The organism is Kitasatospora sp. NPDC059795 (assembly GCF_042732175.1).
GTDB lineage: Bacteria > Actinomycetota > Actinomycetes > Streptomycetales > Streptomycetaceae > Kitasatospora.
In genome coordinates, this window is record NZ_JBHWID010000015.1 from 166,363 (window position 1) to 221,755 (window position 55,393).

Consider the following 55,393-nt stretch of genomic DNA (forward strand, 5'->3'; position numbering starts at 1 on the left):
GCCACCCGCTGGTGGCCCTCCGGCGACAGGTGCAGCCGGTCGTCCGACCAGGCGCGCCGGTCGTGCACCGCGCGCAGCGACCACAGGTCCGCGACGGCGAGCCCGTTGCGGTCGGCGATCGCCCACAGGTGCGAGTTGTAGGTCGCGACCTTGCCGCGCAGGTGGCGCAGCACCGGCACGTTGCGGGTGTCGAAGCCGGTGCAGATCAGCACCTGGCCGGCGTGCTCGCGCAGCTCCAGGACGGCCGCCTCGAAGTGCTCGGCGATCAGGTCCGGGTCGCTGCCCGGTCGCAGGATGTCGTTGCCGCCGGCGCACAACGTGACCAGTTCGGGTTGGAGTTGGCGGACCTTCGGGACCTGCTCGGTGACGATCTGGTCCAGCAGGCGGCCGCGCACGGCCAGGTTGGCGTACCGGAAGTCGGACCCGGGCCGGCGCTCGGCCAGTATCCCGGCGAGCCGGTCGGCCCACCCGGCGAACTGTCCGTCCGGGCCGGGGTCGTTCAGGCCCTCGGTGAAACTGTCACCGAGTGCGGCGTACGAAGTGAGGTCGGGGGTCTCCTGGTAGTCGGCCATGGAGGAGATAGTTCACCTTGTGAAGTGACCTACGCCACCGTAGGTGCCCCCAAGCGCCCCGTGATCTCCGCCACGGGCCCGTGCCGGGCTACCCTTCATGGGTTGCCGGACAGGTCGCGAACGGCAGACCGGCAGGGCGGCAGGACGACAGACCGGCAGGGCGGCAGGACGACAGACCGGCAGGGCGACAGGACGACAGACCGGCAGGGCGACAGGACGACAGACCGGCAGGGCGACAGGACGACGGGGCGACAGGAGGACCGGTATGAGCAGCGACGCCGTGCGCGAGGAGAAGGCGCGCCGCAAGCAGATGATGATCCGCGCGCTGATCTACATCGTGGGCACCCACCTGTTCGCCGGCTTCGTCGGCCTGCTGTTCGTCGTCGGGCACCGCTGAGGTCCTACCTCGAAGCCTCCGGCAGGGCGCGCGCCGCGACCTTGGCCAGGTGCGCGTCGAACGCGGCGGCCGGATCCGGATGCACCCGGTACAGCGCGACCATCGCGGTGATCACCACGTCGCACAGCTCGCCCGCGACGTCGTCCCAGGTGTGCGAGAAGCCCTTGCGCGGGTTCTGACCGAGCGCGCCGATCACCGCCTCGGCCACCTCGCCGGCCTCCTCGCTGATCTTCAGACACTGCAACACCCGTTGCATCTCCGGGGGTTGACTGCTGCCCTCGGCCAGCCACGCCGCCAGCCGCCGCACCGTCTCCCACTGCTGCGCGTCCACGTTCCCGCCCCTTCCGCGTCTGCTGCCGACCGGCACCACAACCGACCGTACCCGGCACGGGTGGTGGGCCGGGTACGGTCGGTCGCTGCAGCTGTTCTCTGCGGGGTGGTGCGTGTCAGCGCAGGCGCTGCTGCCAGTCGATCGGGACGTGGCCGGCCGGCCCGGGAGTGGGCTGGGTGACCGGGTGCGCGGACGGGCCGACCAGCGGCGGGCCCTCGTAGAACTGCTCGGTCTCGGTGTTCCAGAACCAGTCCTCACCCGGTTCGAAACTGGTCAGGAACGGGTGGCCGGCCGAGCGGGCGTGCGCGCTGGCGTGCTGGGACGGCGAGGAGTCGCAGCATCCGATGTGTCCGCACGCCGCACACCGGCGCAGATGGAACCACCAGCCCTGGCCCTCACCGGCCAGGCACTCCACGCAGCCGTCGCCACTGGGCGGCACCGCCGGGTCGATACCGGGGATCGTCGTGTCTTCGCTCATCTCGGGCACCTCCGTCGGAAAGGGTATGCCCGGGGTGCCGGCCGACGCCGGAACGCGGCCCCGGCGCGGCGCGGCCGGGCCGAGAGCCCACGTGACCGGGGCAGGGCGGGCCGGGGTGATCGGGGTGGGGCGGGCCGGGGTGACCGGGCCGGGCCGGGCCGGGGTGATCGGGGTGATCGGGGTGATCGGGGTGATCGGGGTGGACCGGGTGTGACGGGCGGATTCCGTCCGGATCTACAGTGCTGTAGATTCAATCCGGGGCCCGGGCCTGCGGAAGCGGCCGGGGGCCGGCCGCCGGGCCGAACTGCCGGGCCCGGCACGGGGATACCACAGGAGGGCAACATGGGAGTCTCGCTCGCCAAGGGCGGAAACGTCTCGCTGACGAAGGAGGCCCCGGGGCTCACCGCCGTCATCGTCGGCCTCGGCTGGGACGTTCGGGCCACCACGGGCGCCGACTTCGACCTCGACGCCAGCGCGCTGCTGTGCAACGAGGCCGGCCGGGTCCTCAGCGACCAGCACTTCGTCTTCTACAACAACCTGCGCAGCCCCGAGGGTTCGGTCGAACACAGCGGCGACAACCTCACCGGTGGCGGCGACGGCGACGACGAGCAGATCAAGGTCGACCTGTCGGCCGTTCCGCCGCAGGTCGCCAAGGTCGTCTTCCCGGTGTCGATCTACGACGCCGAGCAGCGCCGCCAGAGCTTCGGCCAGGTCCGCAACGCCTTCATCCGGGTCGTCAACGAGGCCGACGGCAGCGAGGTCGCCCGCTACGACCTGTCCGAGGACGCGTCCACCGAGACCGCCATGGTCTTCGGCGAGCTCTACCGCTACGGCGCCGAGTGGAAGTTCCGCGCCATCGGCCAGGGCTACGCCTCCGGCCTGCGCGGCATCGCGCTGGACTACGGCGTCAACGTCTGACGTTCGCCTGTCCGTTCGCCCGGGCGCTCCGTTCGCATCGGCGGGCGGGCGAGTGGGCCGGCTGCGCGGCCGTGCCGCAGGTCGGTTTCGGGTCAGTTGCAGGGCAGGGGCCGGATCCCCGGGATCCGGCCCCTGCTGTGTTTTCCGCCGCCCGTCATGCGGGTGCGCCAGGGCCGGGCCGGGGCGGAGCCGGGGCCGGGGTGCCGGGTGGGGGAGTGTCGGGGGTTGGGCCGCGGCGGGCGGTGTGGCAGGCTCGGCGCATGGAACAGCGTGTACTTGGCCGGACCGGGCGTCCGGTGTCGGTGGTGGGTCTCGGGACGTGGCAGCTGGGCGCCGACTGGGGCGTCGTGCTGGAGGACGACGCACTGGCGGTGCTGGACGCGGCCGCCGACGCCGGGGTGACGTTCTTCGACACCGCCGACGTCTACGGGGACGGCCGTAGCGAGCAGTTGATCGGCCGTTTCCTGAAGTCCCGCCAGAACGAAGGCCTGACGGTCGCCACCAAGCTCGGGCGCCGACTGCCGCAGTTGCCGGAGAACTACACCCTCGCCAACTTCCGCGAGTGGACCGACCGTTCGCGCCGCAACCTGGGTGTGGACCGGCTTGATCTGGTGCAGCTGCACTGCCCGCCCACTCCGGTGTACTCCAGCGACGAGGTGTTCGACGCGCTCGACACCCTGGTCGAGGAGGGCCGTACCGCCGCGTACGGCGTCAGCGTGGAGACCTGCGCCGAGGCGCTGACCGCGATCGCCCGGCCCGGCGTCGCCAGCGTCCAGATCATCCTCAACCCGTTCCGGCTGAAGCCGCTGGACGAGGTGCTGCCCGCCGCCGAGAAGGCCGGCGTCGGCATCATCGCCCGCGTGCCGCTGGCGTCCGGCCTGCTGTCCGGCAAGTACACCAAGGACACCCTGTTCGGCACGGACGACCACCGCACCTACAACCGGGACGGCTCCGCCTTCGACCAGGGCGAGACCTTCTCCGGCGTCGACTTCGAGACCGGCATCGAGGCCGCCGACGAATTCGCCCGCCTCGCCCCGCCCGGCGCCACCTCCGCGCAGACCGCGCTGCGCTGGATCGTCCAGCAGCCCGGCGTCACCACCGTCATCCCCGGGGCCCGCAACCCCGAGCAGGCCCGGGCCAACGCCGAGACGGCCGCGCTGTCGCCGCTGCCGCCGCAGACCCTCGCCGCCGTGCGGGACCTGTACGACCGGAAGCTGCGGGCGCAGGTTCACCCGCGCTGGTGACGCGGCTTGCGGGTGCGATTGACAGGGCGTAGCGGGAAAGCGCTTACCGGAGGCAGTCGGTAAGCGCTTTCCCGTTGGTGGAGGGGAACGCCCGGGGTCAGGGCAGCGGCTCGGCGTGCATCGGCGTTCGGGGCGTCTGGTGGCCGCCGCTGGCCATCATCCGGACCTCGCCGGCGTCACTGATCTCGGCCTGCACGATGCCGGACGCATCCGCGTACACCGGGTGCCCGCCGGGGCCCCGGGTGCCGGTCGCCTCGACCACCACCACGTCCTGCTTCGCGTGGCCCCCGGTCTCGCCGGGGAAGGTGAGAGCGAATCGTCGGGCCATGGCAGGACCTCCTTCCCGTCGTTCTTTCCATCCTAGGCAGCGCCCCGCCGACGGTCGCTCCCGGACGGCGGGCGCGGCGGCGCCGGTGCCGTGCCGGCGGTGGTGGTGGCGGTGCCATGCCGGCGGTGGCGCGCTGCGTGGTGCGGTGGCGCGCTGCGTGGTGGGGGTGGGCCGGCCGGGCGCTGTGGGCGGAGGCGTTGGGCGGGCCGGGCTCCGCGGGCGGGGGTTCAGGTCAGCAGGTGGAGGCGTTGCGCGGCCGGGCCGACCCGGACGGTCTGGCCCCAGGTGAGGTACAGCGCGTCGGACTCGATGCCGTCGCCGAACGCCACCAGCCGCTCCGACTCCACCGTGAGGGCGAGTTGCTGCTCGGCATCCAGCAGGCCCTCGACCCGGGAGGTGCCGGTGACCGGCGACGGCCACGCCTCGCGGACGAACCAGGACAGCTGCGCCGCCGTCGGCCCGGGCAGCGGCAGCCGGCTCGACCGCTCCAGCCACGCCGAACGGCACCACCCCGTCGCGCCGGTGCCGGTGCCGACCAGCACCCCCGAGGACGCCTGCGACTCCGCCGCGCCGCCGGGCGCGGACAGCCGGTAGCGGGCGGTCTGGTGACCGGCCTGCCCGAAGTAGATCTCGTTCAGCGCCAGCAGCCGCTGGGTGTCGTCCGCCACCGCCTCCACCATGGTGCGCGCCTCCAACCTCCCCTCCGTGCCCGGCCCGACGGCAGCCCGCAGCAACTGCCCGGCCCGGCCCGGGCGGTGGCGCACCAGCACGCCCGGGTTGCGGCCCGGTTCCGCGTCGATGCCGATCACCGGCTGTCCCGACAGGTACTTGGCGGTGTTGGCGACCAGCCCGTCCTGGCCGACCACCACCACCAGGTCCTCCGGTCCGAACAGGAACCGGTCCAGGTCCGCCCGTTCCACCCGGGTCTGCCGCCAGTCCAGCGGCACCGCCGCCGACACCTCCGCCAGCGCGGCCCGCGCGAGGTCGTGCCGCTGCTCCGCCTCGTCGAGCGAACGGCCGCGGCCGGCGAGGAAGAACTCCGCCTGGCCGTGCGTGCCGTGGTGCGCGATCAACTCCTGGTACTCGGTGCGGCGGTGGACCAGCACCACGCGCGGCGCGAGACTCATCGGACCGGCCGATCCGCGCTGCCCGTCGGGGCGGTGGACGGCGTGGCGGACCGCGAGGTGGACGGCGTGGCGGACCGCGAGGTGGACGGCGCGATGGAGGGTGGGGCGGGCGGTGTGGTCGGCGTGGACAGGCGGGTGAGCAGGCCGGTCAGGACGTCCGGGGTGAGGGTGATGCTGTCGATCCGGGGCAGGTGCTCGGCCAGCCGGATCAGGGCCAGCGCCTGCAGGACCTCCGGTCCGGCCTGCTGGTGCGCCGTCAGCCACGCCGCCTCGGCGGCGGCCTTCGCCTCGCCCAACGACCGTGCCGCCTCGGCCTGTTGTACGGCCAGGGTGCCTGCTGCCTCGGCCTCCGCGACCGCCAGCCGGGTGCGGCGGGCCGCCTCGGCGTCGGTGCGGATCGCGTCCGAGGCCGCCTTCTGTTCCGCCTCGCGACGCGCGTTCGCGCCCTGCTGGGTCACCAACTCCTCTTCGCGGCGTGCCAGTTCGATCCGGCTGGCGAGTTCGTTCTCGGCGATGGTGCGCTCCCGCTCGACCGCGACCGCGCGACGCTCGTAGGTGGCCCGGTCCGCCTCCTGCTGCACCTGCTCGCGGGCGGGGGTGCGCAGCGCCCGCTCCATCTCGGCCTCGGGCCGGACGGCGGTGACGCGGACCGCCAGCACCGTCAGCCCGATCTCGCCCAGCCGGGGTTCGCCGGCCAGCCCCTCGGCGATCCGTTCGCGGACCGCCGCCACACCGTCAACCAGGGTGTTTGCCAGGGGGGTTCGGGCGATCAGCTGGAGGGCGTGCTGCTGGGCGGTCTCGGTGAGCAGGGTGGCGAGCTGGGCGAGCGGTTCGGCCCGCCACGCGCCGGTGTCGGGGTCGATGCCGAAGTCCAGGCGGGTGGCGGCGACCGTCGGGTCGCTGATCCGATAGGTGACGGTGGCCTGGACCGCGAGGTCCTGGAAGTCGGCCGTACGGGCGTGGAACATCATCGCCAACTCGCGGTCGTCCGCCGGTACTTCGGATATCGCGGCGGTGAGCGGCCGGAACCAGAAGGCGAGCCCGGTGCCCTCGTGGGCGACCTGCCCGCCCCGCAGGTGGCGGATGTGGCTGGTGGGGGCGGAACGCAGGTGGCGGAAGCCGAAGCGGCGGGTGATGTCGGCCATGGCGTCGTGACCGTCCTCTCTTTTCGTCTTGATGACGATAAGGCGAGACAGTCATTGTCGTCAATACGACGAAAAGAGGGGTGGTGGGCTCGTGGGACCGCGGCTCGGCGGGCGTCAGATGGCGGCCCGCGTGCGGGAGGCGGTGGAGATCGCGGCGAGGTCGCTCTCACCGTGGCCGTGGGCGATGGCCTGGAGCAGGGAGTCGCGAAGCAGCGAGGCCAGCGGGAGCGGGGCGTTGGCGCCGGCGGCGGTCTCCAGGGCGAGGTTCACGTCCTTCAGCCCGAGTGCCAGGCGGAACCCGGCCGGGACGAAGGAGCGTTCGGTGATCATCGCGCCGTAGCCGGCGTAAACCGGGCCCGGGAACAGGGAGTTGGTGAGGACATCGAGCAGCGCGGCCGGGTCGAGCCCGTTCGTCTCGGCGAGCACCGCGGCCTCCGAGAACGCCTCGATCGCCGACACCAGAAGGAAGTTGGCGCTGATCTTCGCCACGTTCGAGGCCGCCGGGTCCTCGCCGAGATGCCAGGTGCGGCGGCCCATCGCGTCGAACAGCGGTGCCACCCAGTCGAGTTCGGCGGCCGGACCGGCCGCCAGGATGTTCAGATTCCCGGCCGCCGCCGCGTCCGACCGGCCCAGCACCGGCGCCGCGATGTACCCGAGACCGTGCTGCGCGTGCAACTCGGCGGCACGGCGCGCCAGTCCCGGCGAGACGGTGGCCATGTTGACGTGCACCGCCGCCCGCGCCGAGGACAGCAACTCGTCGTTCAGCAAAAGGCGTTCGACCACCCGGTCGTCCGCCAGCATGGAGATCGTCACCTCCGCGCCGAACGCTTCCGCGAGCGTTTGCGCCGCCGACGCCCCGTCCGCGACCAGCTCCGCCACCGGCTCGGGCGAGCGGTTCCACACCCGCACCGAATGCCCCGCGTCCAGCAGTCGACGCGCCATCGCCCGACCCATCGCGCCCAGACCGACGAAACCGACGTCCATGCTCACTGCCTTCCAGCGGGATGCGAACGGTGATCCGAGGGCGATGCTACGACGCGCCCCCGCCGCCCGGCCGGTACGGCACGACCGGGCCCCGCCCCCGGTGTCCCGCCGCGAGGGCCGAACGGGAGCCCTCGGCCCCTGTTCGGCGACCGGCCCGGCAGTGATACTGGACCCATGGGGTTCATCGTCTTCGTTACGCTGCCGGGCCTGGTGCTGCTGCTCACCGCCCTCGCGGTGGTCGACCAGATCCTGCTGCGCGCAGGCCGCGCAGGCCTGCTGCCCTGGCGGCCCGGCCACCGGCAGGGCCAGATCTCGGCGACCGGGTTCGAACAGCTCCACGCCCAGTTCTCGGCGGGCAAGCAGAACGAGCTGAAGGAACGGCAGTCGGCGCTGATGATGCGCGACGAGGACGAGGACGGCGCGCCGCCGAACAGCAGTCGGATCGACCTGACGCGCGGCTCGGCCGTGATCCGGATCCCGAAGTCCTCCTGACGGCCGCCGTTCGGACCCGCGCAGGGAGAATGCTCCCGTGGCACGGCACAAGGGAGTGGGGGCGGGGAGCGGGACGTGGGTGCGGACGCGGGCGTGAACTGGTACGGAGTCCGATGCGTGTTCGAGTGGGCGGCTTCGGGCGGTCGCAGCTACGAGGAGCGGATCACGCTCTGGCAGGCGTCCTCGGCCGACGACGCGATTGCCCGGGCGGAGGCGGAGGCCGAGACGTACGCCACCGAGACGGGGGTCGCGTACCTCGGCCTCGCGCAGTCCTACCGCCTCGGTGCCGACGGCGCGCCGGGTGCGGGCGCGGAGGTGTTCTCGTTGCTGCGGGACAGCACGCTGGAGCCGGACGCCTACCTGGACGCGTACTTCGACAGCCGGACCGAACGCCAGCAGCGCTGAGCGGCGGCCCGGGGCGTCGGGAGCGGACCTCCGGCCACCGAGAAGGGCCGTCGCGGCGGCAGGTTGGGCGTCGTCGTCGTCGCTGTCGGCGTGGCTGTGACGCTTGTGGGAGCATCGGGGGCGGGCGCGAGAGCGCCGGCAACTGCTGGTCGAAACCCGGTACTTGAGCGTGATCGGGCTGGGGTCGCATCGTGTGCACCTCGACCGAAAAGCCGTGGGCGAGGACGCCGTTGAGGTGTGCCGCGTGGGCGCCGAGCCACTGCTCGGTGGGGATGCCGGGGGCGCTGATCCCGAGGAGCACGTAGTCGTCGGAGTCGGCGGTGCTCTGGCCGCAGACGCAGCACAGGAGCCGCTCGAACATGGTGTCTGGGGGGGGGCTCGCGCTGTCGGGCATGAGCGGCAGGGCAGCGAGCGCAGGCCGCTCGGCGCGGGGACGAGCGGGCGAGTGGCGGGCGGCGGCTTCGAGCGCCTCGCGGCCATTCCGGACGATCCCGGACTTCTGCGCGTCCAGGCCGACCGGGACCCGGCTGCGGAAGGCACGCGAATCCCGTTTCTGGCGAGCGATCGGCGGTTCGTCGAGACCTGTGGGCCCGGGTTTCGTCGGCGGATCGGGCCGTGGCGCGGTCAGCCGCGGGTGGTGCGAGCGATCCGCTCGGCATGACGGCGCATGCGGGTCGGATCCCCCGGGAAGTGGCTCTCCCAGTCCTGGTGCAGGCTCATCCAGGCCACCGGCTGGCCGCTCTCGGCGGTGAGGGGCGCCGCGGCGTCGACCACCGCGGTGTAGGACAGCCCGAGTGTGACGGTCCCCCCGGGGCGATAGCAGCGGACTGCGACCATGGCCGGCTCCGGGAACGGTTCGACTCGCAGACCGGTCTCCTCGAACAGCTCACGGATCGCGCCCTCCTTGGGCGTCTCCCCGGGTTCGACCCGCCCGCCCGGCGGCACCAGGCCTCGCCAGCGGTTCTCGACCAGCAGGACCCGCGAGAGATCCTCGTCGAAGACCCAGACCTCGGCGCCGAACGGCTCCGTCAGCGTGGGGCCGGCCGAGGCCAGCCACTCACCTGCGCCGTCAAGCTCCACCACGGCCAGGCGGGCGTCGGCAGCCGCTGCTTCGAGGGCCCGGCGGTGGATCACGTTGCGAGTCACCCGGTCACGATACGAGGCCGGTCCGCGGTATGCGTGCCTACGTCCTCCACGGAACCGTCACCGTCGCGTCGATACGCCGCTGGCTCGGACCGTGATCAGCCCGCGTCCGGAGTATCGGCCTGCTTCTCCGGCTCGGCAGTGACCTGCCTCAGCACCACCGTTGGCGATGACATGACGGCGTACCAGGTGTTCTCACTCTCGTCGGCGGCCGGGGCCCAGGCGGCAACGACGGGGAGTTCACAGTGGTCGCCGGCCTCCAGCGGGGGCAGCGTCCAGGACATGCCGCGGTAGCGGCCGTAGTCCACGCCCCACGTGCTGCACGAGTGGTTGTGCACCTCGTCGATCAGCGCAGCCCACCGCCGGGGCACCTCTCCTGCGTCGGCGGCCCAGCAGATCGCCTCCTCGTCGCTGCCTCCGACAGTGAGCCGGGTCGTCTCGTTCTCCACCGTGACAGCAGCCAGCGCCTGCCCCCCGTCGTACCCCCCGTCGGCACCCTCCGGAAGCCCTGCCGCGAACTGCACTCGCCCGAGCGGTGTGAGGGCGTCGATTCGCCAGACCGCCGCGCGGCAGTCGATCAGTGGCCCCCAGTTCTCGGGGTCGAGCTCGGGATCGAACGGGGTCAGCAGCAGCTCGACGCGGGCCCCGGGAGTCACCCAGCGGGCGAGCGTGCGGTCACCCGGCAGTTGGAACAGCTCATCGGGCTGCGGCGGAAGGCTGGTGTTCCCGATCGCCGTGGTGAAGGTCAGCGGGCCGAACGGCGTGTCGATGGCCGGCCGATCGGAGGAACGCAGGCGGGCACGTGGGACGGTCGGGAGCAGCACTGCCCCAGCCTACTGCGGTGTGCCCTGTCAAGATCCGCCGGACCGAACCCTAGCCGGCGGGGGAGTTGTTCGCGGTGGGTGGTGCGGGCCGAGGGGTGGGGTTGGGTTGGGGGGTGGGGCTGGGCTGGGGGGTGTTGGGCGTGGTGAGGCGGGTGATGATGGCGGCGGTGGCTTGGGCGTCGGCGCGGTCGAGGCGGCGGGCCGAGCCGCGCAGCAGGTGGCGGGCCTCCATTGCGGCGAGAGCGAACAGGCCGGGCAGTAGATCGGTGGAGCGGGCCGCGACCCAGCGGGTGCCGCGAGTGGCCATCCACCACAGGTCCGCGCCCGGACCGTGCGTGCGGGTGGGGAGTTCGGCGGGCGGCGGGCCCACCGGGTGGCCGGTCTCGGCGAGCAGGGTGTGGAAGCCGCGCGCGATCAACTGGTGCCCGGCGGCGCTGGGATGGAGTCGGTCCACGCTCAGCAGGCCGCGCTGCTCGGTCCACGGAAGGTCCGCGAGGTGCAGGTGGACGGCGTGGTGGTGATCGGACAGCGCATGGACGACCGCGTTCACGCCGCGCATCCGGCGCGCCAACGGACGTGCGAGCGGCGCCGGCAGCCGCAGCAGCCTGCCGGGGTCGGGCAGGCAGGCGGTGAGCGGGACGGTGCCCGTGACCGTCAACGAGGAGAGAATCGCCGCGAATTGACGTGCCGTCAGATCTAGGTCGAAGGAGGCGCGCAGGGTGTCGTTGCCGCCGACCACGACCGCCGCATACTGCGGGCGCAGCGCGAGGGCGGTGGGCAGTTGGGAGACCAGCAGGTCGCGGCTGAGTGCGCCGCTGTTGGCGAGGTTGCGGAAGTCCACGGGGTCGGGCGACAGGCTGGGTGCGAGCAACGCCGCCCAGCCTCGCCAACCGCCGGGAACGGGGTCGCCGACGCCCTCGGTGAGGGAGTCGCCGAGCGCCGCGAACCGAACCGTCATCACGTCCCTCCAGTGGGGCCGGGGATGGGTGTGGAGTGCGGTGGGGGAGTGGGGAGTTGGGGTCTGGCGTGTGCCAAGGCGGGAGGGTCGGGAGTGTGATGTGAGGGGGGTGGGGGTGCCGAGTGCTGCGGAGCAGTGGGTGGTTGGGGGCGCTGCGGGGCTGGGCGGGGTGGCGTGGGGCGGTCCTGTGATGGGCCGGGACGCGCGGAACGCCGTGTAGGGGCGGGTAGTTGGTGGTAGTTGCGGCCGATGACGAGGTGGGATCGGTGATGCTGGCGGGGTGGAGGAGGTGATGCCCGATGACGCTGGTGCGGGTGGTGGGTGGGGAGGGTGGGGCCGACGGGCTGGGCGCTGTGGCGTGCCGGATGGCGATTGGTTGTGTGGGTGCGGATTTCCCCGAGGTCGCTGCGGGCTGGATGGCGTGGTGGAGGCGACGGCGGGAGGAGTTGGCGGCCGGGCGTTGTGGCGCGGGGCGGTGGAGTGGGAGAAGAGGCGACCGGTGGTGGGTGGTTGGGCTGCTCCGCACCACGTCCGCACCACGGTCCGAGGCGGGATCGGCAGCGGGCGGTCGGACGGGGAGCCGGTGGCGGGTGTGGTGGTCGGTAAGGCTGGCGGGTGCGAAGTGGAGGGCGGTAGCGGCGAGTTGGTGGTCGCTTACGAGGATGGGGCAGCGGGTGGTGGGTGCTTGGGGCCGCTGCGTGCCTCCGCATGAGGCGGGGGCGGGGGTGGGGGTGGGGGCGGTGGCGGTCGGCCGGGCGGGGGAGCCGGCGGCTGGGTGTGGTGGGCGACGAAGTTGGCGGAGTTGGCGGTCGGGTGATGTGTGTGTGGGCGGGGTGGCCGGCGGTGGGTTGGGGGGTCGGTGATGCCTCCTCGGCGGGCGCTGAGGCGTGGGGTGGTGGGCGGCAGGACTGACGGATGCGGAGCGCGGTCCGGGGTGGCGGGCCGGTGGTCGCGTGTTGCGGCCAGGGTGGCGGAGCGCGGGTGGGTACGGCCATCGCGCGCCACCGCATAGGGTTGGGTCGGTGGTGGGCGGCGACGTCGGTGCGTGCGAAGTGGGCGCGGGTTGGGGGGCGTTGGTGGTCGCGCACGGGGACGGGAGTAGCGGCGGCCGGTGGTGGGTGGCTGGGGCCGCTGCGTGCTGCCGCACGAGGCGGGGCGGTGGCGGGCGGTCGACGTGGGGGTCGGCGGCTGGTGAGCAAGGCGGTGGTGGCGAGGCTCCGGTTGGACTGTTCGGCGCGGGTGCGTGTGGTGGCGCGGCGTGCGGGTTTGGGGTGGTTGGGGTCGCTGCGTGCCCCCCACGCGTGAGCGGTCGGGGGCGGGGGCCGGTGGGGGTCAGGGTGTGAGGTGGTGGGCGGCGGGGGCGGCGGCTGGTGCGGTGGGGAGTGAGGAAGGCGGTGGTGGTGAGGCTCCGGGTGGGCTGTTCGGGGCGGGTGCGTGTGGTGGTACGGCGTGCGGGTTTGGGGTGGTTGGGGTCGCTGCGTGCCCCCCCACGCGTGAGCGGTCGGGGGCTGGTGCGGTGGCTGCGTGGTGGGCGGTGAGGAAGGCGGTGGTGGCGGCGTTCCAGCTGAACTGTTCGGCGCGGGTGCGGGCGGTGGCGCGGCGTTCGGGTTCGGGGCGGGTCAGGAGCTGCGTCACGGCGTCGGCGAACCCGCTGCCGGTGTCGGCGGCTGCGAGGCCTGCCGGGCCGACGACCTGGGGGAGGGCGGAGGAGCGGCTGACGGCGACGGGGGTGCCGCAGGCCAGGGTTTCGAGTGCGGCCAGGCCGAAGGTTTCCACCGGGCCGGGGGCGATCACCGCGTCGGCGGTCGCCAACAGGGCGGCCACGTCGGAGCGTTCGGCGAGGTGGCCGAGGAATCGCACGGGCAGCCGCAGTTCGGCGGCCTGGCGTTCCAGGCGGGCGCGCAGGGGTCCCGTTCCGGCGACGGCCAGTACGGCGGGGACGCGGTGGCGGCGGCGGAGTTCTGCCAGTGCCTGGAGGGCCCGTTCCGGGCGCTTCTCGGCCGACAGCCGTGAGCACATCACCAGCAGGACCTGGTGCGGCCCGGCCAGCCGGGCCCGCAGGGCCGGGTCACGGCGGTCGGGGTGCATGGTCGTCAGGTCGACGCCCAGTGGCGCCTGGGCGAGGTTGGCGGCGCCGATCCGCTCGAACTCCTCGGCCGCCCACGCCGTCGTGCACAGCACCGTGTCATAGGCCTGCGCCGTAAGGGAGTTGAGCCGGTCGGCGAGGCGGCGCGCCAGGCGTGGGGGCAGGCCCCAGGTGCCGAGGACGCCGGTGGCGCTCTCGTGCGAGACCATCATCGACCGCACTCCGTGCGCCTTCGCCCAGGCACCCGTCCAGCGCAGTGTGGTGCGGTCCGAGACCTCCAGCCGGTCGGGGGCCAACTCGTCGAGGACGGCTGTCACTTGACTCCGGTCCCGGAGGACCCGGTAGCCGCCGCTGCCCGGCATCGGGGGGCCGGGCAGCGTGATCACCCGGCCCTGCTCCGTCCACTCGTCGCTGCGACGCGCCCCGGGGACGATCAGCACCGGCTGGTGGCCCGATGCCAGGTAGCCGGCGCCGAGGTGCCGCAGTGCGGTCCGCAGGCCGCCGGAGACCGGGGTGACGAAGTTCGCCACCCGGACGATGCGCAGTCCTCCGTTCACGCCGGCTGCTCCTCGACCAGTTCACCGGCCGCCGGTGCGGGCGCGACGGCAGACGCGGTGGCCGAAGCCGGCAGGACGGGTGCGGTGTCGGGCGAACGGGGTGCCGGTATCGCCGGGAGGTCGCCCGGGGAAGGGGCCACCGAGGGCGCGGAGGGCGTGGAGGGCACGGAGACGGAGGAAGACACGGCGTCGGAGGAACGGGAAAGCGTTTTCCGTTTGGTCCTGCCGGGCGTGTCGGCCGGTCGGGCGCGGTGCTCGGCGAGGACGTCCTGGTAGTGCCGGATGAGCTGGTCGCCGACCGCTTCCCAGGTGCGGTCGGTGACGTCGGCGCGGCCGGCGGCACCGTAGTGGGTGCGGAGGTCGGGGGCGGCCGCGAGGGTGGCGACGGCGCGGGCGACGGCTCCGGCGTCGCGGGGGGCGACCAGCAGGCCGGTGCGGTGGTGGCCGACCAGGTCCAGCGGGCCGCCGACGGCGGGGGCGACCACGGGGACGCCGCTGGCCATCGCCTCCTGGATGGTCTGGCAGAAGGTCTCCAGCGGGCCGGTGTGCACGAACACGTCCAACGAGGCGAAGCAGCGCGCGAGTTCGGCGCCGGTGCGGCGGCCGAGGAAGACCGCGCCGGGCATCGCGGCCTTCAACGCGGGCGCGCTCGGCCCGTCGCCGATCACCACCACCCGCACCCCGGGCAGCCGGGAGGTCTCGGCGAGCAGATCGACGCGCTTCTCGGGGGCGAGCCGGCCGACGTAGCCGACCAGGACCTCGCCGCCGGGGGCCAGCGCGCGGTGCAGCGCCTCGTCGCGGTGCTCGGGGTGGAAGCGCGCGGAGTCGACGCCGCGCGCCCAGATCCGGACGTTGCGCACGCCGTGCGCGGTGAGGTCCTGGGCGGCGGGGGTGGACGGGGCGAGGTTGCGCGCGGCGGAGCGGTGCACGGAGCGGATCCGCGCCCAGGCGAGCGCCGAGCCGAGCCCGCGTCCCATCCGGTACGCCTGCGCGTACCCGGCGAGGTCGGTCTGGTAGACGGCCACCGTCGGCAGGTCGAGGCGCTCGGTGATCCTGGCGGCGCGCGCACCGAGCACGAACGGGCTGGCGAGGTGGACCACGTCCGGCCGGTGGGCGGTGAGTGCGGCGGCGAGCCGGCGGCTGGGCAGCGCGATGCGCACCTGGGGGTAGCGGGGCAGCGGAACGGAGGGAATGCGCACCACCGGCAGCGGTTCCCGGTCCGGGCCGAAGGACTGCGGCGGGCAGTGCGCGCCCCGGGCCGGCGCGGGCGTGATCACCAGTGGCTGGTGACCCCGCCGGACGAGGTGTTCGGCGGCCCGCAGCACGCTGTGGGCCACGCCGTTGACCTCGGGCGGGAAGGATTCGGTGACGATGGCGACTCGCATGCCAACGTTGTGGCCAAGCCGGGCATGCGCCCGGACAAAGGGATCTTTCGCGCAGGCGAACGTCTGCCGCCATTTCCGCACACCCGGCCGACGGGTCCCGCCGCGACCCGGACGGTCCGCACAAACGGCCTGCGCACTGTGCACAAAACTGCGTCGAACGAGGCTTGAACGCACGCTCGACGCCATGGCTCGCTTGCTGCTGCGACGTGTGCAGGTCAACTTGTTGGATCGGATCCGACGTTCAACCAAGCGTCCCCGCAGACGACTTGGCGCACCTCCAGCACCCCGCAGGTCCGGCCCGGCGACGCGCCGCGCACTGTCCGTCCGCCCGCTCAGGAGGAATCCCGATGCGCCCCGCCCCACGGACCTCACCGCACTGACCCGCACGGGCCGGCCGGTGCCCCACCGCGACCACGCTGATGCCGGCGACACTGCTCGCGGTGGTCGGCCTGCGCCGCCGCCGGCAACGCCACCGGCGTCACCGGCGTCAGCTTCACCGTCACCACCTGCGGCGGGGCCGCCACCCGGATCCAACCGGCCCGCGCCCAACGGCGGCTACAACGGCCAACTCGCCGCACGCGACTACGAATTCACCGTGCACGCGGCCGCCGCGCCGAGCGGCTTCACGGTCGGGACGACCGTGCTCACCAAGCTGGCCGGCAAGGCCGCGTACGACGACGCGAACACCGGCTGGTACTTCGACCCCGCCGACCGGGTCGGCACCCTCTGGATCAAGGCCGGCAACCACGCCGTCAGCAGCGCCTTCAACGTCACCGCCACCGGCCTCACCCTGCCCACCGGAACCGCAGAAACCACCAACGGGCCCATCCCGCAGGCCAATTGGAGGGTAGTGTCGGCAGACAGTCAGGAGACCGCGGCGGAGAACGGGGCCGCCGCCAACGCCGTCGACGGCAGCAGCGGCACCCTCTGGCACACCCGGTTGTCCACTACCGCCACCCCGCTGCCGCACGAGATCCGGATCGACCTCGGCGCCCGCTACGGCGTCGGCCCCACCTGGCTGCCCCGCCGGGACGGCGGCGTCAACGGCCGCATCGGTGCCTACGAGAGCTACGTCTCCGACAGCGCCAGCACTTGGGGCAGCCCCGTTGCCACCGGGACGTTCGCCGACACCCCCACCGCCATACCCGTCAACTTCCCGGCGAAGAGCGGACGTTACCTACGGCTGCGGGTGCTGAGCGAAGCCGGCAACTGCGGGCCGTGGACCGGTGCCGCAGAGCTCACCGCCACCGGCGTGTCCGCGCCCTCGCCGTAGCCCGTCGGCCACCAGCCTGCCCCGCCCCGGGAGACCGGGGCGGGGCAGGCGCTGGTACTCGCTCAGGGCACCGGGTGCGGCAGCGGGCGCGCCAACCGCCGCACTTCCTCAAGACGGGCCGGATCGGGCTCCTGCCGGGTGAACAGGTCGTGCCCGACCACCGTCGACTCCCACTCGTCCGGGGCCTCCGCGGAGCGCGTCAACAGCCAGGCCGCCGAGATCCACTCCGCGCCGTTCTGCTGGTACTGGCCGCTCCACGACGTCACCGAACCCGCGTCGCCGCGCTCGTTGTGCCACGCCACCGTCCAGCCCACCGCCGTCCCGTGCCCGGCCTGCGCCGGCGCCACCAGGCGTCCCACCAGCGGATACGCGCCGCTCGCCCGGCCCGTCGCCGACACGTACGTCCCCGTGACCGACCCGTCCGGACCCGCCACCAACCGCATGTGCGAACCCAGTTCGCTGTACCAGTCGCCGGTGATGCCCACGCTGCTCCTCCCGCCGTCCTGCCGGCCGCCACCGCGCCCGGCCCGGGCGCGCCAGCCACCACTGTGCCGCCCCCGGCCGCCCGGACAGCGGCGACGCGCGGACGTCCCGCAATGGATGACACGACCGACCCGGGGCCCCCGAACCTCCGGGCGGCCCCCGGCCTCGCCACCCCCGGGACCGATTCACCCCCGGGACGGAGGCACCTGCGCGTCAAGGGACAATGGACTCCGAACAGGCCCCGCCCCCACCCGCAGGAGATTCCGCACCGTGACCGACCAGCAACACCCCGCCCCGACCGGCCGTCGCCTCGACCTGCTCGCCGACTGCTCCTCCTGCTTCGGGCTGTGCTGCGTCGCCCTGCCCTTCGCCAAGTCCGCCGACTTCGCCGCCAACAAGAACGCCGGCACCCCCTGCCGCAACCTCGACGCCGACTACCGCTGCGGAATCCACGTCAAGCTCCGCGACCGCGGCTACCAGGGCTGCACCGTCTTCGACTGCTTCGGCGCCGGCCAGAAGATCTCCCAGCACACCTTCGACGGGCACAGCTGGCGCGAAGACCCCGACACTGCCCGGCAGATGTTCGACGCCTTCCCCGTGATGCGCCAACTCCACGAACTGCTCTGGTACTTGACCGAAGCCCTGGAGCTCCCCCGGGCCCGCCCCGTGCACGCCGAGCTGCGCCGCGCGAGTGACGCGATCGACGAGCTGACCCGCCGGGACGCCGCCGCCCTGATCGCCGCCGACGTCCCCGCGATCCGCGCCGAGACCAGCGAACTCCTGCTGCGCGCCAGCGAGTTGACCCGCAACGCGCTGCCCGGCAAGAAGCGCAACCACCGCGGCGCGGACCTGATCGGCGGCCGACTGAAGGGCACCGACCTGCGCGGGGCCAACCTGCGCGGCGCCTACCTGATCGCCGCCGACCTGTCCGGCGCCGACCTGCGCAGCGCCGACCTGATCGGTGCGGACCTGCGCGACGCCGACCTGCGGGGTGCGGACCTGACCGGCGCGCTGTTCCTGACACAGTCCCAACTCAACGCCGCCAAGGGCGACTCCACCACCCGCATCGGCCCCGGACTCGCCAGGCCCGCGCACTGGTGACGGCGCGCGGGTGACGGCGCGCGGGACGGCGGCACGTGCGGTGACGGTTCGCGCGGTGACCGGTTCGCGGGTTGGCGGCGCAATGGGCGGGAGGGGGCGCGAGGGGCGCGCGGGGAGCCCGGATTCGGGATTAATCACCTGCGGCCCGTGTGCTCCCCGCGTATGGTCATGACCTCCCCGACGCGAGAGGAGGATCATCCGCGATGGGACTGTTCAAAGACACCCCGCCCCGCGAACATCCGGAGTTCACCCAGCTACGGTTCATGGCCGCCGGTACACCCTCGTGGTGGAAGCGAAACCGCCACAAGGTGGTTGGCACCGCCGGCCTGCTGATCGGCTTCTGGCTGGCCGGACACCACGACACCGCAGCACCCGCGACACCCGCCGCTCCGGCGGCGCCCGCCGCGGGTTCCTGCACCCCGACCGGCCGCTGACCCCGACCGACGGACGACGAGAGACGACGAGAGACGACGAGAGACGACGAGACGCGTAGGCCCTCGGCGCCGCCCGTGACGACAACGGGCGGCGCCGAGGGCCGAGTTCACTCACCGCCGGGCACGGGCCGACGTCCAGGGCGGACGCCGACCGCTTCGGCAGTCGCCGACCCGTAGGTCACTTGCCGCCGTGCAGGGCGGCCAGCGTCGCCTGGAACGCGGCGCCCGAGTTGCGCGGACGGTTGTACGGCAGTTTGCCGAGCATCGCGCCCATCGCGCAGGTGTTGGTGGCCGCCGAGAACAGCAGGCCCGCGCCCACCGCGGCCGACACCCAGCGCACGCCCGGCACGGCCAGGTCGATCACCACGCCGGCCAGCACCAGCGAACCCGCGACCATCCGGACCTGGCGGTCCATCGCCCAGCGGACCTTCTCGCCCGGCACCTTGTCCAGCTGCTTGCCGCCGGCCGTCCAGGCCGCGGTGCCGCCGGAGATCAGCAGCGCCTGGATGCCGGCGGCGGACAGCTGCTCGCACGCGTTTCCGGCGCGGGCGCCCGAGGCGCAGGTGATCGCCAGCTCGCCGCGCTCGGCGGCGGCGCGCAGCGCGGGCAGCGCCTGCGACAGCTGGTCAAGCGGCACGTTGTGGGCACCGGGAATGTGGCCGCCGGCGAACTCGCCGGGCGACCGCACGTCGATGACGGTCAGCTGCTGAAGCCTGGGCTGGAGCTGGTCGACGGTCAGGGGCGTGGTCATGTGGTGTGGGGCCTTTCGGGCAGGAGTGACCCGGCGTGCGGATCGCCGCCGGGCGGGGGGAGTGGAACGGTACCGGAGAACGCAGGTGGGACTGCGCGGGCTCCGGCAGGTGGCGCGGGCCGGTCAGAGCACCGCGTCCACCAGCATCAGGGCGGCCACCGCGAGCAGCGCGGTCGCGAAGATCCGCTGCAGGGTGCGGCCGGACAGCTTCGACGCCAGCCGCTTGCCGTCCCACGCGCCGAGGATCGCCGCAGCCGCGAACGGGCCGACCACCGCCCACGGGATGTCGGCGGCACCGCCGAGCCGGGGCAGCAGCGCGGACAGCGAGTTGAGGGTGATCACCAGCAGGCTGGTGCCGATCGCGTCCGCCATCGAGAACGCCAGGAAGGACACCAGCGCGGGCACCGCGAGGAACCCGCCGCCGACGCCCAGCACGCCGGTCGCCGCACCCAGTCCGGCACCCGCCAGCGCGGAGCGGCGCGCGGATGCGGGAACGGGAGCGGGTGTGGAGGTGGCGTCGGCCTCGGTGTCGGTCTCGGGCTGCCGGGCGTGCTCGGCGGGCAACGGGAAAGCGTTTTCCGTCTCCGTTTCGGCTCCCGTTTCCGTCGCCGGCTCCGCTTCCGTGCCGTGCACGGACGTCCCGTCGGGGAGCGCGAGCGCCCGGGCGCGGTCCGGCGCCGATGCCCGGCTCTGGGCCGGAATCGACGCCTGCGCGGCGGCTGCGCGTCCGGCGGTCCTGCGTCCGGCGGTCCTGCGTCCGGCGGTCCTGCGTCCGGCGGACAGCATCCGCCAGGCGGCCAGGCCGGCGAGCAGGGCGAACGCGGCGGTCAGCGCCGGGCCGGGAAGGTGCCGGGAGAGCGCGCCGCCGAGGGCGGCGAACGGGAGTCCGGCGGCGCCGAACAGCAGGCCGCTGCGCCAGCGGACGCGGCCGGCCCGGGCATGCGCGACCAGCCCGGTGAGGGAGGTCACGGCGACGATCAGCAGGCTGGCGGTGGTCGCGGTGCCGGGCGTCAGCCCGAGCAGGTAGATCAGCGCGGGTACGGCCAGCATGCTGCCGCCGCCGCCGAGCCCGCCGAGGGCCAGCCCGACCACCGCACCGGCGATCAGGGCGAGGATGACGGCAGTCATATCGCGGCGCCGCAGGAACACTCGCCCTGGTGGGACGGCAGCCCCGCCTGCAGCCAGGCGATCATCCCGCCGACCACGTTCACCGTCCGGATGCCGCGTGCGTTCAGCAGGTCGGTGGCGACCTTCGAGCGGTTCCCGGAGCGGCAGAGCGCGAGCACCGGCGGGCCGTCGGCGCCAGCCGCCGGGCCGCCGTCGAAGCCGGGGAAGGCGCTGATGTTGCCGAGCGGGACGAGGACCGCGCCGGGCGCGTGCACCTCGGCGTACTCCGCGGGCTCGCGGACGTCCAAGAGCAGCGCCTCGCCGGCGGCGGCCAGACGGTGCGCCTCGGCGGGGTCGATCTGCGCGGGAGCGGGCGGCTGGTGGGACAGGGCCACGGGGTCCTCCTGGGCGGTGATGAGGGTGGTGCGTGCGGACTGCGCACACGGGTCCGGCGGTACTTCGCGGCGGTGAACCGCCCCGAGGAAGATACCGGTGGGGGTATATCGTTGGGACCCAGCATATACCCCCACCCGTATTGGCCGGCATCCGCTACAGTCGGGAACTGCCTGCAATAATACCCATGGGGGTATCGGCGGGCCTCGGGTCCGCGGCGGCGTCCCCTCGCCTGCCCCGCCCGCACGCGGAGCCGTACCGGCGCCCGCACCCCCACCCTCCAGCCGTGACCGGCCGACGTTGCCGACGCAGAGATGAGGACATCCGTGTTCTTCGCCCAGTACTACCTCGACTGCCTCTCCCAGGCCTCGTACCTGATCGCGGACGAGACCACCGGCCGCGCCGTCGTGGTCGACCCGCGCCGCGACGTGGACGAGTACCTGGCCGAGGCCGAAGCGCGCGGCTTCACGGTCGAGGGCGTCATCAACACCCACTTCCACGCCGACTTCCTCTCCGGTCACCTCGAACTCGCCGCCCGCACCGGCGCCTGGATCGGCTACGGCCGCCGCGCCGAGACCGAGTACTCGATCCGCAAGCTCGCCGACGGCGAGCGGATCAGCCTCGGCACGGTGGAGCTGGAGATCCTGGAGACCCCCGGCCACACCCCCGAGTCGATCAGCGTGCTGGTGCGCGAGAACGCCGACGACACCGTCCCGTACGGCGTCCTCACCGGCGACGCCCTGTTCATCGGCGACGTCGGCCGCCCCGACCTGCTGGCCTCCGCCGGCGTCAGCGCCGCCGAACTCGGGCAGATGCTGTACGACAGCGTCCAGCACAAGCTGATGGCGCTGCCCGACGAGGTCCGGGTCTACCCCGCGCACGGCGCCGGCTCGGCCTGCGGGAAGAACCTCTCCACCGAACTGCAGTCCACCATCGGCCAGCAACGCCGCACCAACTACGCCTGCCAGCCGATGACCGAGGACGAGTTCGTGGCCATCGTCACCGCCGGCCAGCCCACCGCACCCGGCTACTTCGGCTACGACGCCGACCTCAACCGGCGCGAGCGCGACCTGTTCGACTCCGCCGCGCTCGCCGCCCCGCTGGACGCCGAGACCTTCCTCGCCCGCCGCGCCGAGGGCGCCGTCGTGGTCGACGCCCGCGACCCGCTCGACTTCGCCGCCGGGCACCTGGCCGGCGCCATCAACGTCCCCGCCGACGGCCGCTTCGCCGAACAGTCCGGCACCGTCCTCGACCCGGCGTGGCAGCTGCTCGTCGTCGCCCCCGAGGGCCGCGAGCAGGAGACCGTCACCCGACTCGCCCGGATCGGCTTCGACCGGGTCGCCGGCCACCTCGCCGACCCCGAGGCGACGTTCCGCTCCGTGCCCGAGCAGATGCGCCAGGCCGCCCGCCGCACCGTCGCCGACCTGCGCGCCGAACTCGCCGGCGACGAACCGCCGCTGGTCCTCGACGTGCGCGGCGGCTCCGAGCGCGAGGGCGGGCTGATCCCCGGCTCGATGCACCTCCCGCTGGCCGAGCTGCCCCAGCGCCTCGCCGAGATCCCGCAGGACCGCGCCGTCGTCGTCCACTGCGCCGGCGGCCACCGCTCGTCCATCGCCGCCAGCCTGCTGCGCCACCATGGCCACCCGCAGACCTCCGACCTGCTCGGCGGCTACGGCGCGTGGGAATCCGCCGCCTGACCGACCCGCATCCGCAGCACCCCGACCGGTGGGCGGGAATTCCCCGCCCACCGCCCCGGTTGATACCGGCGGGGGTATTACTCGCCCCACCCGGCGCCCGCCGGAGCAAGGCCCAGCACGAGGAGGAGACCCGATGCAGGTGGACGAGGCGGCCGTCGGCGCCGTACTGAACCGGCTGCGCCGCGCCCAGGGCCAACTGGCCGGCGTCATCGCCATGATCGAAGCCGGTCGCGACTGCAAGGACGTCGTCACCCAACTCGCCGCGGTCTCCCGCGCCCTCGACCGGGCCGGCTTCAAGATCGTCGCCAGCGGCATGCGCCAGTGCATGGCCGAGGCGGAGGAAGGCGGCGCCCCGATGAGCGAGGCGGAACTCGAGAAGCTCTTCCTCACCCTCGCCTGAGCGACGGTGTCACGGGGTCGAGTCCGGGTTGCTCCCGGGCTCGGCCCCGCGAGTCCACCACAGGCGCCACCATTCGAGGCGATCCGCGGAGTCCTGCGGGAAGACCAGGTGGAGGGCGGCCACCAGGAGCGCCGCACCCTGGCAGCCGAGCATCGCCCACCAGGGCGCGCCGGCCACCACACCCAGTCCGGTCGACCCGCCGACCAGCCCGATTCCGGTGGCTGCGCGGGCGAGAGACGGCTGGGGCGACGAGCGTCGCGGCATAGAATTTCCCCTCCAGGACCAGTCGGTGATCTGCCGTCTGGATCATTGCGGGCGGCAGAGCGTTGCCGCACGCGCACACCGTTGCGAGGTATCTGCAACGGTGCGCCCGGCCCCGGTGGGAGAAACGCACGGTGGAGCAGTACGACGGCCGGCCCGAGACCGTGGTGGGCGAGTTGCTGCCACTGCCCGGCGGGCCGCGCACGATGGTCTTCCAGAAGGACCTCAACCGCGCCGCCATCGGCGAGGAGGGCTACCAACTCGCCCTCGCCCTGCGCCAACTGGCCCAGCGCCTCGGCATCTCGCTGACCCGCTACGCGGCCAGGGTGACCTGGGACCGCTCGTCGCTCTCACGCTTCTTCAGCGGAAACGCAGTCCCGCCGGCCGACTTCGTCGACCGACTGATCGCCGACGGCGACCGGGCCCTCGGTGTCGAACTCGCCCCGGCGGTGTGCTCGTTGGTGCGCGGCCTGCACCGTGCGGCCCTGCAGGTCGCCAGTCCCAAGGGCGCCCGGTTGCAAGGCCTGCGCGACGAACTCGCCGACGCCGAACGGCAGAACGGGCTGCTCCAGCAGGAGACCCGCCTGCTGCGCGACATGGTGATCGCGGCGAAGCAGCAGATCGAGGACCGGGACGCCAAGATCCGCGCCGTCGAAACCTCCGCCACCGCCGACCGCATCACCCACCGCGCCGAACTCGCCCAACGGTCGGAGAGCTTCGAGACCCTGCGCGAGGAACGCGACCAACTTCGCGCCGTGCTGCAGAAGCTGAGAGGCGAGCTGGCGGACACCGAATCGCGTGCGGCGGAGGCCGAGCGGCGCTGCGTCGAGCTGGAGAACCGGCTGGAGGCGGCGGAGGAGGGAGCGGGCGACGAGCCGGACGGACGACTGCTGCGTGCCGACGCGGCAGCGACCGTCGCAGCGTCCGCTCCGTACCACGGCGACGACGTGGACCTCGGCGAGGTCGTCGCCGAGATCCAGCGGCGTGACGTGTTGGGCAGACGAATCGTGGGTGCCGTCACGCGCGCCATGGACCAGGTGGTCGACGCGGCCCGGACGGGGCGGGTCCTACTCGACCAGCTTCCCGCCGTCGAGCTCGCCTCGCTGACGGCGATCGTGGCGAACCACCTCCAGCACGCGTTGAACCTTTCGGACGGGCCGTCCTCGGGACTCGTCGTTGCCGGGCGGCAGGTGCGCTTCCGGTTCGCCCTGGCCCCGGCGTGGGCTGTCGCGCCCGACGAGTCGGACGGTCTCTTCCTGCTGGTCGAGGTCAACGAAGCGGCCGGTTGGTGGCGGATCGGGGTGGTGCGCGCCACTCCTCGGAACCTGGCCGGCCCGTCGGAGATCCACTGGCTGTACCACCGGGTCGAGCTGGGGCCGAACGTCCTGGGCTCCATGACGGCGGAGGAACGTCGTTCGATCGCCGCCGCAGGTCTGCCCAAGGATCAGCTGGGCCGGCTGTTTCGCACGGTTCTACTCCGGCCGATCGACCGACGGACCGTGCAGGCGATCGCCCGTTCAGAGGCGGTGGGGAGTCGAGTGCGCGACGCCGCCGACCGGCTCGCGGCGGAAGGGATCATCGTGCTGAGCCCTTTCAGTGAGCGCTTCCACGAGATCACAGCCGCGCTCGGTCTTCGGGTGCCGCCGCGTGGCTCTCGCCACTTCCTCGCCGCCCGCCTGGTGCGCCTGCGTCCCGACCACGGCTCGGTTCCGTCGGTGAAACTGGCAGGGGAGCCGTGGTGCGTCGCCCGGCCGGAGGACGCCGTGGAGGCACTTCCGCCGGGCTACCACCTCCGGTGACCTACGCGAGGGTGAGGAAGAGCTTCTCGAGTTCGGCCTCGGTCATCGGGGGAGTGTTCTCGTCGGCGGTGGCGAGGCACTGACGCATGCCGCTGGCCAGGATCTTGAAGCCGGCCCGGTCGAGGGCACGGGAGACGGCGGCGAGTTGGGTGACCACGTCCTTGCAGTCTCGGCCGGCCTCGATCATGGCGATCACGCCGGTCAGTTGGCCCTGGGCTCGGCGCAGCCGGTTCAGCACCGCGCCGACGGCCTCCTCGTCCACCTGCATGGAGCACTCCTCGCCTTCTCTGAACTCGCCCGATCATACGGGAGCCGTACGGTCGTACCTGCCGCCGCCGTTTCGCGGTCAGTGCGTGACGTCCGCGCGGGGGCGCGGAGCGGGGACGCGGACGGGCTGCTCCGTCGGGTGGGTGACGGTGGACGGGTAGCGGTGGCGGTCGACCACGCGCTGGGTGGCGGCGGCCAGGTGGCGACGCCCGGGGAAGAGCGCGGGCGGCAGTTGCGGCAGGAACTCGACCTCGCCGACCAGGCCGCGCACCGAGACCACCCGCCACAGCGACGGCAGCAGCCCGTCGTCGCCGACGAACGCCGGCGCGGTGGTCGGGGCGCCGCCCGCCCGGTAGCGCAGCGTGAGCGGTTGGACGGGGACGTCGGCGCGCACCGCCGCCTCGAACAGGGCGGGACGGAACCGGCCGCCGCCGCGTCCGCACCAGGTGGAGCCCTCGGGGAAGACCACCACCCGCTCGCCCCGGCGCAGCGCCGACGCGATCTGCTCGACCGTGTCGGGGAGAGCACGCAAGCGGTCGCGGTCGATGAAGATGGTGCCGCCCCAGGAGGTGAGCGGGCCGAGCACCGGCCAGCGGCCGACCTCGGTCTTGGCGAGGATGCGGCCGGGGCGGACGGCGGCGACCAGCAGGATGTCCAGCCACGAGACGTGGTTGGCGACCAGCAGCGAACCGCCGACCTGCTTGCCCGGCAAGGCAGTTGGACGCACCTGCACGCCCAGCGCCGCCAGCAGGAGCCGCGCCCAGCAGCGCACCAGCCGCTCGGCCGGCAGCCACCGCACCACCCGCACCACCGGCGTCGCCGCGACGCCCACCAGCAGCACCGCCAGGCACGCGGCCACCCGCAGCACCCGGCGGGCCGCACCCACCCGGCGCCCGGCGACCGTCACGCAGTCACCGGGCGTGCACGGCGCGATCGGCAGCCAGGTACTCATGCCGCCGTCGCCGCCTCGTTCGAAGTGCCGTGGCTCTCGCGGGAGTTGATGACGGAGACCGGCAGGTCGGCCGCTGCGGCCAGGAAGTGGCGCAGGTAGCGCGGGTCGGTGCGCTCCAGGGACAGCAGCACGTACAGGTCCGCCACGTTGAAGTCCGGGTCGTACGCAGGCTCCCCGCACACCCACGCACCGAGACGCAGGTAGCCGCGCAGCAGCGCCGGGATCGGCGTCCGCCCCTGCCGGGCCACGCCGTCCGCCGACCACGGGCGCAACGGGGCGACCCGATACTCCTGCGGCGCAAGGTACTTGGCCGACACCGCGTCCCAGACCCCCGCCGCCGTCGTGCCGCCGTCCGACAGCGGGACCGAGCAGCAGCCCGCCAGCCACGCGTTGCCGGTGGCCGTCATGTAGCGGGCGATGCCGCCCCACATCAGGTTGATCACCGCGCCGTTGCCCCGGTGCGCCTCGGCGATGCAGGAACGGCCGACCTCCACCAGCCCGTCCCGCAGGCCGCCGAGCCGGCCGAGGTCGAACTCGGTGTCCGAGTACAACCGGCCCGCGCGGCGCGCCTGTTCGGGACGCAGCAGCCGGTAGGTGCCGACCACCTCGCCGCTCGGCTGCTCGCGCACCAGCAGGTGGTCGCAGAACTCGTCGAACGGGTCCGCGTCCAGGCCGGGAAGCGTCGAGTTCAGCACCGCCCCCATCTCCTTCGCGAAAACCTGGTAGCGCAGCCGCTGCGCCGCCCGCACGTCCGCCTCGGTGCGGGCGAACACCAGCTGGTAGGCGGCCTGTTGGTCGGCCGCACTGGCCGCACCGGGCGTGTGGGCCGAAGGGGACTGGACGGGACGGACGGGGGCGGTGGTCATGGCGGACACTCCGGGGTCTCGGGGCGCGATACGGTGGCGACGGAACAGCACGGGACGACACGCGACGACACGACGCCCACGCCCGGTCCGCCGGTCGGGCGGCGCCGGTCACGAGCGGCACGGGTATGTCTCCCCGACCCGACTGGCCCTCAGATGGACGCCCGACGGAGAACAGATGTGCACATGCTGAATGACCGGTTCGGCAACCGGAGTTCAGCAGTTCGCGGCCCGGGCGAGCTTTTTCGGCGGCCTGGGCGAGCGTGTTCGGCGGCCTTGGCGGGCGTGTTCGCCGGCCTTGGCGGGCGTGTTCGCCGGCCCCGACGGGCGTGTTCGCAGGCCTGGGCGGCACCCACCGATCCGGACGTTCCGCGGCCATCTGCCGGACGCGGACCCGTCGCCCGGCCGCCACTGCGCTCTGCCACCGTTCCCGACATGCCGAACACGGGCGCGAACGCCTACCCGGGCCGGTACCGGTGGCTCGGACTCCTCGGTTCGCTCGCCCTCGCCGCCGGCGCCCTCACCGCAGGCGCTCGACCCGCCGCCGACACCGGCCCCACCCTGCGCGCCTCCGGCGGTGCCGGCACCGCGCTGGTCTTCGCCGGACTCGCCGTCCTGACCGCCGCATGGCTGCTCGTCGGACGCCCCGGCGAAGGCCAACCACCGCCCGGCACGCGATGGTTGACCACCACCCTGGCCTGGTGGGCCGCCCCGCTGCTGCTCGTGCCGCCACTGTTCAGCCGTGACGCCTACAGCTACCTCGCCCAAGGTGCCATGCTCGCCCACGGGTTGGACGTCTACAAGTACGGCCCCGCCGACCTCGGCGGACCAACGGCCGCACAGATACCGCAAGTCTGGCAACACACCCCCGCCCCCTACGGCCCCGCCTTCCTGCTGCTGGCCCGCGCCACCGCCCCGCTCGCCGAACACCCCTGGGCCGGAACACTGCTGCTGCGCGTGGCCGCCGTACTCGCCGTCGCCGCACTCGCCGCCCTGCTGCCCGTTCTCGCCCGCACCCTCGGCACCGACCCCGCCACCGCGCTGCGCCTCGGCGCGCTCAACCCGCTGGTGCTGCTCCATCTGATCGGCGGCGCGCACAACGACGCCCCGGCGCTCGCCCTGCTGCTCGGCGGCCTGCTCGCCGCCGCCCGGGGGCGGGTGCTGCTCGCCGCAGCGCTGGTGACCTCGGCGGCGCTGGTGAAGGCTCCGGCCGTGCTCGCGCTGCCCGTGGTGTTTGCGCTGGTCGCCGCCGCCGGTCGCGGAAGGCGGAATCAACTGGGCACAGCGGCAAGGGTGTTGGGTGCGGCGGCCGTCACCGTGCTCGCCGTGACCGCTGCCGCCGGCACCGGGTACGGGTGGGTCGCCGCGCTCACTACCTCCGCCACCGGTACCAGTTGGTCGCTCAGCACCAGCCTCGGCCGGTTCGCCGCCGAGGTCGCCGGCGTGGGGGCGGACGGCGCGGTCGCCGCGGCCCGGCTGGTCGGTCTGGCGCTCGCGGCGGTCGCAATCGCTCTACTGGCGCGACGAGTTGTCCGCAGCGAGATCGAACCTATGGCCGCGCTGGCGGCCGCGTTCGCGGCGCTGGTCGTCCTCGGGCCGGCCTTCCGGCCCTGGTACGCGCTGTGGGCGGTCCTGCCTGCCGCGTTCGCCGTGCGCACGCCGGGCTTCCGCCGGGGCGTCGAACTCGCCTGTGCGGTCCTGGCGTTCACGTTGATGCCGGACGGGTTCAGCCCGGACGGCGCGGAACTGGTGCTCGCCGTCGGCGGGTTCGCGATCGGGGCCGTCGCCGTGCTGGCCGCCGAACGCGGGATGCCGTTCAGAGAGAGGCAGTTGGCGTGCTGACCCGGGGGACGACCGCCGCCCGGATCACGGTTCTTGTCGGCGCGGTGCTCGTGACCGCCCTCGTCCTGGCCGTCATCCCCGGGCATCGCGGCTGGTTCGATATCGGCGTGTACTACGGCACCGTGCGGCACTGGTTCGACACCGGCCGGCTCTACGACTACGTCCGCCCCGGCACCGCCTACGGGTTCACCTACCCGCCGTTCGCCGCGCTCTGCATGCTGCCGATGCGCCTCTTCGGCTGGCACCCGGCGATCGCGGTCGGCGTCACGCTGTCCGCCGCCGCCACCGCCCTGCTGCTGTACTGGCTGATCGACCCGATCGCCCGCCGGTACGGCTGGTGCCGCTGGTACGCATTCGGGCTGGCGGCCTGCCTGTGCGCCCTCACCAACCCGGTGCGGGACACCTTCAGCTTCGGCCAGGTCAACCTGCTGCTGGTCGCCCTGGTCTTCGCGGACCGCCGACTCGCCGACAGCCGCTGGACGTTCCTGGCCGGCGTCGGCACCGGGCTGGCCGCCGCGATCAAGCTCACGCCCGCGCTGTTCATCGTCCACCTGCTGATCACCCGGCAGTGGCGCGCCGCCGGCACCGCCGCCGCCACCGCGCTGGGGGCCACCGGACTGGGCTTCCTGATCGGCCCCGAGGTCTCACGGCAGTTCTGGGCCGCCACCCTCTGGGACACCGACCGGGTCGGCGGCTTCGCCAACATGTCCAATCAGTCGCTGCAAGGCCTCATCGCCCGCCTCGGGCCCCAACTCCCGGGCCGGACCCTGTGGGTGGCCGCCTCGCTTGCCGTCCTCGTGATCTGGACCCACCGGCTGCGCCACGCCGCCCGGGCCCGCGACAGCCTCGCCGCCTACAGTCTCACCGGGCTCGCCTGCTGCCTGGTCAGCCCGATCACCTGGGTGCACCACCTGGTATGGGCGCTGCCCGCACTCGTCGTCCTCGCCGAGGCCGCCCTGCGTGAACGCCGCCGGGGAGTGCTCGCCGTCAGCTGGCTGCTCCAACTCGTCATCTCCAGCGGCATGGTGTGGCTCTGGCGCCCCGACGGGCGCACTCCCGGCACACTGTTCGGCGGCAGCGCCTACGTCCTGGTGACGTTCGCGCTGCTGGTCGCCATGCCGATCCGCCACCGTCCCGACGACGGCCCGGCCCCCGCCGCGATGTCGCCGGGCCGCACCGCCCGGTTGGGCACCGAGAGCCCGGGAACCGAGAGCCCGGGCACCGAGAATCCGGGCACTGCGAAGCCGGGCGGTCCCGGGCGTCCCCGCAAGCGCCCAGCCGCCGTCGGCTGAGCGGGCTCGCGCGGGTGCCGGGGGCGTGCGGATATGCGGTGGACCACGGCGGTGCCCACTGCCACAGTGGGCGGCATGATCACGCCGGAGTCGCCGAACGTCCCGGAGTCGCCGAACGTCCCGGAGCCGCCGTTCGTCCCGGGGCTGGAACTTGCCGCAGCGCTGTACGAGGACGCCGTCCGACCCCTGCTGGAAAGCGCTTACCCGTTGCTTCGGTACGCCGCCGCGCGGATCGGGCCGGGCTCCGAGGTGCTCGGCTTCGACACCGTCCGCTCCGCCGACCACGACTGGGGGCCGCGACTCCAGCTCTTCCTCACTCCCGAGGACGCCGAGCGGCACGGCGGGGCCATCACCGGGCTGCTCGCGGAACGGCTGCCCCGGCAGGTTCACGGCTGGTCCACCCACTTCCGGCGCACCGGCGACCCGCACGACCCGGTCAGCCACCTCGAACCTGCCACCGGCGCCACCGTCGACCACCGCGTCACGGTCCACCACCTGCCCGGCTGGCTCACCGAGCGGCTCGGCCCCCGTGCCGCCGCCTGGATCGACACCGACCCCACCACCGCCGACTGGCTGGCCCTCCCGCAACAGCGGCTCGCGGAACTGGTCGCCGGCACTGTCCTGCGAGACGACCACGGCACTCTCACCGCCGTCCGCCGACGCCTCCACTGGTACCCCGACCAGCTGTGGCGGCACCTGATGGCCTGCCGATGGCAACGCATCGCCCAGGAAGAGGCGTTCGTCGGCCGCTGCGCGGAGACCGGCGACGAACTCGGGGCCGCCGTCGTCGCAGCCCGCCTGGCGCACGACCTGATGCGGCTCACCCTGCTGCAACACCGCACGTACGCGCCCTACAGCAAGTGGCTGGGCCGGGCGTTCGCCCGCCTGCCCGCCGACCCCGCCCTCGGGCCCGCGCTGCGGGCCGCCCTCGCCGCCACCGACCCGGACACGCGCGAACGGCGCCTGTGCGACGCCTACGAGGCGGCCGCCCGCGCCCACAACGCGCTGGGGCTCACCGAGCCGCTCGATCCGGCCCGTCGGCCGTACCACAGTCGCCCCTATCAGGTGCTGCACGCGGAGCGGTTCGCCCAGGCCCTGCAACACACCGTCACCGACCCCGAACTGCGCAGCCTCCCGCTGACCGGGGCCGTCGACCAGTGGGCCGACAGCACCGACCTGCTCGCCCACCCCGCGGCCGTCCAGGCGGCCGTCGACGTCCTGAGTAGGTCCGGTTGGGTTCAGGACGGGCGGGAGGCGCGCAGCGAGTAGACCAGGGGGACGCGGGGGCCGGGCGGCAGGAGGAAGTGGCCGTGCGCGTGTTCGTGGAGGAACTCCAGACGCAGCCCGGCCGCCGCCAGCGCGCTGACCACCTCGCCGACGCCGTGCCGCCACTGCACGGTGCGGGTGGCCGACATGCGCGCCGCCCGGTCGGCATAGCTGCCCGGCGTGTCCAGGACGGCCGGCGCGCGGTCGAAGTAGTCCTCCACCAGGGTGCGGCCGTCGTCCGCGACGAGCTCCGCGAACGGGTGGAACTCCGCCAGGTACACGAACCCGCCCGGGCGGACCAGCGCCGCCACCGTCCGCGCCCAACGGGCAACGTCCGGCAGCCAGTTCAGCGCGCCCATGCCGGTGTACACCACGTCGAAGGTCTCGCCGTCGAGCGCCTCCACCGCGCCGTACACGTCGGCGGCGACGAAGCGCGCCGAGGCCGCCCCGATCCGCTCCGCCAGCTGCGCGGCCTCCACCAGCGCCGGTTCGGAGAAGTCCAGCCCCGTCACTAGCGCGCCGCGCCGCGCCCACGAAAGGGTGTCGAGACCGATGTGGCACTGCAGATGCAGCAAGCGCTTTCCCGTCACGTCGCCGACCTCCGCGAGCTCGAAGTCCCGCAGCACCTCCGCGCCGGCCTCGAACGCCGGCACGTCGTAGAACGCCCCGCCGACATGGACCGGCACCCGCTCGTCCCAGTTCGCGCGGTTGGCCGCAGCCCAGTCCGTCCAGTCGGCGGGAGGGAGAGAGTCGGGCCAGGCGTCGTCAGAGAAAGTGGACATGGCGATGCAGCCTTCCGGGTCGACGTGTGCTGGTCAACGGATTATCGGACGGTGCGTCACGGTCGGCGGGCGGCGGGCAGGAGGCGTTCCGCAGGATGTCGCCCGCCCGGCCGAGGGTTGCTGGTGGCGCCGGCCTGTCATGAGCGTCGAACGGCGGGGTTCGACGGGGAGGCGGAGCGGACGACATGGCGACGATCGAGGTTCCGGGGCCCGAGCCCGAGTGGGAACCGGCACCGTCGAGCCAGCGCCGGCACAACCCCGCCCGCCAGCTGCCGACCGTCGAGCGCGGCTGGGACGGGCTCGGTCGGGCGGACGCGGCGGCCTTCCGCATCGGGAGGACCGACTGCACGCTGAGCCAGGACCCGATGCGCGAGTCAGGTACACGCTGGTCGGCGTGGGCCACAGTGTGGACGACGTGGACGCGGCGCTCGACCTCCTGCTCGACACCCTCGGCATTGGTTACGAGGCACTGGCGTTCCGCGGGACGGTCGAGACCGGCTTCGAGAACTGCAACGGCTGGACCGGCGAACAGCCGCCGAGCGGTGGCCGCGACACCAGGTCGGCCCGTGTGACGTCCGGGGCACGCCGGTCGGGACCGGACGCGGGGCGCCGCTGTCGGGACTGTCCGCCGGAGCGGCGGCCTGACGCCGACGGGACCGTCCGGCGTCCGTCCGCCGGTCCGGCGGACGGTCAGGTGTGCGACGCCGGCCAGCGTTCCGCCAGCACGGCGCCCGCCCGGTGCAGCCAGCGGGCCGGCTCGGTGCGGGCCGCGGACGACGAGCCCGCCAGCGAGGCGAGGGTGAGTACCCCGGCGGCCGTCGACTCGCCGGCCACCACGGTCGACGGGACGCCCGCCACCTCGGCCAGGCGCACCACCTCGCCGACGGCCTTCCCCTGGAGGCTGGTCGCGTCGTAGCGGCCCTCGCCGGTGATCAGCAGATCGGAATCGGCCAACAGGTCTGGAAGGTCGAGGAGTTGGGCCACCGCCGGGGCACCCGGGTCGACCACCGCGCCCCAGCCCGCGAGCAGCCCGTAGCCCGTGCCGCCCGCCGCGCCCGCGCCCGGATGTGAAGGGTCGCCGCCCATCAGCTCGGCCAGCCGCGTCAATCGGCGCTCCAGCAGCGGAAGTTCGCGCTCGCCGGCGCCCTTCTGCGGCCCGTACACCGCAGCCGCGCCGCGCGCGCCGAGCAGCGGGTTGGTCACGTCGGTGAGCAGCACCACCCCGCCGGGCGGGGCGAAGCGGATCCGTGAACGGTCGAAGGAGGCCGCAGCGTCGAGTGCGGCATCGAGATCTGACGCAGCGTCAGGAATGGTGCGACCGGAGCCGTCCAGCAGGCGGGCGCCGAGTGCGGACAGCAGGCCGAAGCCGCCGTCGGTGGACGCCGAACCGCCGAGGCCGATCAGCAGCCGGGTCGCACCGGCGTCCAGCGCGGCGGCGATGGTCTCGCCGGTGCCCCGGGTGGTGGCGGTCAGCGGGCGCAACTCGCTGCCCAGCAACGGGAGTCCACTGGCCACGGCCAGCTCGACCACGGCCGCGCCGTCCGGCAGCAACGCGAACTGCCCGCGCACTGGGCGGCCGTCCGGGCCGGTCACGTCCGGGACGTCGACCAGCCGGGCGCCCGGACTGGCGGAGGCGACGGCCGACAACGTGCCCTCGCCGCCGTCCGCCATCGGTACGCACCGCACCTCGTCCGCCGACCGCACCGAACGCCAGCCCGAGGCCAGCGCCTCGGCAGCGTCCGCCGCGTCGATCGTCCCCTTGAACGAATCCGGCGCCACGACGATCCGCATCCGCCCACCTCCGACTCTCTCGATCCCGACACCGGTCCCACCAGCCAACCGGAGCACAACCCGCGCCCACCACCACGACACGACGCGACGCGACACACTGCGACACGACACGACACGGCGTGCTGCGACACGAAGCGACGCGACGCGACGCGACAGGGCGAGCCGGCCGCGAATGCCGACCGACCCGCCCTCGCGCCCGCCCGAAGGGGCCTCAGCCTCGCACGATGTGCGTGCGGTGCCGCTCCTTCAGGGTGGCGAGGGTCTGCTCGCCCGGGGTGTTCCACACCTTCTCGTTGAACAGCTCGACCTCGATCCAGCCGTCCCAGCCGGCGGCGGCCACCTGGTCGGTCAGCCGGCCGAAGTCGATGTGGCCGTCGCCGACGTGGCCCCGGCCCAGCAGCGCGTCCGACGGCAGCGGCAGTGTCCAGTCGCACACCTGGTACGAGGCGATCCGGTTGCCCGCCCCCGCCCGTGCGATCTGCTGCTCCAACTCCGGGTCCCACCACACGTGGTAGCTGTCCACCACGACACCGACCTGCTCGGCCGGGTGGGCCTCGGCCAGGTCCAGCGCCTGGCCGAGGGTGGAGACCACCGCCCGGTCCGCGCAGAACATCGGGTGCAGCGGCTCGATCGCCAGCCGGACCCCGAAGTCGCCCGCGTGCGGGGCGAGTTCACCGATCATGTCGGCGACCTGGCGACGCGCCCCGACCAGGTCACGGCTGCCCGACGGCAGACCGCCCACCACCAACACCAGGGTGTCGGTGCCGAGTTCGGCCGCCTCCTCGATCGCCGCCAGATTGTCCGCGAACGCCGCCCGGCGCGCCTCCTGGTCGCCCGCCGTCAGGAACCCGCCCCGGCACAGGCTGCTCACCGCGAGACCCGCGTCCCGGCACAGCCGCGCCGCCCGGGCCAGGCCCGCCTCGGCGACCTTGTCCCGCCAGAGGCCGATCGCCGGGATGCCGGCGTCCACGCAGCCGCGCACCGCCTCCTCCAAGGTCCAGCCCTTGGTGGTGATCTGGTTCAGCGACAGCCGCTCGCATCCCTCGGCCGCCTTCAGCGCCGCCCCGCTCATGCCTGCACTCCTGCCAGCGCCAGGAACTCCCGCATCCGACCGGCCGCCAACTCCGGATCGCCCAACACCCCGGCCGCGTCGGCCAGTCGGAACAACTCCACCAGGTGGCTCACCGAACGGCCGCTCTGCGCACCTGCCACCATGGTGAAGTGGTCCTGGTGCCCGCACAGCCACGCCAGGAAGACGATGCCGGTCTTGTAGTGGAACGTCGGCGCCGCGAACAGGTGCCGGGCCAGCGGCACCGTCGGTTCGAACAGCTCGTCGTAGCGCGCGAGTTCACCCGCGTCCAACGCCTGCAGCGCCGCCGCCGCGACCTCCGCGATCGGGTCGAACACGCCCAGCAGCGCGTCACTGTGACCGACCTCGTCACCCCGCACCAGCTCCGGGTAGTTGAAGTCGTCGCCCGTGTACATCCGTACCCCGGACGGCAGTTCACGCCGCAACGCGATCTCCCGGCCCGCGTCCAGCAGCGACACCTTGATGCCGTCGATCCGACCCGGGTGGCTGCGGATCAGCTCCAGCACCGTCTGCGCGGCCTCGTCCAGATCCGCCGAACCCCAGTAGCCCGCCAGCGCCGGGTCGAACATCTCGCCCAACCAGTGCAGAATCACCGGCCGTTCGGCCTGCTCGACCAGCTTTCCGTACACCGACAGGTAGTCCTCCGGGCCGCGCGCCGACGCCGCCAGCGCCCGGCTCGCCATCAGGATCGGCTGCGCACCCGCCGCCTCGACCACCGTGAGCTGCTCCTCGTACGCCGCCGACACCTCGGCCAACGAGACGTTCACGGAGGCCAGTTGGTCCGTTCCCGCGCCGCACGCCAGTCGGCCGCCGACGGACTTCGCCGCCGCACCCGAACGGGCGATCAGCTCCTGGGTGGCGGCCCAGTCCAGGCCCATCCCGCGCTGCGCGGTGTCCATCGCATCGGCGACGCCGAGGCCCAACTCCCAGAGCCGGTGCCGGAACTTGAGCGTGCCCTCCCAGTCCACGGCGGCCGGTGCACCGGGCGCGTTCCCGCCCAGCGGGTCGGCCACCACATGGGCGGCCGCGAACGCCACCCGCGACGAGGCCGGCCCCGACGGGGCGGCGAGCGCCACGGGCTCGCGCAACTGGTACCGGCCGATGCCGGGCAGATCGAGATGAGTCATGGTGTCAGGCCTTGGGATCGGCCGACCGCGAGGATCGGCAGGAGGGGAGGGGGAGGGGGTGCGCAACTGTGGAGGGGTCGGGCGGGCCGGACGGGCGGCGGAGCCGGGTGCCGACTCGCGCCGTCTGTCCGTCCGGTTTGCCGGTTTGCCGGTTTGCCGGGCTGCGGGGGCACCCGAAGGCGGACGCGCAGCGCGTCAGAGGCTGAGCTCCGGCACGTCCAGACGGCGGCCCTCGCGGGCCGAGCGCAGGCCCAGCTCGGCCAGCTGCACGCCCTTGGCGCCCTCCAGCAGGTCCCACTGGTACGGCGCGCCCGTCACGACGTGCTTGAGGAACAGCTCCCACTGCACCTTGAAGCCGTTGTCGAACTCGGCGTTGTCCGGCACCTGCTGCCACTGCTCACGGAACTGCTCGGTGGCCGGCAGGTCCGGGTTCCACACCGGCTTCGGGGTCGAACCACGGTGCTGGATACGGCAGTTGCGAAGGCCGGCGACCGCGCTGCCCTCGGTGCCGTCCACCTGGAACTCCACCAGTTCGTCCCGGTCCACCCGAACCGCCCACGAGGAGTTGACCTGCGCGACGATCCCGCCCTCCAGCTCGAACACGCCGTACGCCGCGTCGTCCGCCGTCGCCGGGTACGGGCGGCCCTGCTCGTCCACCCGCTGCGGGATGTGCGTCGCCGTGTGCGCGTACACCGAGCGGACCGGGGCGATGATGCCGTCCAGCACGTAACGCCAGTGCGGGAACATGTCCAGGATCATGCCGCCGCCGTCCTCGGCCCGGTAGTTCCAGGACGGACGCTGCGCGTCCTGCCAGTCGCCCTCGAACACCCAGTAGCCGAACTCGCCGCGCACTGACAGGATGCGACCGAAGAAACCGCCGTCCACCAGCCGCTTCAGCTTCAGCAGGCCCGGCAGGAACAGCTTGTCCTGCACCGCGCCGTTGCAGACCCCGGCCCCCCGGGCCAGACGCGCCAACTCCAGCGCCGCATCCAGCGACTCGGCGGTCGGCTTCTCCGTGTAGATGTGCTTCCCGGCGGCGATCGCCGCCTTGATGGCGGACTCGCGGGCCGGGGTGACCTGCGCGTCGAAGTAGATCTCCGCCAGCGGGTGCGCCAGCGCCTCGTCCAGCGAGGTGGTCCAGTGCGACAGGCCGTGGCGCTTCGCCAACTCCTCCAGCTTGGCGGCGCTGCGCCCGACCAGGATCGGCTCCGGCCACAGCACCTGGCCGTCGCCCAGCGGCAGACCGCCCTGTTCGCGGATGGCCAGGATCGAGCGCACCAGGTGCTGGCGGTAACCCATCCGGCCGGTGACGCCGTTCATGACGATGCCGATGACCCTGCGGGACATGGGGGGTCCTTTCCGTGGGCGGAGATGGTGGTGAGGTGGAACGACAGGAGGTGGAACGACAGGGGTGACGGGCGCGGGTCGGCCGGTGGAGCGGGAAAGCGCTTACCGTTTGCGCCCGCCGGGCGTGGCGAGGCGGTGCGGGAAAGCGCTTTCCGGCTCGGCCGGCCGACCCGCCCGCCGTGGTGTTCGAGGGGGTGGGTCGAAGGTGCTGCAGAAGCCCTGTGCGGCATTGTGCAGACTGTTGGAAAGCGCTTTCCATGCTAGCCGCGCAAGACCCTTGGAAAGCGCTTTCCATGCGCCGAGGCTAAGCGGCCCGCCCGCCCCGGTCAAGGAGCTGTGCTCGCGTCGGTCGACCGGGCCGGGCCGGGCGGTACCCTGTCCCTCGATCATCGGCGAGCAGGGCGAGGGAAACGGGGAGCAATCGGGTGGCTGTCACTCTCGGGGATGTGGCGCGGCACGCTGGTGTCTCGCTGGCCACCGCCTCCCGGGCCCTGAACGGCTCGGCGCGGTCGGTGACGGAGGAACTCTCGGCGAAGGTCCGGGCGAGTGCCGACGCCCTCGGCTACCTCCCGAACGCGCCCGCGCAGGCCCTGGCCCGCTCGTCCGGCGCGACCATCGGGGTGCTGCTGCACGACGTCGCCGACCCGTACTTCGGCGGGATCGCCCGGGGTGTCGGCGACGCGGCGGCCCGGGCGGGCCTGATGTCGCTGGTGACCAGCACGGACGGCGACCCGCGGCGCGAGCTGGAGGCGATCCGGATGCTGCACGCGCACCGGGTCCGGGCGATCGTGCTGGCCGGGTCGGCGTACAACGACGTCGCGGTGCTCCAGCAGTTGGACGAGGCGCTGACGGCGTACCAGGAGCAGGGCGGTCGGGTGGCCGCGATCACCGATCACGGCCCGCTGTACGACACCGTCGAGGTCGCCAACCGGGAGGGTGCCGCCTCGCTCACCCACTCGCTGGGCCTGCTCGGCCACCGCCGCTTCGCGGTGATCACCGGCCCCGAGCGGATGCGGGTCGCCGAGGACCGCCTCGACGGCGTCCTCGACGCCCTGCGCGAGAGCGACCTGACGCTGGGCGAAGGGATGCTCCAGCGCACGGAGTTCACCCGGGAGGGCGGTCGCGCCGCGATGGCCCGCATTCTGGACGTCGCCCAGGAGAGTGGAACCCCGCTGCCCACCGCCGTGCTCGCCCTCTCCGACATCTGCGCCGCCGGCGTCCTCGCGGAGCTTCGCGACCGAGGCATCTCCGTCCCCGAGCAGATCTCGGTGGCCGGCTTCGACGACATCCCGCTCGCCACCGACCTCGCCCCGGCCCTGAGCACCGTCCGCCTCCCGCTCGCCAAGATGGGCGCGTCCGCCGTCCGCCTCGCGCTGCGCGAGAGCGGCCGGGGCAAGCCCGAGACCAGCTCCGCCTTCGCCGAGGTGGTGCTGCGCGACAGCACGGCCGCGCCCAGGACCGACTGACGCGGCGTCGGAGGCGCGCCGGTCGGCCCGCTTCCGGGGCGTCGGCCCGGCGCGCGAGTTCTGCCACGAACCCGTGCTCGTCGGGCTGCCGTTCGCGCGCCGGCGTCGGGCGGGTAGGTTGCCCGGCATGGCTTCGCGTGTGACGCCCGGTGCCTCCGGGGCGATTCGGCGGTTTGCCGGGTGGCTCGCCCGGGGGTCGGTGGGGCATCCGATGTTGGCGGGGATCGACTACTGGGAGGAGCTGCGGGATTCGCCGTCGCAGGCGGAGATCTGCTTCGCCATCTTCGTGAACGTCCTCGAACTGGACGCGCAGGGGGAGCCGGTCAACGAGAAGTACGCCGAGCGACGGGCGGCGACGTGGCTCTACCAGTACTGCACGGGGGAGTTGCCGCCGGGCGAGGCCGCACTGGAGGCATGGGAGTGCGAGCTGCACTGACGTCGATCGTCAAAGCGGGCCTGCGGCACCGGTGTTGAGGCCGGGAGGGCGCGTGGAAAGTCGATTGCGCGTGGCGGCGGGGCGCTCGTAGCGTCCGGATGTGCATCACACCTACCCTCCCTTGAATGTCCAGGTACGGACGCCGCGGCTGACGCTCGCCGGGGCGTCGGACGAGTTGCTGGAGCGGCTGGTTCCGGTGGTACGGGCGGGAGTTGCCGATGCGCCGCCGTGGCCGTTCGACGATCCGATGTCGTTGTACGCGGACAACCCGCCGCGCGAGTGGCAGTGGCTGCGGGCGATCTGGGCGGGGCGGGCGCGGGTGAGCGAGAGCTTCTGGCGGCTGTACTTCGTGGTGCTGGTGGACGGCGAGCCGGTCGGGATGCAGGACCTGGTGGGTTCCGACTTCACCAGGTTCGGAGTGGTGTCCTCCTTCTCGTGGCTGGCGCCCGGACGGCGCGGGGCCGGGATTGGGAAGGAAATGCGGTCGGCTGTCCTGCACTTGGCGTTCGCGGGGCTGGACGCGCGTGAGGCCGAGAGCGACGCCTTCGCCGACAACCACGCGTCCAACAAGGTGTCCCGCACGCTGGGCTACGAGCCGAACGGCACCACGTGGGACACCCGTCGCGGCGAGCTCGCGCCGATCCAGCGCTGGAGGCTGACGCGGGACGCCTGGGAGAAGGGCCGCCGCGACGACATCGAACTGGTCGGCGTCGAGGAGTGCCGGCCGGCGCTGGGCCTCGGCTGAGCCGTGATCAGGCGTCCGCCGGGGCGGCGGCCGGCAGCTCGGCCGCCGACCGGTGGATCACCGGCGCGACCGGAAACCTCGGCCGGCACCTGGTCCGCGCGCTCGACGCGAGGGACGCCGAGCTGCGCCTGCTGGTCCGCGACCCGGCCCGCGCGGCCGCGCTGCCCGCCCGCGCCGAACGCGTGGTCGGCGGCCTGGGCGAACCGGCCGCGCTGGAAGGCGCGTTGGCGGGCGTGGAGAAGATGTTCCTGCTCACGCCGGGCATCGGTGCCGCGCACACCGAGCACGCCGTCGCAACGTCGTCGCCGCCGCCCGGGCCGGAGGGAGTGCGGCACCTGGTGCACCTGTCGTCCGCCACCCTGCTGGGCGGGCAGAGGGACGTGCTGGGGCGCCGGCACCACGCGCGCGAGGAGATCGTGCGCGCCGGCGGCGTCCCGGCCACCGTTCTGCGGCCCGGAGGATTCATGACCAACGCCCTGGAGTGGGTGGGGACGATCGGCGCGGAGGGCTACGTCCTGGACCCGGTCGGTCCGGGCCGGATCGCGCCCATCGACCCTGCGGACGTCGCGGCCGTCGCCGCCAAGGTCCTCACCGAGGACGGCCATCGGGGCACCGAGTACGTGCTGACCGGCGACGAGTGCCTGACGGTCGCCGAACAGGTGCGGATCCTCGCCGCAACCCTCGGCCGCAGCATGGCCGCAGCATCGAGGTCCGTACGGCACGCACACCCGGCGAGGCCGTCCGGGCGCGCTTCCCGGGCGGCGCGCCCCGGGCACCGGCCGACGCCCTCGGCGAGGGGTTCAGGCTGATGCGGGCCGACACCGTGGGCCTGCGCACCGACACCGCGGAGCGGGTGCTCGGACGCCGTGGAGCGGCTGCTCGGGTGCCGGCCGGGTACGTTCGCCGTCTGGTGCGTACGCAACGCCGACGCATTTCGACCGCCGAACCCGTCCTGACGGGCAGAAGAGGTCGACAAGTGCCCGGGGATGAGCAACTCCGGTCGGTCGCGGGCACGGAAGCGACAGGCCGGAGTTGCTGTCCCGTCAGGACCGCCCTGCGGAGAGGTAGTGCTCCAGCTGCTGCTGGTTGACGACCAGGCGCAGGCACAGGTGCCGGAACTGTGCGAGCTCCTCCGGCGTGAAGCCGCGGAAGATCGCCGACATGGCGCGCTGGGTGGGCAGCCGGAACGCGTCCAGCCACTCGCGGCCGGCGGGGGTGACGGTGACGCGGACGGAGCGCCGGTCCTCGGGGTGCTGGACGCGGCGGGCCAGGGACTCGCGTTCCAGGGTGTCGACCAGGCCGGTGACGTTGCGGGAGCTGACGCCGGCCGCCCGGGCCAGTTCGCCGATGGTCAGACCGGCCTCGTCGGCGTTGCCGAGCCGGGTGAGCAGGTCGAGGGCCCCGGCGCTCAGCCCGCGGCCGCCCGCGCCGTGGGCGCGCAGCCGGTCGACGGCCTGGGAGGCGGAGCGGACGGCGGCGGCGGCCTCCAGCGCAAGGGTGTCGTCGCCGAGGGCGAAGGCGCGCATCGAGTCGCGCACGCCGGGGTCGTAGAGGTGGCCGTCGGGGTCCTCGGCAAGGGTGGGTTCGGGAGCGGATGAGTTATGTACGTCCTTCAACATGAAGCAGTACCCTAACTGCCGCGGGCCTTCCGGTCCACCCCTGACCGAAAGGCGCTGTGCGATCAACAGCCCATAACAGAAAGCATCTTGACGACCGCTGCGATGCGTTCCGCCGTTCGGCGCAGCGACGCGCCGCCGGGGGTGCAGTGGGCGCGCGGGAAGACCGGAGTGCTCGCTAGCGTCCGAAGCCGAGAGGATGTCGGGGCCGAACGCCGCACCAAGCAGCACCGAGCCGCGGCAGGCCGCGCCGGGCCGCGCCGGGCCGTCCCAGGCCCCGGGGCGCCGCCCGGGCCCGACCGTCCGATCGACCACCGGATCGAGCTGTCGAGTGCTGGGAGAGTGCGCGTGGCCGTGACACCGCCGCCCCCCGGGGCCGCCGGGGGCCCCTCCGCGGCGGACGGCCCGCCGCCCTACCGCCGGGGCGCCGTGCGGGCGGGCCCGCCGCCGGGCGAGACGCACTCGCCGACCGGCCGGGCCTCGCTGGTGGCCGCCGCGGCGAGCGCGTTGCTCGTGCTGGCGATCCTGCTCGGCAGCCGGGGGCTGCGGGACTTCGACTCGGCGCTGGTGCCGTACGCGGTCGCCTCGGTGTTCCTGACCTTCGGCGTGGTGTACCGCTACACGGTGTGGGTCTCCGCCCCGGCCGCCCGCCGGCTGTTCGTGGAGGGCTGGCGCGCCGCGCTGTCCTGGGAGAACCTGCGAAACTCGCCGACCGCGCTGCCGAGGATGGCGGCCACCTACCTGGGCTTCCAGAAGTTCCTCGGCGCCCGCTCGCACGCCCGCTGGGCCGCGCACCAACTGATCTTCTGGGGCTGCCTGTTGGCGGCAGCCATCACCTTCCCGCTGACCTGGGGCTGGTTCACCTTCACCTCCTCCAGCGCGAGCGGCCCGGGCTACGAGATGCGGCTGTGGGGGCTGAAGCTGTTCGGCTTCGACTCGGGCAGTTTCCTCGGCTGGGCGCTCTACCACGGCCTCGACCTGGCCGCGGTGATGGTGATCGGCGGCGTCGGCTACTTCCTGTGGCGGCGGGTGCGGGACCGGGCGGCGACCACCGGCCAGCGCTTCGGCTACGACTTCCTCCCGCTGCTGGCGCTGCTCACCATCTCGGTGACCGGCCTGCTGCTGACCTTCTCCGAGATGTTCCTGCACGGCGGGGGCTACGAGTTCCTGGCGATCCTGCACATGGTGTCGGTGGTGCTCACCCTGGTCTACCTGCCGTTCGGGAAGTTCTTCCACATCGTGCAGCGCCCGGCCGCGGTCGGCATGCAGCTGTTCAAGTACACGACGCGGCGCAGGGGTTCGGACGCCGAGGAGCTGCGGGTGTGCCGCCGCTGCGGGCAGCCGATCGACACCGTCGCCGCCGTCGACAACCTGCGCGCCACCATGCGCGACCTGCGGCTCGGCTTCGACGAGTGGGCCGAGTACTGCCCGCGCTGCAAGCGGGTGCTGCGCGGCTCCGCGTACCTGTCGAGCGTCAAACGAGGCTTCAAGTGACCGCCGATGTCGAGCGAGGGCCCAAGTGACCGCCGAGCACGTCCCGTTGGACCCGAGCGTCGCCCCGCTGGGGACGCGCAGCTTCCGCGACGCGGGCGGCCTGCCCGCCGCCGCCTGGCGGGCCGACCAGACCGAGCAGACCCTCGTCCCCACGCACTGCTGCTTCTGCGGCATCCAGTGCGGCATGTACCTGCGGGTGGACGGCCGCGGCAAGGTGTTCGGGGTGGAGCCGCGCAACCACGACATCAACCGAATGCGCCTGTGCCCCAAGGGAATCAACGCCTACCAGCAGGTCAACCACCCGGACCGGCTGACCGCGCCGCTGATGCGCCGGGACCGCAACCAGCCGCTGCGGGAGGTGAGTTGGGACGAGGCGTTGGAGTTCACGGTGGGACAGATCGGCCGGATCCAGCGCGAGCACGGCCGGGACGCGTTCGGGATGCTCGGCGGCGCCAGCCTGTTCTCCGAAAAGACCTACCTGGTCGGCAAGTTCGCCCGGGTCGCACTGCGGACCCGGCACGTCGACTACAACGGCCGGCTGTGCATGGTGAGCGCCGCGGGCGCCAACAAGCTGGCCTTCGGCATCGATCGGGCGGCCAACCCGTTCGCCGACATCCTGCAGACCGACTGCCTGCTGATCGCCGGGTCCAACGTCGGCGAGTGCTTCCCGGTGCTGACCCAGTACGTGTGGGGTGCCCGGGACCGCGGCGCGACGCTGATCGTGGTCGACCCGCGGGAGACCGCGGTCGCCCGCACCGCCGACATCCACGTCGCGCTCAAGTCCGGTACGGATTCCGCCTTTTTCAACGCGGTGCTGCACGTGATCGTCGAGGAGGGGCTGACCGACGAGGCGTTCCTCGCGGCGAACACCACCGGCTGGCCGGAGGTGAAGGCCGCCGTCAAGGCGTACCCGCCGAGCCGGGCCGCCGGGATCTGCGGCGTCCCCGCCGAGCAAATCGTCGACGTGGCAAGGGCGTTCGGCCGGGCGCGGCGGGCGATGGGCTGGCACGCGCGCGGCATCGAGCACCACACCCAGGGCGTGGAGAACTGCCTGACCGTCATCAACCTGTGCACCGCCACCGGCAACCTCGGCCGCCCGGGGGCCGGTTACGGCACGCTGACCGGCCAGGGCAACGGGCAGGGCGGCCGCGAACACGGCCAGAAGTCCGACCTGCTCCCCGGCGGCCGCTCCATCAACGACCCGGCGCACCGCCGGCAGATCGCCGCGATCTGGGGCATCGAGGAGGCCGAACTCCCGCCCGCCGGAACGTCGATGATGGAAATGGTGTGGCAGATGCAGCGCCAGGAGATCCGCGGCCTGATCGGCGTCTGCAACAACCCGTTCGTCTCGCTGCCGAACTACGCGGTGGTGAAGGACGGTTACGACAAGCTGGAGTTCCACGCCCAGTTCGACTTCTTCCTCTCGGAGACCGCGGCCAACGCGCACGTGGTGTTCCCGGTCACCACCTGGGCCGAGGACGAGGGCGTGATGGCCAACGCCGAGGCCCGCGTCGTCAAGCACAACAAGGCGCAGGAACCCCCCGAGGGGGTGCGCACCGACACCTGGGTGATGTGCGAACTCGCCCGACGCCTGGGCGTGGGAAGCAAGTTCGCCTTCGTGGGATCGCGCGAGGTGTTCGACGAACTGCGCCGCGCCTCGGCCGGCACGGTGATCGACTACTACGGCATCACCTACGAGCGGCTGGAGCAGACCGGCGGCCTGGTGTGGCCCTGCCCGGGCCTCGAACACCCGGGCACGCCAAGGCTGTTCGAGGACGGCAGGAGCTACCACCCGGACGGGAAGATCCACCTCCAGGCGGTCGAGTGGCACCTGCCCGCCGACCCGTACGACGACGAGTTCCCGATGACGCTGACCACCGGCCGCACCGTCGCGCACTTCCTGTCGGGCAACCAGACCCGCCGGCTGGGCGCGCTGGTCGAGCAGACGCCGCGTCCGTGGGTGGAGGTGCACCCCTCGCAGGGCTTCCGCAACGGCGAGCCGGTGCGGGTGGTGACCCGCCGCGGCAGCGAGGTGCTGCCGGCGCTGGTCACCGAGGCGATCCGGCCCGACCACGTGTTCGTGCCCTACCACTGGCCGTACCCGGTGGCCGCCAACGAGTTGACCATCGACGCCCTCGACCCGCGCTCGAAGATCCCCGAGTACAAGGTGTGCGCGGTGCGGATCGAACGCGCCCGGTCCGTCGACGAGGTGCCCGCGCCGCCCACCCCGCCGGGCCGCGAGGCGTACCCGGAGGCCCAGGCGTCGCGGACCGACCCGCTGCCGCCGACCTCGCCGCAGGGCCGCGGCACCGGAGAGAGGGGCTGAACCGCGATGCTGGGACGCACCATCTTCATCGACCCGGGCCGCTGCATCGGCTGTCAGGCCTGCGTGTCGGCGTGCCGCGAATGCGACTCGCACCGCGGCAAGTCGATGATCCACCTCGACTACACCGACGAGGGCCGCACCACCGCCTCGATGCCCACCGTGTGCATGCACTGCGAGGACCCGGTCGCCCCGTGCGCCGAGGTCTGCCCCGCGGATGCGATCCTGATCACCGCCGACGGCGTCGTCCACGAAGCCGACCCGACCCGCTGCATCGGCTGCGGGAACTGCGTCAACGCCTGCCCGTTCGGCGTGCCCAAGATCGACCTCGCGGCGAAGCTCCAGATGAAGTGCAACCTCTGCTACGACCGCACCTCCTACGGCCTGGCCCCGATGTGCGCCACCGTCTGCCCGACCGGCGCCCTGTTCTACGGCACCGTCGAGGAGTTGCAGGCCGAACGGCCCGGCGTGGACGTCTCCACCGCGTTCACCTTCGGCGCCACCACCGTCTCCACCGGCGTCGCCATGGTCGTGCCGCCCGAGCGCCGCGCACCCGTCCCCGGCGGCCTGCTGAACCTGATCGAGGTCAACGGGCGTCCCACGCCCGGGAACGGAGCCCCGGCGTGACCAGCCCCACCGACCCGCCCGAGCCGGACGGCGCCGAGGACCGACACCGGGCCGAACAGGCCGCGCTGCGCGAACGGATCAGCGCCGACCCGCTCACCACCCGCCGCGACTACCTGCGGATCGTCACCACCGTCTCCGGCGGCCTGGTGGTCGGCTCCACCGTCGTCTCCGCCGGCGTGCTGCACCGCCACGGCGACGGCAGCGCACCCCCGTTGAAGGTCGCCGACCGGCTGGAACGCGGGCAGGCGGTGAGCTTCGACTACCCCGGCGAGGACGACCGCGCGATGGCGATCCGGCTGCCCGACGGCACCCTCGTCGGCTACTCCACCGTCTGCACCCACCTCGCCTGCGGCGTGCTCTGGCGACGCGACCACGGACCCGAAGGCGACCTCTACTGTCCTTGCCACGAAGGGAAGTTCGACTCCCGCACCGGCGTGGTGACGGCCGGACCGCCGCCCCGGCCGCTGCCCAAGGTCATCGTCGTCGAGGACGGCCAGGGCGCGGTCTGGGCGATCGGCACCGCCCGCTCCGGCGAGGACGAACAGGCGGGCCTGTGCCGGGGCCTGCGCCAACGCAACCCGGCACTGGCGGACGCCGCCGGCTGCCCGAACCGGAAGAGCGGCCAATGACCCATCAGCGCAGCGAGTCGACCGAACGCGGGGGCGTCCGGTGAGCCACTTCCCGGAGGGCTACCACCCCGGCAGCGACGAGCCGCGCCTCAACCGGCCCCTCCACGAACGCTATCCGCAGATCCGGCCGACCTCCGGCTACGCCGACGCCCGGGTCACCGCCACCGGCCCCGGCCCCGGCGCGGGCACCGACCAGCAGCCGGAACGCTCCGCGATCCTCTCCGCCCGCGTCGGGCTCGCCATCACCGTCGTCATCGGCCAACTGTGGGCCCTCACCGTCGCCACCGACGCCTGGATGCGCGGCGAGATCGCCACCGCCTGGTGGTCCACCGGCTTCAGCGCCGCGTCCTTCCTGGTCGTCCTGCTCGCGTGGCGCGTCACCCCGTACGACCGCTGAGCGCACCACTGCGCACCACAGCGCACCGCCGCCCACTGCCGTTCACCGCTGCCCGCCACTGGCCGCCGCTGCCCGCCGCTGTCCGCCGCTGAGAGTGCGGTGCCCGGAATGTGGTGATACCTCTCGAAGGACCTGTGGAAAGGGAGCTCCCGATGGACGACTATCCGTTGCTCAACCTGTTCTGGACCATGCTGTGGTTCTTCCTCTGGATTCTCTGGCTCTTCCTGCTGTTCAAGGTCGTCACCGACATCTTCCGCAGCCACGACATGGGTGGCTGGGGCAAGGCCGGCTGGACGGCCTTCGTCATCCTGCTGCCCTACATCGGCGTCCTCGTCTACCTGATCGCCCGCGGCAAGTCCATGGGCAACCGCGACCGGGCACTCGCCATGCAGGCCGAGAGCGGCTTCCAGGACTACATCCGCAAAGCCGCCGGCACCGAGAACCGCGACGCCGGACCGCGACACGTCGACGAACTCGCCCGGCTCGCCGACCTGAAGAACAGCGGCGCCATCTCCGAGGACGAATTCCGCGCGGCCAAGGCCAAACTGCTCGCCTGAGAACCCGCCGAGAGGCGGGCGGGAGGAGGACCCGCGGGGTGCCGGACACACCACTGACACCCGAGGTGTTCGACCGTGCCGTCGTGGCGATCGCCCTGACCGCCGGCCGCGAACACCGCCTGGTGTACACCAACGACGCGTTCCGAGAGCTGTTCGGCGACCGCCCGCTCGGCATCCCGGCCCGTGAGGTGTTCCCGGAACCGGGCGCCGAGCGTTTCGTCGCCACCCTCGACGCCGTCCTCACCTACGGCATCGCCCGACAGGTCACCGCCCCGCGCACCCTGACCTGCCCCGAAGGCGGCACCGTCCACCGGCACTTCGTGTACTCCTGCTCGCCCGCCGGCACCGCTGGGGGCCCCGGCATCCTCGTCGCCGCCATCGACACCACCGCCGAACTGCACTCCGCCCTCGAAGCCGAACGCCTCTCCGTCGAACGCCTGCAGACCCTGCGGCGCTACGAGGCACTCATGTCCGCCGCCTCCCAGATGGTGTGGCTGGTCCACACCGACGGCACCGCCGACGAACTCGTCCCCGGCTGGCAGGCCCTCACCGGACAGCCGTTCCCCGAAGCCGCCGGCACCGGTTGGCTGGACGTCATCCACCCCCAGGACCGCGACGAGGTCGCCGCCCGCTGGGCCGACGCCGCCCGCGACCTGCCCACCCCGTTCGAACACGTCTTCCGGATCCGCGGCCGGGACGGCGGATACCGGCACGTCCGCGCCCGCGCCGTCCCCATCCTCCGCGACGGCGGACCCGCCGAATGGATCGGCACCACCAGCGACATCGAGGACCAGTGGCGCAACCGCCTGCGCGAACGCCTGCTCGCCCGGGCGGGCGCCGTCACCGAGGCCGAACGCGCCGACGACGCCTTCGCCGCCCTCGCCGCCACCCTCGTCCCCGACCTCACCGACGTGTGCGCCGTCTACCTGCTGCGCGAACCCGACGCCGCCGGCGGCGACGTCGTCGCCACCCGCGTCGCCGCCGTCGCCCGCCCCGGACTGCCCCCGCTGCCCCCCATCAACCGGCAGACCTTCACACTCGGCGAACGCGCACGGAAAGCGGTTTCCGACCGCACCCCCGTGGTGATCGAATTCGGTCACGGCAGCGTCCCCGGCGGCAGCCTCCCCGAGATCTCCGTCCGCTGGCTGATCCGCGCCCGCGCCACCAGCCTCACCCTGCTGCCGATCGTCGTCGACGGCGCCGTCGTCGCCCTCGCCGCCACCGCCGACTGCGAAGGCGCACCCCCGCCCGGGCCCGCCGACATCGACCTCCAGCACGAAGTCCTGCAACGCGCCCAAGCACCCCTGCGACAGGCCCTCGCCCTGCAACGCGCCCGACACACCGCCGTCGTCCTGCAACGCGCCATGCTCACCACCCCGCCCCGGATCGGCGGCGCCGACCTCGCCGCCCGCTACCGCCCCGGCAGCCGCAACGCCGAAGTCGGCGGCGACTGGTACGACGCGTTCACCCTCCCCGACGGCTCGCTCGCCATGACCATCGGCGACGTCGCCGGCCACGACCTCGCCGCCGCCACCACCATGGGCCAACTCCGCGCCATGCTGCGCTCCATCGCCTACACCCGCCCGCACGGCCACACCCCCGCCGACACCCTGCGCGAACTCGACACCGCCGCCGAAGGACTGGGCCTCGGCACCTTCGCCACCGCCGTGCACGCCCGCCTCACCCGGCACGGCGCGGACGGCGCCTGGGAGGTCGAGTGGAGCAACGCCGGCCACCCGCCGCCCGTCCTCGTCCCCGTCACCGGCCCGCCCCGGCTGCTGGCCGCGGAGGACGCCGACGTCCCGCTGTGCGTCGACCCGCGCCGCCCGCGCGTCACCCACCGCGACCCGATAGGACCCGGTGAAACGCTGCTGTTCTACACCGACGGCCTGGTCGAAGTGCCCGGCGAACACCTCAACGAGGGCATCGCCCGGCTCTGCGAAGCCGCCGCCGAAGCGCGCCACCGCCCGCTCGCCGAGCTGTGCGAACACCTCACCGGCCGGGTCGCCGACGTCCGCGACGACATCGCCATGATCGCCTTTCGGCCCACGCCGGCGACCCGCTCGACCTCGACGACCCGGTCCGGCCCGACCGGCCGCGCCACCCCGACCAGCCATGCCACCACGACCAGCCATGCCACCACGACCACCCGCTCCGCCACGACCACCCGCCCCGGCCCGGCCACCCGGCCCGCGCAGGCCCGCCCGACAGGAGACCTGCCGCGATGAGCACCCGCAACAGCGACACCGACCACGCCCGCCGCGACGCACCGGGCGACGACGACCCGGCGCTGCTCGACGCCGTCTTCACGCAGGCCCCGCTAGGCCTCTACCTGCTCGACCACGACCTCCGCCCGGTCCGCCGCAACGCCGTCGCACGCGGCGGCGACACCGGGATCGGCGGCCACTGCGCCGGCGACTTCGCCCCCGGCTACGACGCCGCCGAACTCGAAACCCTCGCCCGCCAGTCCCTCCAGGACGGCGAATGGATCCGCGACCGCCTGATCCGCGGCCTCGCCCCCGGCGACCCCAGCAGCGACCGGGTCGGCGCCGTCTCCTGCTTCCCGGTCGAATCCCCCACCGGCCACCGCTACCTGCTCGCCATCATCGAGGACGTCACCGAACGGCAGGCCGCCCTCGACCGCCTCGACATCCTGCACACCGCACACCGCCAACTCGGCGCCTCCCTCGACGCCATCGGCTCCGCCGAGGAACTCACCGACGTCGCCGTCCCCCGCCTCGCCGACATCGCCACCGTCGACCTGCTCGACGAACCCCTGCGCGGACTGCCGCCCCACGCCGGACCCGTCGACCCCGCCGCCCCGCTGCGCCGCGCCGCCTTCCGCGCCACCCGCGGCCCCGGCCGCGGCATCGGCGAGAAGGGCCCCGTCCCGCAGGGCGAACTGTCCACCTACGGCGCCCCCACCCCGTACAGCCAGGTGCTCCACGACGGACGGGCCCGCCTGGTGCGCGGGCTCCGCGGCGACGAGGACTGGCTGACCGCCGACCCCGCACGCGGACGCCGGCTCACCGGACTCGGCGTGCACTCGATGATCGTCGCGCCGCTGACGGCCCACGACACCGTGCTCGGCCTGCTCACGCTCTACCGGGACCGGCGCACCGACCCCTTCGAACAGGCCGACCTCGACCTCGCCGTCGAACTCGCCTCGCGCGGCGCGCTGTCCATCGACAAGGCCCGCAGCTACGCCCGCGAACGTTCCATCGCCACCACCCTGCAACGCCAACTCCTGCCCAAGGAACCGCCCGAACTGAGCGCCGTGGAGACCGCGCAGGTCTACCTGCCCGGCGTGGTCGGGCCCGGCGGCGACTGGTACGACATCGTCCCGCTGTCCGGCGCCCGGGTCGGCCTCGCCATCGGGAGCGTCAACGGCACCGGCATCGAAGCCGCCGCACTGATGGGCCAACTCCGCACCGCGCTACGGACCTTGGCCGTGCAGGACCTGTCGCCGGACGAGCTGCTGGTGCGCCTCGACGAGACCGCGCGGGTGCTGACCGACGAGCAGCGCAACACCCTGCCGCCCGGTGCGGACCGGCTGCCGGACGGCCTCGCGTCCTGCCTGTACCTGGTGTACGACCCGATCGCGCGGACCTGCGTCGCCGCGTCCGCCGGACACCCCGGGCCGGTGCTGGTCGGCCCCGACGGCGAGGCGCTTCCGTTCCCCGTCGAGCTCGCGCTGCCGCTGGGCTGCGGCGACAAGTGCTACGAGACGACGACCCTCGAACTCGCGCAGGGCAGCGTGCTGGCGCTGTACACCGGCGGGTTGATGTCCGGTCGGCCCCGCACCGGCGCATCGGGCGTATTGGGCGCATCCGGCGAGGCGGGCGAGGCGGGGGAGCTGGGGGAGCGGTTCGGGGCGCGCCGGGCCGTGCTGGAACGGGCGCTGGCGCGGGCCGGGGAGGAGGAGCTGCGCGAACTGTGCGACCGGGTGGTGTACGCGCTGCTGCCCGAACGGCAGCGCGAGGACGCCGTGCTGCTGCTGGCCCGCACCCGGGCGCTGCCGGACGAGCAGGTCGCGGTGTGGACGCTGCCCGACGACCCGGCAGTGGTGCGCACCGCCCGGCGGCTGGCCGAACACCAGCTCGCCGCCTGGGGGTTGGAGGAACTGGACTTCGTCACCGGCCTGATCGTCAGCGAACTGGTCACGAACGCGATCCGCTACGGCGTGCCGCCGATCAGGCTGCGGCTGATCAACGACCGCGGCCTGATCTGCGAGGTCTCCGACGCCTCCGCCAGCACCCCGCACCTGCGGCGGGCCAAGAGCACCGACGAGGGCGGCCGCGGGCTGTACATCATCGGGCGGCTGGCGCAGCGCTGGGGCACCCGGTTCGGCCGGCACGGCAAGACCATCTGGGCGCAGCAGGACCTGCCGGCCGACCGGCCTTAGCAGGCAAGGGAGTTCGACGGCCGGGCGCGCCGCGGAGGTACTTCGCGGGCGTGCTCCGCGGAGGTGCTTCGGGGTGTCGCCCGGTGGGGGCCGTCAGGGGCGGGCCTTGGGGGCGTTCTCGGCGGTCTTCGCCGGGTCCGACACCGCGACGGGCGACAGGACTTCGTCCATCCGGGCGAGCAGCTCCGGCTCCAGCTTCACGCCGGCGGCCTTGGCGTTCTCGGTGACCTGCTCCGGCCGGGAGGCGCCGATGATCGCGGCGGACACGTTGGAGTTCTGCAGCACCCACGCGACGGCCAACTGGGCCAGCGACAGGCCCGCCTGGTCGGCGAGCGGGCGCAGCAGCTCGACCCGCTCCAGCACGTCGTCGCGCAGCCAGCGGGCGACGAAGTTCGCGCCGCCCTTCTCGTCGGTGGCCCGGGAGCCCGCCGGGGGCTGCGCGCCGGGCCGGTACTTGCCGGTCAGCACGCCCTGCGCGATCGGCGACCACACCACCTGTCCGATCCCCAACTCCTCGCAGGCGGGGACGACTTCACCTTCGATGACCCGCCACAGCGCGCTGTACTGGGGCTGGTTGGAGACGAACGGGACGCGCAGCTCGCGGGCCAGCGCGTGGCCGGCGCGGATCTGGTCGGCCGTCCACTCGGACACGCCGATGTACAGCGCCTTGCCGGAGCGGACCACGTCGGCGAACGCCTCCATGGTCTCCTCCAGCGGCGTGGACGGGTCGTAGCGGTGCGCCTGGTACACGTCCACGTAGTCGGTCTGCAGGCGGCGCAGCGAGGCGTCGATCGACTCCATGATGTGCTTGCGGCCCAGCCCGCGGTCGTTGCGGCCGGGACCGGTCGGCCAGAACACCTTGGTGAGGATCTCCAGCCCCTCGCGGCGCTCGCCCTGCAGGGCCCGGCCGAGGACCGACTCGGCGCGGGTCTCCGCGTACACGTCGGCCGTGTCGAAGGTGGTGATGCCCGCGTCGAGGGCGGCTCGGATGCACGCGGCCGCGGTGTCCTCCTCGACCTGTGAACCGTGGGTGAGCCAGTTGCCGTAGGCGATTTCACTGACGATCAGGCCGCTGCGGCCCAGGTGACGGAATTCCATGATCTGTACGGTACGTCAGCCGACGGCTCCGGTGGGTACCATCGCCGTGCCGCGGGAACCGGGAGCGGGCCGGTGCGTGCGGGCGTGCCGGCGTCGACCCCGACGGCGGCGCGGAGTGACGACCTGGACGAGGACGACAGTGAGTCTGTGACGGTATGGCCGGCGGGGGCGGGCGGACTGTCCCGACCGGAGAAGAGGAACCGTGACCCACCCGCAGGCGATGCCCGTCGTGCGCAGGCCCGCCGACCGGGCGCCCGAGCCGGCCCGGTGGAACCGGCAGCGGCTGCGCAGCAACAACGAGTGGCTGCTGCTGGAACTGCTGCGCACCGGGGGCCCGTCCTCGCGGGCCCAACTCGCCCGTGACACCGGCCTGTCGAAGCCGACGGTGTCCGCGGCGCTGGGCTCGCTGGAGACGGCCGGGCTGGTCCGGGAGGCCGGCACGCTGGCCCCCTGCCGGGGCCGCACCGCTGTGCTGTACCGAGCCGACGCGGGCGCGGGGTACGTGCTCGGGATGGACATCGGCCGGGCCCGGCTGCGGGTCGCCGTCGCCGACCTGGCGGGCCGGGTGGTGGCCCGCCGGGACGTCCCGAACCGGGCCAGGACCGGGCCGGGCGTCGCGGACGCGCTGGTCGCCACCGCCCGCGAGACGCTCGCCGACGCCGCGGCGGCCGAGGGCGGCGGGGTCGGCGGGGGCGGCGGTGGCCTGGGTGTGGGCTGCGGGTCGGTCGAGGGCGGTGTGGTGCGGGCGGTGATCGGCAGCCCCGGCGTGTGGGACGAGCGGCGGCGGGTGATGCGGCACGCCGCGCACCTGCCCGGCTGGGCCCGGCCGGGCCTGTTCGACCGGATCGCGGACGGCCTCGGCATGCCCGTGCAGGTCGCCAACGACGCCAACCTGGCTGCCCTCGGCGAGTACACCTACGGTGCGGGGGCGGGCAGTTCGGTCTTCGCGTACCTGCTGGTCGGCACGGGCGTCGGGGTGGGCCTGGTGCGGGACGGCGAGTTGTGGACCGGTGCGCACGGGGCGGCCGGCGAGATCGGCATGCTGCAACTCCCCAGACCCGTCGGCGATCTGACGGTGCGTCAAGATGTGTTGCTGGAAGAGGTGGTGGCGGCCGACGCGGTGGTCGGCGAGGCGTGGCGGCTCGGACTGACCAGTGTCCGCACCGCCGAGGAGGTGTGCGCGGCGGCCCGGGCCGGCGATTGGGCCGCACGGGAGGCGATATCCCGGCAGGCGCAGCAACTCGCCTTCGCGGTGGCCGTGGTGGCGGCCGTCGCCGACCCCGATCTGCTCGTGCTGGGCGGCGGGCTGGGCCGCAGCGCGGACCTGCTGCTGCCGCTGCTGGAGGAGGCCCTGCACCGCACCTGCGAGCTGCGGCCCAGGGTGGTGGCGAGCACGCTCGGTGAGGACGCGGTGCTGCTGGGTGCGGTGGCGACGGCGCTGGAGGCGGCCCGGCTGGAGGTGTTCGTGCGACGCACCGCCTCGGCGTGAGCGCGCTGGTGTGTTCGTGGCTTTCCGGGTGGCATTGCGGGCGGCCCTCCGGGTGGCATTGCGGGCGGCTTTCCGCTGGCGGGGAAGGGGCGGAGGTCGCCCCGCAGGGGCCTTTGGGCCCTACCGGAGCGGCCCGCCGGAGGCGCACGCTCAAGCCAGGGACACGTGCAACGCGACGATGGATGCGGCGAGGAGTGATCCGCGATGGTCGAGTCGACGGCTGGTACGAGGGGCGGACCGGGGGCGGCACTGAGCGTGCAGGAGCTACGGGTACTGGTGGCGGCGGCCGGCGCGGCGCCCTCGCTGCACAACTCCCAGCCCTGGCAGTTCCGGGCGACCGATGACGGCCACGGCGTCCTGGTGTTCGCGGACCCCGACCGGGCCGTCCCGGTCGCCGACCCGGACGGCCGGGGCATGCT

Annotated in this window: 56 protein-coding genes (2 of these 56 running past the window's edge); 29 read left to right on the top strand and 27 right to left on the bottom strand. The window is 73.4% G+C overall.

Translation table 11 applies throughout. The features are described from left to right. Nucleotides 1-572 carry the 5' portion of an SGNH/GDSL hydrolase family protein gene (locus ACFV4P_RS27720; protein ID WP_380475564.1) on the bottom strand. 211 nt of this gene lie to the left of the window's left edge, so the window shows 572 of its 783 coding nt (coding positions 1-572); it begins with the start codon at nucleotides 570-572; the stop codon falls past the left edge of the window. A gap of 265 nt (nucleotides 573-837) precedes the next feature. Between ACFV4P_RS27720 and ACFV4P_RS27725 the strand changes: the two genes are divergently transcribed. Continuing rightward, the gene (locus ACFV4P_RS27725) at nucleotides 838-969 is read left to right on the top strand and encodes a DUF6126 family protein (protein ID WP_241844252.1); all 132 of its coding nucleotides are present in this window, start codon (nucleotides 838-840) and stop codon (nucleotides 967-969) included. A gap of 4 nt (nucleotides 970-973) precedes the next feature. On the opposite strand, the gene ACFV4P_RS27730 is transcribed toward ACFV4P_RS27725, so the two are convergent. Next, nucleotides 974-1,300, bottom strand: coding sequence for a MazG-like family protein (locus ACFV4P_RS27730; RefSeq protein ID WP_073808474.1), 327 nt, complete (start codon nucleotides 1,298-1,300; stop codon nucleotides 974-976). Between the two features lie 115 nt (nucleotides 1,301-1,415). After that, nucleotides 1,416-1,778, bottom strand: a complete 363-nt coding sequence (locus ACFV4P_RS27735; RefSeq protein WP_380475567.1) for a UBP-type zinc finger domain-containing protein — start codon at nucleotides 1,776-1,778, stop codon at nucleotides 1,416-1,418. 91 nt (nucleotides 1,779-1,869) lie between these two features. Here ACFV4P_RS27735 and ACFV4P_RS27740 point away from each other — a divergent pair, with 91 nt between their 5' ends. From ACFV4P_RS27740 to ACFV4P_RS27750, 3 genes are all read left to right on the top strand, one after another. Next, entirely contained in the window at nucleotides 1,870-1,992 is a 123-nt protein-coding gene (locus ACFV4P_RS27740) for a hypothetical protein (RefSeq protein WP_380475569.1), read from the top strand. Nucleotides 1,993-2,120: 128 nt separating this feature from the next. Then, a complete protein-coding gene (locus tag ACFV4P_RS27745) occupies nucleotides 2,121-2,696 on the top strand; it encodes a TerD family protein (RefSeq protein WP_073808471.1) in 576 nt (191 codons plus the stop codon). A gap of 260 nt (nucleotides 2,697-2,956) precedes the next feature. After that, entirely contained in the window at nucleotides 2,957-3,940 is a 984-nt protein-coding gene (locus tag ACFV4P_RS27750; protein WP_073808469.1) for an aldo/keto reductase, read from the top strand. Nucleotides 3,941-4,037: 97 nt separating this feature from the next. Here ACFV4P_RS27750 and ACFV4P_RS27755 read toward each other — a convergent pair whose 3' ends face one another. From ACFV4P_RS27755 to ACFV4P_RS27770, 4 genes are all read right to left on the bottom strand, one after another. Then, nucleotides 4,038-4,268, bottom strand: coding sequence for a DUF6296 family protein (locus ACFV4P_RS27755; protein ID WP_073808468.1), 231 nt, complete (start codon nucleotides 4,266-4,268; stop codon nucleotides 4,038-4,040). A 227-nt stretch (nucleotides 4,269-4,495) separates the two neighbouring features. Continuing rightward, entirely contained in the window at nucleotides 4,496-5,395 is a 900-nt protein-coding gene (locus tag ACFV4P_RS27760; RefSeq protein WP_380475572.1) for a hypothetical protein, read from the bottom strand. After that, nucleotides 5,392-6,540 (bottom strand): SPFH domain-containing protein, encoded by a 1,149-nt coding sequence (locus ACFV4P_RS27765; protein WP_380475574.1) that lies wholly within the window; start codon nucleotides 6,538-6,540, stop codon nucleotides 5,392-5,394. Before ACFV4P_RS27765 ends, ACFV4P_RS27760 begins: the two co-directional genes overlap by 4 nt. 114 nt (nucleotides 6,541-6,654) lie before the next feature. Next, nucleotides 6,655-7,524 carry an NAD(P)-dependent oxidoreductase gene (locus ACFV4P_RS27770; RefSeq protein WP_380475576.1) on the bottom strand — a complete coding sequence of 290 codons (870 nt, stop codon included), beginning with the start codon at nucleotides 7,522-7,524 and terminating at the stop codon, nucleotides 6,655-6,657. 174 nt (nucleotides 7,525-7,698) lie between these two features. Between ACFV4P_RS27770 and ACFV4P_RS27775 the strand changes: the two genes are divergently transcribed. Continuing rightward, entirely contained in the window at nucleotides 7,699-8,016 is a 318-nt protein-coding gene (locus tag ACFV4P_RS27775; protein ID WP_380475578.1) for a DUF6191 domain-containing protein, read from the top strand. A gap of 117 nt (nucleotides 8,017-8,133) precedes the next feature. Next, nucleotides 8,134-8,421 (top strand): hypothetical protein, encoded by a 288-nt coding sequence (locus ACFV4P_RS27780; RefSeq protein ID WP_380475580.1) that lies wholly within the window; start codon nucleotides 8,134-8,136, stop codon nucleotides 8,419-8,421. Between the two features lie 624 nt (nucleotides 8,422-9,045). Here ACFV4P_RS27780 and ACFV4P_RS27785 read toward each other — a convergent pair. From ACFV4P_RS27785 to ACFV4P_RS27805, 5 genes are all read right to left on the bottom strand, one after another. Continuing rightward, nucleotides 9,046-9,567, bottom strand: a complete 522-nt coding sequence (locus tag ACFV4P_RS27785) for an NUDIX domain-containing protein (RefSeq protein WP_380475582.1) — start codon at nucleotides 9,565-9,567, stop codon at nucleotides 9,046-9,048. A gap of 95 nt (nucleotides 9,568-9,662) precedes the next feature. Beyond that, complete coding sequence (locus ACFV4P_RS27790) at nucleotides 9,663-10,388, bottom strand: hypothetical protein (protein ID WP_380475584.1); 726 nt, start codon at nucleotides 10,386-10,388, stop codon at nucleotides 9,663-9,665. 49 nt (nucleotides 10,389-10,437) lie between these two features. Beyond that, nucleotides 10,438-11,346 (bottom strand): SGNH/GDSL hydrolase family protein, encoded by a 909-nt coding sequence (locus ACFV4P_RS27795; protein ID WP_380475586.1) that lies wholly within the window; start codon nucleotides 11,344-11,346, stop codon nucleotides 10,438-10,440. A gap of 1,332 nt (nucleotides 11,347-12,678) precedes the next feature. Next, entirely contained in the window at nucleotides 12,679-13,989 is a 1,311-nt protein-coding gene (locus ACFV4P_RS27800; RefSeq protein WP_380475588.1) for a glycosyltransferase, read from the bottom strand. Continuing rightward, nucleotides 13,986-15,374, bottom strand: a complete 1,389-nt coding sequence (locus tag ACFV4P_RS27805; RefSeq protein ID WP_380475590.1) for a glycosyltransferase family 4 protein — start codon at nucleotides 15,372-15,374, stop codon at nucleotides 13,986-13,988. The genes ACFV4P_RS27800 and ACFV4P_RS27805 overlap by 4 nt, the downstream gene beginning before the upstream one ends. A gap of 595 nt (nucleotides 15,375-15,969) precedes the next feature. On the opposite strand from ACFV4P_RS27805, the gene ACFV4P_RS27810 reads away from it, so the two are divergent. Further along, on the top strand, nucleotides 15,970-16,647 hold the full coding sequence (locus tag ACFV4P_RS27810) for a discoidin domain-containing protein (protein WP_380475592.1): 678 nt from the start codon (nucleotides 15,970-15,972) through the stop codon (nucleotides 16,645-16,647). A gap of 62 nt (nucleotides 16,648-16,709) precedes the next feature. Here the strand turns inward: ACFV4P_RS27810 and ACFV4P_RS27815 are convergent, their stop codons facing one another. Further along, nucleotides 16,710-17,132, bottom strand: coding sequence for an avidin/streptavidin family protein (locus ACFV4P_RS27815; RefSeq protein WP_380475594.1), 423 nt, complete (start codon nucleotides 17,130-17,132; stop codon nucleotides 16,710-16,712). Nucleotides 17,133-17,400: 268 nt separating this feature from the next. Between ACFV4P_RS27815 and ACFV4P_RS27820 the strand changes: the two genes are divergently transcribed. Both ACFV4P_RS27820 and ACFV4P_RS27825 read left to right on the top strand, forming a co-directional pair. Beyond that, the gene (locus ACFV4P_RS27820; protein ID WP_380475596.1) at nucleotides 17,401-18,231 is read left to right on the top strand and encodes a pentapeptide repeat-containing protein; all 831 of its coding nucleotides are present in this window, start codon (nucleotides 17,401-17,403) and stop codon (nucleotides 18,229-18,231) included. Between the two features lie 203 nt (nucleotides 18,232-18,434). Further along, nucleotides 18,435-18,665 (top strand): hypothetical protein, encoded by a 231-nt coding sequence (locus ACFV4P_RS27825; RefSeq protein ID WP_380475598.1) that lies wholly within the window; start codon nucleotides 18,435-18,437, stop codon nucleotides 18,663-18,665. A gap of 178 nt (nucleotides 18,666-18,843) precedes the next feature. On the opposite strand, the gene ACFV4P_RS27830 is transcribed toward ACFV4P_RS27825, so the two are convergent. From ACFV4P_RS27830 to ACFV4P_RS27840, 3 genes are all read right to left on the bottom strand, one after another. After that, nucleotides 18,844-19,416 (bottom strand): rhodanese-like domain-containing protein, encoded by a 573-nt coding sequence (locus ACFV4P_RS27830; protein WP_380475600.1) that lies wholly within the window; start codon nucleotides 19,414-19,416, stop codon nucleotides 18,844-18,846. A gap of 123 nt (nucleotides 19,417-19,539) precedes the next feature. Beyond that, on the bottom strand, nucleotides 19,540-20,544 hold the full coding sequence (locus ACFV4P_RS27835; RefSeq protein WP_380475602.1) for a sulfite exporter TauE/SafE family protein: 1,005 nt from the start codon (nucleotides 20,542-20,544) through the stop codon (nucleotides 19,540-19,542). Then, on the bottom strand, nucleotides 20,541-20,918 hold the full coding sequence (locus ACFV4P_RS27840) for a rhodanese-like domain-containing protein (RefSeq protein ID WP_380475604.1): 378 nt from the start codon (nucleotides 20,916-20,918) through the stop codon (nucleotides 20,541-20,543). Before ACFV4P_RS27840 ends, ACFV4P_RS27835 begins: the two co-directional genes overlap by 4 nt. 324 nt (nucleotides 20,919-21,242) lie before the next feature. Here ACFV4P_RS27840 and ACFV4P_RS27845 point away from each other — a divergent pair, with 324 nt between their 5' ends. Together ACFV4P_RS27845 and ACFV4P_RS27850 are read left to right on the top strand one after the other, a co-directional pair. Next, a complete protein-coding gene (locus ACFV4P_RS27845; RefSeq protein WP_380475606.1) occupies nucleotides 21,243-22,613 on the top strand; it encodes a rhodanese-like domain-containing protein in 1,371 nt (456 codons plus the stop codon). Between the two features lie 133 nt (nucleotides 22,614-22,746). Beyond that, on the top strand, nucleotides 22,747-23,013 hold the full coding sequence (locus ACFV4P_RS27850) for a metal-sensitive transcriptional regulator (protein WP_043911727.1): 267 nt from the start codon (nucleotides 22,747-22,749) through the stop codon (nucleotides 23,011-23,013). Between the two features lie 9 nt (nucleotides 23,014-23,022). Here ACFV4P_RS27850 and ACFV4P_RS27855 read toward each other — a convergent pair whose 3' ends face one another. Beyond that, nucleotides 23,023-23,277 (bottom strand): hypothetical protein, encoded by a 255-nt coding sequence (locus tag ACFV4P_RS27855; protein ID WP_380475608.1) that lies wholly within the window; start codon nucleotides 23,275-23,277, stop codon nucleotides 23,023-23,025. A 131-nt stretch (nucleotides 23,278-23,408) separates the two neighbouring features. On the opposite strand from ACFV4P_RS27855, the gene ACFV4P_RS27860 reads away from it, so the two are divergent. Further along, nucleotides 23,409-25,073, top strand: coding sequence for a NaeI family type II restriction endonuclease (locus tag ACFV4P_RS27860; RefSeq protein WP_380475610.1), 1,665 nt, complete (start codon nucleotides 23,409-23,411; stop codon nucleotides 25,071-25,073). A gap of 1 nt (nucleotide 25,074) precedes the next feature. On the opposite strand, the gene ACFV4P_RS27865 is transcribed toward ACFV4P_RS27860, so the two are convergent. From ACFV4P_RS27865 to ACFV4P_RS27875, 3 genes are all read right to left on the bottom strand, one after another. Continuing rightward, nucleotides 25,075-25,341, bottom strand: a complete 267-nt coding sequence (locus ACFV4P_RS27865; RefSeq protein ID WP_073808440.1) for a metal-sensitive transcriptional regulator — start codon at nucleotides 25,339-25,341, stop codon at nucleotides 25,075-25,077. A gap of 78 nt (nucleotides 25,342-25,419) precedes the next feature. Further along, on the bottom strand, nucleotides 25,420-26,292 hold the full coding sequence (locus ACFV4P_RS27870; RefSeq protein WP_380475612.1) for a lysophospholipid acyltransferase family protein: 873 nt from the start codon (nucleotides 26,290-26,292) through the stop codon (nucleotides 25,420-25,422). Continuing rightward, the gene (locus tag ACFV4P_RS27875; protein WP_380475614.1) at nucleotides 26,289-27,158 is read right to left on the bottom strand and encodes a GNAT family N-acetyltransferase; all 870 of its coding nucleotides are present in this window, start codon (nucleotides 27,156-27,158) and stop codon (nucleotides 26,289-26,291) included. The genes ACFV4P_RS27870 and ACFV4P_RS27875 overlap by 4 nt, the downstream gene beginning before the upstream one ends. Before the next feature lie 432 nt (nucleotides 27,159-27,590). Here ACFV4P_RS27875 and mptB point away from each other — a divergent pair, with 432 nt between their 5' ends. From mptB to ACFV4P_RS27890, 3 genes are all read left to right on the top strand, one after another. After that, on the top strand, nucleotides 27,591-28,997 hold the full coding sequence (gene mptB, locus ACFV4P_RS27880) for a polyprenol phosphomannose-dependent alpha 1,6 mannosyltransferase MptB (RefSeq protein WP_380475616.1): 1,407 nt from the start codon (nucleotides 27,591-27,593) through the stop codon (nucleotides 28,995-28,997). Next, the gene (locus tag ACFV4P_RS27885; RefSeq protein WP_380475618.1) at nucleotides 28,991-30,289 is read left to right on the top strand and encodes a glycosyltransferase 87 family protein; all 1,299 of its coding nucleotides are present in this window, start codon (nucleotides 28,991-28,993) and stop codon (nucleotides 30,287-30,289) included. The genes mptB and ACFV4P_RS27885 overlap by 7 nt, the downstream gene beginning before the upstream one ends. Nucleotides 30,290-30,364: 75 nt before the next feature. Then, nucleotides 30,365-31,558 carry a DUF4037 domain-containing protein gene (locus ACFV4P_RS27890; protein WP_380475620.1) on the top strand — a complete coding sequence of 398 codons (1,194 nt, stop codon included), beginning with the start codon at nucleotides 30,365-30,367 and terminating at the stop codon, nucleotides 31,556-31,558. On the opposite strand, the gene ACFV4P_RS27895 is transcribed toward ACFV4P_RS27890, so the two are convergent. The 5 genes from ACFV4P_RS27895 to ACFV4P_RS27915 form a co-directional block, all read right to left on the bottom strand. After that, the gene (locus ACFV4P_RS27895) at nucleotides 31,528-32,337 is read right to left on the bottom strand and encodes a class I SAM-dependent methyltransferase (RefSeq protein WP_380475622.1); all 810 of its coding nucleotides are present in this window, start codon (nucleotides 32,335-32,337) and stop codon (nucleotides 31,528-31,530) included. The genes ACFV4P_RS27890 and ACFV4P_RS27895 overlap by 31 nt on opposite strands. A gap of 690 nt (nucleotides 32,338-33,027) precedes the next feature. Next, complete coding sequence (locus ACFV4P_RS27900; protein WP_380475624.1) at nucleotides 33,028-34,128, bottom strand: glycerate kinase; 1,101 nt, start codon at nucleotides 34,126-34,128, stop codon at nucleotides 33,028-33,030. A gap of 211 nt (nucleotides 34,129-34,339) precedes the next feature. Then, complete coding sequence (locus ACFV4P_RS27905) at nucleotides 34,340-35,200, bottom strand: sugar phosphate isomerase/epimerase family protein (RefSeq protein WP_380475626.1); 861 nt, start codon at nucleotides 35,198-35,200, stop codon at nucleotides 34,340-34,342. Then, entirely contained in the window at nucleotides 35,197-36,345 is a 1,149-nt protein-coding gene (locus ACFV4P_RS27910) for a dihydrodipicolinate synthase family protein (protein WP_380475628.1), read from the bottom strand. The genes ACFV4P_RS27905 and ACFV4P_RS27910 overlap by 4 nt, the downstream gene beginning before the upstream one ends. 195 nt (nucleotides 36,346-36,540) lie before the next feature. Continuing rightward, nucleotides 36,541-37,692, bottom strand: a complete 1,152-nt coding sequence (locus ACFV4P_RS27915) for a Gfo/Idh/MocA family protein (protein WP_380475630.1) — start codon at nucleotides 37,690-37,692, stop codon at nucleotides 36,541-36,543. A 425-nt stretch (nucleotides 37,693-38,117) separates the two neighbouring features. On the opposite strand from ACFV4P_RS27915, the gene ACFV4P_RS27920 reads away from it, so the two are divergent. From ACFV4P_RS27920 to ACFV4P_RS27935, 4 genes are all read left to right on the top strand, one after another. Further along, a complete protein-coding gene (locus ACFV4P_RS27920; protein WP_380475632.1) occupies nucleotides 38,118-39,158 on the top strand; it encodes a LacI family DNA-binding transcriptional regulator in 1,041 nt (346 codons plus the stop codon). A 211-nt stretch (nucleotides 39,159-39,369) separates the two neighbouring features. Further along, nucleotides 39,370-39,594, top strand: coding sequence for a hypothetical protein (locus ACFV4P_RS27925; RefSeq protein WP_380475634.1), 225 nt, complete (start codon nucleotides 39,370-39,372; stop codon nucleotides 39,592-39,594). 121 nt (nucleotides 39,595-39,715) lie between these two features. Further along, nucleotides 39,716-40,339, top strand: coding sequence for a GNAT family N-acetyltransferase (locus ACFV4P_RS27930; RefSeq protein ID WP_380475636.1), 624 nt, complete (start codon nucleotides 39,716-39,718; stop codon nucleotides 40,337-40,339). Next, nucleotides 40,312-41,148 carry an SDR family oxidoreductase gene (locus tag ACFV4P_RS27935; protein WP_380475638.1) on the top strand — a complete coding sequence of 279 codons (837 nt, stop codon included), beginning with the start codon at nucleotides 40,312-40,314 and terminating at the stop codon, nucleotides 41,146-41,148. The genes ACFV4P_RS27930 and ACFV4P_RS27935 overlap by 28 nt, the downstream gene beginning before the upstream one ends. 234 nt (nucleotides 41,149-41,382) lie before the next feature. Here ACFV4P_RS27935 and ACFV4P_RS27940 read toward each other — a convergent pair whose 3' ends face one another. Next, the gene (locus tag ACFV4P_RS27940; protein ID WP_380475640.1) at nucleotides 41,383-41,958 is read right to left on the bottom strand and encodes a MarR family winged helix-turn-helix transcriptional regulator; all 576 of its coding nucleotides are present in this window, start codon (nucleotides 41,956-41,958) and stop codon (nucleotides 41,383-41,385) included. Between the two features lie 351 nt (nucleotides 41,959-42,309). On the opposite strand from ACFV4P_RS27940, the gene ACFV4P_RS27945 reads away from it, so the two are divergent. The 8 genes from ACFV4P_RS27945 (at nucleotide 42,310) to ACFV4P_RS27980 (ending at nucleotide 52,387) form a co-directional block, all read left to right on the top strand. Then, nucleotides 42,310-43,449, top strand: coding sequence for an MFS transporter (locus tag ACFV4P_RS27945; RefSeq protein WP_380475680.1), 1,140 nt, complete (start codon nucleotides 42,310-42,312; stop codon nucleotides 43,447-43,449). Between the two features lie 25 nt (nucleotides 43,450-43,474). Beyond that, nucleotides 43,475-45,775 (top strand): molybdopterin oxidoreductase family protein, encoded by a 2,301-nt coding sequence (locus ACFV4P_RS27950; protein ID WP_380475642.1) that lies wholly within the window; start codon nucleotides 43,475-43,477, stop codon nucleotides 45,773-45,775. 6 nt (nucleotides 45,776-45,781) lie between these two features. Then, nucleotides 45,782-46,399: a 4Fe-4S dicluster domain-containing protein gene (locus ACFV4P_RS27955; protein WP_380475644.1), complete on the top strand. Its 618-nt coding sequence runs from the start codon at nucleotides 45,782-45,784 to the stop codon at nucleotides 46,397-46,399. After that, nucleotides 46,396-47,028: a ubiquinol-cytochrome c reductase iron-sulfur subunit gene (locus ACFV4P_RS27960; protein ID WP_380475646.1), complete on the top strand. Its 633-nt coding sequence runs from the start codon at nucleotides 46,396-46,398 to the stop codon at nucleotides 47,026-47,028. Before ACFV4P_RS27955 ends, ACFV4P_RS27960 begins: the two co-directional genes overlap by 4 nt. A gap of 40 nt (nucleotides 47,029-47,068) precedes the next feature. Further along, entirely contained in the window at nucleotides 47,069-47,425 is a 357-nt protein-coding gene (locus ACFV4P_RS27965) for a hypothetical protein (RefSeq protein ID WP_380475648.1), read from the top strand. A gap of 152 nt (nucleotides 47,426-47,577) precedes the next feature. Continuing rightward, entirely contained in the window at nucleotides 47,578-47,982 is a 405-nt protein-coding gene (locus ACFV4P_RS27970) for an SHOCT domain-containing protein (protein WP_380475650.1), read from the top strand. A gap of 38 nt (nucleotides 47,983-48,020) precedes the next feature. Beyond that, nucleotides 48,021-50,210: a SpoIIE family protein phosphatase gene (locus ACFV4P_RS27975; protein WP_380475652.1), complete on the top strand. Its 2,190-nt coding sequence runs from the start codon at nucleotides 48,021-48,023 to the stop codon at nucleotides 50,208-50,210. Then, on the top strand, nucleotides 50,207-52,387 hold the full coding sequence (locus ACFV4P_RS27980) for a SpoIIE family protein phosphatase (protein ID WP_380475654.1): 2,181 nt from the start codon (nucleotides 50,207-50,209) through the stop codon (nucleotides 52,385-52,387). Before ACFV4P_RS27975 ends, ACFV4P_RS27980 begins: the two co-directional genes overlap by 4 nt. A gap of 93 nt (nucleotides 52,388-52,480) precedes the next feature. Here ACFV4P_RS27980 and ACFV4P_RS27985 read toward each other — a convergent pair whose 3' ends face one another. Beyond that, nucleotides 52,481-53,485, bottom strand: coding sequence for an aldo/keto reductase family protein (locus ACFV4P_RS27985; protein ID WP_380475656.1), 1,005 nt, complete (start codon nucleotides 53,483-53,485; stop codon nucleotides 52,481-52,483). A gap of 220 nt (nucleotides 53,486-53,705) precedes the next feature. Between ACFV4P_RS27985 and ACFV4P_RS27990 the strand changes: the two genes are divergently transcribed. Together ACFV4P_RS27990 and ACFV4P_RS27995 are read left to right on the top strand one after the other, a co-directional pair. Next, the gene (locus ACFV4P_RS27990) at nucleotides 53,706-54,974 is read left to right on the top strand and encodes an ROK family transcriptional regulator (RefSeq protein ID WP_380475682.1); all 1,269 of its coding nucleotides are present in this window, start codon (nucleotides 53,706-53,708) and stop codon (nucleotides 54,972-54,974) included. A gap of 204 nt (nucleotides 54,975-55,178) precedes the next feature. Further along, nucleotides 55,179-55,393, top strand: partial view of an Acg family FMN-binding oxidoreductase gene (locus ACFV4P_RS27995; RefSeq protein WP_073808414.1) — the 5' portion only. It continues 796 nt past the right edge of the window; 215 of the gene's 1,011 nt are visible here — the first part of the coding sequence; its start codon is at nucleotides 55,179-55,181; the stop codon falls past the right edge of the window.

Bases quoted from the DNA above. Each gene is read 5' to 3' on its own strand.
- ACFV4P_RS27725 (WP_241844252.1), top strand. From the start codon at position 838: ATGAGCAGCGACGCCGTGCGCGAGGAGAAGGCGCGCCGCAAGCAGATG.
- ACFV4P_RS27735 (WP_380475567.1), bottom strand. From the start codon at position 1,778: ATGAGCGAAGACACGACGATCCCCGGTATCGACCCGGCGGTGCCGCCC.
- ACFV4P_RS27745 (WP_073808471.1), top strand. From the start codon at position 2,121: ATGGGAGTCTCGCTCGCCAAGGGCGGAAACGTCTCGCTGACGAAGGAG.
- ACFV4P_RS27750 (WP_073808469.1), top strand. From the start codon at position 2,957: ATGGAACAGCGTGTACTTGGCCGGACCGGGCGTCCGGTGTCGGTGGTG.
- ACFV4P_RS27755 (WP_073808468.1), bottom strand. From the start codon at position 4,268: ATGGCCCGACGATTCGCTCTCACCTTCCCCGGCGAGACCGGGGGCCAC.
- ACFV4P_RS27760 (WP_380475572.1), bottom strand. From the start codon at position 5,395: ATGAGTCTCGCGCCGCGCGTGGTGCTGGTCCACCGCCGCACCGAGTAC.
- ACFV4P_RS27765 (WP_380475574.1), bottom strand. From the start codon at position 6,540: ATGGCCGACATCACCCGCCGCTTCGGCTTCCGCCACCTGCGTTCCGCC.
- ACFV4P_RS27770 (WP_380475576.1), bottom strand. From the start codon at position 7,524: ATGGACGTCGGTTTCGTCGGTCTGGGCGCGATGGGTCGGGCGATGGCG.
- ACFV4P_RS27775 (WP_380475578.1), top strand. From the start codon at position 7,699: ATGGGGTTCATCGTCTTCGTTACGCTGCCGGGCCTGGTGCTGCTGCTC.
- ACFV4P_RS27795 (WP_380475586.1), bottom strand. From the start codon at position 11,346: ATGACGGTTCGGTTCGCGGCGCTCGGCGACTCCCTCACCGAGGGCGTC.
- ACFV4P_RS27805 (WP_380475590.1), bottom strand. From the start codon at position 15,374: ATGCGAGTCGCCATCGTCACCGAATCCTTCCCGCCCGAGGTCAACGGC.
- ACFV4P_RS27825 (WP_380475598.1), top strand. From the start codon at position 18,435: ATGGGACTGTTCAAAGACACCCCGCCCCGCGAACATCCGGAGTTCACC.
- ACFV4P_RS27830 (WP_380475600.1), bottom strand. From the start codon at position 19,416: ATGACCACGCCCCTGACCGTCGACCAGCTCCAGCCCAGGCTTCAGCAG.
- ACFV4P_RS27835 (WP_380475602.1), bottom strand. From the start codon at position 20,544: ATGACTGCCGTCATCCTCGCCCTGATCGCCGGTGCGGTGGTCGGGCTG.
- ACFV4P_RS27850 (WP_043911727.1), top strand. From the start codon at position 22,747: ATGCAGGTGGACGAGGCGGCCGTCGGCGCCGTACTGAACCGGCTGCGC.
- ACFV4P_RS27855 (WP_380475608.1), bottom strand. From the start codon at position 23,277: ATGCCGCGACGCTCGTCGCCCCAGCCGTCTCTCGCCCGCGCAGCCACC.
- ACFV4P_RS27865 (WP_073808440.1), bottom strand. From the start codon at position 25,341: ATGCAGGTGGACGAGGAGGCCGTCGGCGCGGTGCTGAACCGGCTGCGC.
- ACFV4P_RS27870 (WP_380475612.1), bottom strand. From the start codon at position 26,292: ATGAGTACCTGGCTGCCGATCGCGCCGTGCACGCCCGGTGACTGCGTG.
- ACFV4P_RS27875 (WP_380475614.1), bottom strand. From the start codon at position 27,158: ATGACCACCGCCCCCGTCCGTCCCGTCCAGTCCCCTTCGGCCCACACG.
- mptB (WP_380475616.1), top strand. From the start codon at position 27,591: ATGCCGAACACGGGCGCGAACGCCTACCCGGGCCGGTACCGGTGGCTC.
- ACFV4P_RS27890 (WP_380475620.1), top strand. From the start codon at position 30,365: ATGATCACGCCGGAGTCGCCGAACGTCCCGGAGTCGCCGAACGTCCCG.
- ACFV4P_RS27895 (WP_380475622.1), bottom strand. From the start codon at position 32,337: ATGTCCACTTTCTCTGACGACGCCTGGCCCGACTCTCTCCCTCCCGCC.
- ACFV4P_RS27900 (WP_380475624.1), bottom strand. From the start codon at position 34,128: ATGCGGATCGTCGTGGCGCCGGATTCGTTCAAGGGGACGATCGACGCG.
- ACFV4P_RS27905 (WP_380475626.1), bottom strand. From the start codon at position 35,200: ATGAGCGGGGCGGCGCTGAAGGCGGCCGAGGGATGCGAGCGGCTGTCG.
- ACFV4P_RS27910 (WP_380475628.1), bottom strand. From the start codon at position 36,345: ATGACTCATCTCGATCTGCCCGGCATCGGCCGGTACCAGTTGCGCGAG.
- ACFV4P_RS27915 (WP_380475630.1), bottom strand. From the start codon at position 37,692: ATGTCCCGCAGGGTCATCGGCATCGTCATGAACGGCGTCACCGGCCGG.
- ACFV4P_RS27925 (WP_380475634.1), top strand. From the start codon at position 39,370: ATGTTGGCGGGGATCGACTACTGGGAGGAGCTGCGGGATTCGCCGTCG.
- ACFV4P_RS27940 (WP_380475640.1), bottom strand. From the start codon at position 41,958: ATGTTGAAGGACGTACATAACTCATCCGCTCCCGAACCCACCCTTGCC.
- ACFV4P_RS27955 (WP_380475644.1), top strand. From the start codon at position 45,782: ATGCTGGGACGCACCATCTTCATCGACCCGGGCCGCTGCATCGGCTGT.
- ACFV4P_RS27970 (WP_380475650.1), top strand. From the start codon at position 47,578: ATGGACGACTATCCGTTGCTCAACCTGTTCTGGACCATGCTGTGGTTC.
- ACFV4P_RS27980 (WP_380475654.1), top strand. From the start codon at position 50,207: ATGAGCACCCGCAACAGCGACACCGACCACGCCCGCCGCGACGCACCG.
- ACFV4P_RS27985 (WP_380475656.1), bottom strand. From the start codon at position 53,485: ATGGAATTCCGTCACCTGGGCCGCAGCGGCCTGATCGTCAGTGAAATC.
- ACFV4P_RS27990 (WP_380475682.1), top strand. From the start codon at position 53,706: ATGCCCGTCGTGCGCAGGCCCGCCGACCGGGCGCCCGAGCCGGCCCGG.